The 57,671-nt window shown below is 47.6% G+C and carries 49 protein-coding genes, 1 tRNA gene and 1 pseudogene (2 of these 51 only partly in view); 19 read left to right on the top strand and 32 right to left on the bottom strand.

From position 1 onward, the window contains the following. The 8 genes from prmA to kdsA form a co-directional block, all read left to right on the top strand. Nucleotides 1-310 carry the 3' end of a 50S ribosomal protein L11 methyltransferase gene (gene prmA / locus M2133_RS00900; RefSeq protein ID WP_277464073.1) on the top strand. The gene continues 539 nt to the left of window position 1, outside the view, so the window shows 310 of its 849 coding nt (coding positions 540-849); its start codon lies off the left edge, out of view; the stop codon is at nt 308-310. 101 nt (nt 311-411) lie between these two features. Continuing rightward, nucleotides 412-651 (top strand): YtxH domain-containing protein, encoded by a 240-nt coding sequence (locus tag M2133_RS00895; RefSeq protein ID WP_277464072.1) that lies wholly within the window; start codon nt 412-414, stop codon nt 649-651. 4 nt (nt 652-655) lie between these two features. Next, nucleotides 656-1,045 (top strand): phage holin family protein, encoded by a 390-nt coding sequence (locus M2133_RS00890; protein ID WP_277464071.1) that lies wholly within the window; start codon nt 656-658, stop codon nt 1,043-1,045. Next, nucleotides 1,042-1,404, top strand: a complete 363-nt coding sequence (locus tag M2133_RS00885) for a hypothetical protein (RefSeq protein ID WP_277464070.1) — start codon at nt 1,042-1,044, stop codon at nt 1,402-1,404. Before M2133_RS00890 ends, M2133_RS00885 begins: the two co-directional genes overlap by 4 nt. A 255-nt stretch (nt 1,405-1,659) precedes the next feature. Continuing rightward, nucleotides 1,660-2,664, top strand: coding sequence for a type I glyceraldehyde-3-phosphate dehydrogenase (gene gap, locus M2133_RS00880; RefSeq protein ID WP_277464069.1), 1,005 nt, complete (start codon nt 1,660-1,662; stop codon nt 2,662-2,664). A gap of 137 nt (nt 2,665-2,801) precedes the next feature. Beyond that, nucleotides 2,802-4,892, top strand: a complete 2,091-nt coding sequence (locus M2133_RS00875) for an ATP-binding protein (protein WP_277464068.1) — start codon at nt 2,802-2,804, stop codon at nt 4,890-4,892. A gap of 56 nt (nt 4,893-4,948) precedes the next feature. Beyond that, nucleotides 4,949-5,860, top strand: a complete 912-nt coding sequence (gene miaA / locus M2133_RS00870; RefSeq protein ID WP_277464067.1) for a tRNA (adenosine(37)-N6)-dimethylallyltransferase MiaA — start codon at nt 4,949-4,951, stop codon at nt 5,858-5,860. A 1-nt stretch (nt 5,861) separates the two neighbouring features. Beyond that, nucleotides 5,862-6,683: a 3-deoxy-8-phosphooctulonate synthase gene (gene kdsA / locus M2133_RS00865; RefSeq protein ID WP_277464066.1), complete on the top strand. Its 822-nt coding sequence runs from the start codon at nt 5,862-5,864 to the stop codon at nt 6,681-6,683. On the opposite strand, the gene M2133_RS00860 is transcribed toward kdsA, so the two are convergent. Next, nucleotides 6,660-7,391 (bottom strand): class I SAM-dependent methyltransferase, encoded by a 732-nt coding sequence (locus M2133_RS00860; protein ID WP_277464065.1) that lies wholly within the window; start codon nt 7,389-7,391, stop codon nt 6,660-6,662. The two genes, kdsA and M2133_RS00860, sit on opposite strands and share 24 nt — an antisense overlap. Before the next feature lie 516 nt (nt 7,392-7,907). On the opposite strand from M2133_RS00860, the gene M2133_RS00855 reads away from it, so the two are divergent. The 5 genes from M2133_RS00855 (at nt 7,908) to M2133_RS00835 (ending at nt 15,808) form a co-directional block, all read left to right on the top strand. Beyond that, complete coding sequence (locus M2133_RS00855; protein WP_277464064.1) at nt 7,908-9,221, top strand: trypsin-like peptidase domain-containing protein; 1,314 nt, start codon at nt 7,908-7,910, stop codon at nt 9,219-9,221. Beyond that, the gene (locus tag M2133_RS00850; protein ID WP_277464063.1) at nt 9,187-13,047 is read left to right on the top strand and encodes a PKD domain-containing protein; all 3,861 of its coding nucleotides are present in this window, start codon (nt 9,187-9,189) and stop codon (nt 13,045-13,047) included. Before M2133_RS00855 ends, M2133_RS00850 begins: the two co-directional genes overlap by 35 nt. A 234-nt stretch (nt 13,048-13,281) precedes the next feature. Next, on the top strand, nt 13,282-13,680 hold the full coding sequence (locus M2133_RS00845) for a hypothetical protein (protein ID WP_277464062.1): 399 nt from the start codon (nt 13,282-13,284) through the stop codon (nt 13,678-13,680). Nucleotides 13,681-13,684: 4 nt separating this feature from the next. Then, nucleotides 13,685-14,371 carry a GH25 family lysozyme gene (locus tag M2133_RS00840; RefSeq protein WP_277464061.1) on the top strand — a complete coding sequence of 229 codons (687 nt, stop codon included), beginning with the start codon at nt 13,685-13,687 and terminating at the stop codon, nt 14,369-14,371. 57 nt (nt 14,372-14,428) lie between these two features. Beyond that, a complete protein-coding gene (locus M2133_RS00835) occupies nt 14,429-15,808 on the top strand; it encodes an ADP-ribosylglycohydrolase family protein (RefSeq protein WP_277464060.1) in 1,380 nt (459 codons plus the stop codon). Nucleotides 15,809-15,839: 31 nt separating this feature from the next. Here the strand turns inward: M2133_RS00835 and M2133_RS00830 are convergent, their stop codons facing one another. After that, the gene (locus M2133_RS00830; RefSeq protein WP_277464059.1) at nt 15,840-16,796 is read right to left on the bottom strand and encodes a hypothetical protein; all 957 of its coding nucleotides are present in this window, start codon (nt 16,794-16,796) and stop codon (nt 15,840-15,842) included. A 229-nt stretch (nt 16,797-17,025) separates the two neighbouring features. Between M2133_RS00830 and M2133_RS00825 the strand changes: the two genes are divergently transcribed. The 3 genes from M2133_RS00825 (at nt 17,026) to M2133_RS00815 (ending at nt 18,876) form a co-directional block, all read left to right on the top strand. Next, nucleotides 17,026-17,388 (top strand): LytTR family transcriptional regulator DNA-binding domain-containing protein, encoded by a 363-nt coding sequence (locus tag M2133_RS00825; RefSeq protein ID WP_277464058.1) that lies wholly within the window; start codon nt 17,026-17,028, stop codon nt 17,386-17,388. A gap of 2 nt (nt 17,389-17,390) precedes the next feature. Further along, nucleotides 17,391-18,278 (top strand): hypothetical protein, encoded by an 888-nt coding sequence (locus M2133_RS00820; RefSeq protein ID WP_277464057.1) that lies wholly within the window; start codon nt 17,391-17,393, stop codon nt 18,276-18,278. A gap of 106 nt (nt 18,279-18,384) precedes the next feature. After that, on the top strand, nt 18,385-18,876 hold the full coding sequence (locus M2133_RS00815) for a hypothetical protein (RefSeq protein ID WP_277464056.1): 492 nt from the start codon (nt 18,385-18,387) through the stop codon (nt 18,874-18,876). A gap of 466 nt (nt 18,877-19,342) precedes the next feature. Here M2133_RS00815 and M2133_RS00810 read toward each other — a convergent pair. From M2133_RS00810 to M2133_RS00785, 6 genes are all read right to left on the bottom strand, one after another. After that, nucleotides 19,343-19,417: transfer RNA gene (locus M2133_RS00810), tRNA-Pro, on the bottom strand. A 420-nt stretch (nt 19,418-19,837) separates the two neighbouring features. Next, nucleotides 19,838-20,779 carry a glycosyltransferase family 2 protein gene (locus M2133_RS00805; RefSeq protein WP_277464055.1) on the bottom strand — a complete coding sequence of 314 codons (942 nt, stop codon included), beginning with the start codon at nt 20,777-20,779 and terminating at the stop codon, nt 19,838-19,840. Then, nucleotides 20,776-21,162: a GtrA family protein gene (locus tag M2133_RS00800; protein WP_277464054.1), complete on the bottom strand. Its 387-nt coding sequence runs from the start codon at nt 21,160-21,162 to the stop codon at nt 20,776-20,778. The genes M2133_RS00805 and M2133_RS00800 overlap by 4 nt, the downstream gene beginning before the upstream one ends. Next, a complete protein-coding gene (locus tag M2133_RS00795) occupies nt 21,149-21,892 on the bottom strand; it encodes a hypothetical protein (protein WP_277464053.1) in 744 nt (247 codons plus the stop codon). Before M2133_RS00795 ends, M2133_RS00800 begins: the two co-directional genes overlap by 14 nt. Nucleotides 21,893-22,010: 118 nt before the next feature. Continuing rightward, nucleotides 22,011-24,299: an LruC domain-containing protein gene (locus M2133_RS00790; protein WP_277464052.1), complete on the bottom strand. Its 2,289-nt coding sequence runs from the start codon at nt 24,297-24,299 to the stop codon at nt 22,011-22,013. A 225-nt stretch (nt 24,300-24,524) separates the two neighbouring features. Beyond that, nucleotides 24,525-25,604 (bottom strand): membrane dipeptidase, encoded by a 1,080-nt coding sequence (locus tag M2133_RS00785; RefSeq protein ID WP_277464051.1) that lies wholly within the window; start codon nt 25,602-25,604, stop codon nt 24,525-24,527. 250 nt (nt 25,605-25,854) lie between these two features. Here M2133_RS00785 and mgtE point away from each other — a divergent pair, with 250 nt between their 5' ends. Beyond that, entirely contained in the window at nt 25,855-27,192 is a 1,338-nt protein-coding gene (gene mgtE / locus M2133_RS00780; RefSeq protein ID WP_277464050.1) for a magnesium transporter, read from the top strand. On the opposite strand, the gene M2133_RS00775 is transcribed toward mgtE, so the two are convergent. The 21 genes from M2133_RS00775 to M2133_RS00675 form a co-directional block, all read right to left on the bottom strand. Then, entirely contained in the window at nt 27,193-28,308 is a 1,116-nt protein-coding gene (locus M2133_RS00775) for a D-TA family PLP-dependent enzyme (RefSeq protein WP_277464049.1), read from the bottom strand. Continuing rightward, the gene (locus tag M2133_RS00770; protein ID WP_277464048.1) at nt 28,296-28,775 is read right to left on the bottom strand and encodes a RidA family protein; all 480 of its coding nucleotides are present in this window, start codon (nt 28,773-28,775) and stop codon (nt 28,296-28,298) included. The genes M2133_RS00775 and M2133_RS00770 overlap by 13 nt, the downstream gene beginning before the upstream one ends. Before the next feature lie 16 nt (nt 28,776-28,791). Beyond that, complete coding sequence (locus M2133_RS00765; RefSeq protein WP_277464047.1) at nt 28,792-30,117, bottom strand: gluconate:H+ symporter; 1,326 nt, start codon at nt 30,115-30,117, stop codon at nt 28,792-28,794. A gap of 342 nt (nt 30,118-30,459) precedes the next feature. Beyond that, on the bottom strand, nt 30,460-30,699 hold the full coding sequence (locus M2133_RS00760) for a hypothetical protein (RefSeq protein WP_277464046.1): 240 nt from the start codon (nt 30,697-30,699) through the stop codon (nt 30,460-30,462). A gap of 289 nt (nt 30,700-30,988) precedes the next feature. After that, a complete protein-coding gene (locus M2133_RS00755; protein WP_277464045.1) occupies nt 30,989-32,074 on the bottom strand; it encodes an ABC transporter permease in 1,086 nt (361 codons plus the stop codon). Nucleotides 32,075-32,086: 12 nt separating this feature from the next. After that, nucleotides 32,087-33,193, bottom strand: coding sequence for an ABC transporter permease (locus tag M2133_RS00750; protein WP_277464044.1), 1,107 nt, complete (start codon nt 33,191-33,193; stop codon nt 32,087-32,089). Between the two features lie 4 nt (nt 33,194-33,197). Beyond that, nucleotides 33,198-33,944, bottom strand: coding sequence for an ABC transporter ATP-binding protein (locus tag M2133_RS00745; protein ID WP_277464043.1), 747 nt, complete (start codon nt 33,942-33,944; stop codon nt 33,198-33,200). A 33-nt stretch (nt 33,945-33,977) separates the two neighbouring features. Next, the gene (locus M2133_RS00740) at nt 33,978-34,904 is read right to left on the bottom strand and encodes an ABC transporter ATP-binding protein (RefSeq protein ID WP_277464042.1); all 927 of its coding nucleotides are present in this window, start codon (nt 34,902-34,904) and stop codon (nt 33,978-33,980) included. A gap of 37 nt (nt 34,905-34,941) precedes the next feature. Further along, nucleotides 34,942-35,820 carry an HlyD family efflux transporter periplasmic adaptor subunit gene (locus tag M2133_RS00735; protein ID WP_277464310.1) on the bottom strand — a complete coding sequence of 293 codons (879 nt, stop codon included), beginning with the start codon at nt 35,818-35,820 and terminating at the stop codon, nt 34,942-34,944. A 192-nt stretch (nt 35,821-36,012) separates the two neighbouring features. Next, a complete protein-coding gene (locus M2133_RS00730) occupies nt 36,013-37,296 on the bottom strand; it encodes a TolC family protein (protein ID WP_277464041.1) in 1,284 nt (427 codons plus the stop codon). Between the two features lie 3 nt (nt 37,297-37,299). Then, nucleotides 37,300-37,929 carry a TetR/AcrR family transcriptional regulator gene (locus M2133_RS00725; RefSeq protein WP_277464040.1) on the bottom strand — a complete coding sequence of 210 codons (630 nt, stop codon included), beginning with the start codon at nt 37,927-37,929 and terminating at the stop codon, nt 37,300-37,302. Between the two features lie 131 nt (nt 37,930-38,060). Continuing rightward, nucleotides 38,061-39,047 carry a glycoside hydrolase family 43 protein gene (locus tag M2133_RS00720; protein ID WP_277464039.1) on the bottom strand — a complete coding sequence of 329 codons (987 nt, stop codon included), beginning with the start codon at nt 39,045-39,047 and terminating at the stop codon, nt 38,061-38,063. A gap of 33 nt (nt 39,048-39,080) precedes the next feature. Beyond that, the gene (locus M2133_RS00715) at nt 39,081-40,289 is read right to left on the bottom strand and encodes an L-serine ammonia-lyase (protein WP_277464037.1); all 1,209 of its coding nucleotides are present in this window, start codon (nt 40,287-40,289) and stop codon (nt 39,081-39,083) included. 81 nt (nt 40,290-40,370) lie between these two features. Beyond that, a complete protein-coding gene (locus M2133_RS00710; protein ID WP_277464036.1) occupies nt 40,371-41,477 on the bottom strand; it encodes a glycosyl hydrolase in 1,107 nt (368 codons plus the stop codon). Nucleotides 41,478-41,486: 9 nt separating this feature from the next. After that, nucleotides 41,487-42,653: an AGE family epimerase/isomerase gene (locus M2133_RS00705; protein ID WP_277464035.1), complete on the bottom strand. Its 1,167-nt coding sequence runs from the start codon at nt 42,651-42,653 to the stop codon at nt 41,487-41,489. Continuing rightward, complete coding sequence (locus M2133_RS00700) at nt 42,650-44,038, bottom strand: MFS transporter (RefSeq protein ID WP_277464034.1); 1,389 nt, start codon at nt 44,036-44,038, stop codon at nt 42,650-42,652. The genes M2133_RS00705 and M2133_RS00700 overlap by 4 nt, the downstream gene beginning before the upstream one ends. Nucleotides 44,039-44,065: 27 nt before the next feature. Then, the gene (locus M2133_RS00695; RefSeq protein WP_277464033.1) at nt 44,066-45,238 is read right to left on the bottom strand and encodes a glycosidase; all 1,173 of its coding nucleotides are present in this window, start codon (nt 45,236-45,238) and stop codon (nt 44,066-44,068) included. Nucleotides 45,239-45,348: 110 nt separating this feature from the next. Then, a complete protein-coding gene (locus tag M2133_RS00690; protein WP_277464032.1) occupies nt 45,349-49,431 on the bottom strand; it encodes a two-component regulator propeller domain-containing protein in 4,083 nt (1,360 codons plus the stop codon). A 39-nt stretch (nt 49,432-49,470) separates the two neighbouring features. After that, the gene (locus M2133_RS00685) at nt 49,471-50,490 is read right to left on the bottom strand and encodes a HipA domain-containing protein (RefSeq protein ID WP_277464031.1); all 1,020 of its coding nucleotides are present in this window, start codon (nt 50,488-50,490) and stop codon (nt 49,471-49,473) included. Then, nucleotides 50,487-50,813 (bottom strand): HipA N-terminal domain-containing protein, encoded by a 327-nt coding sequence (locus M2133_RS00680; RefSeq protein ID WP_277464030.1) that lies wholly within the window; start codon nt 50,811-50,813, stop codon nt 50,487-50,489. Before M2133_RS00680 ends, M2133_RS00685 begins: the two co-directional genes overlap by 4 nt. Continuing rightward, nucleotides 50,810-51,016, bottom strand: a complete 207-nt coding sequence (locus tag M2133_RS00675; protein ID WP_277464029.1) for a helix-turn-helix transcriptional regulator — start codon at nt 51,014-51,016, stop codon at nt 50,810-50,812. The genes M2133_RS00680 and M2133_RS00675 overlap by 4 nt, the downstream gene beginning before the upstream one ends. 319 nt (nt 51,017-51,335) lie before the next feature. Here M2133_RS00675 and M2133_RS00670 point away from each other — a divergent pair, with 319 nt between their 5' ends. Continuing rightward, a complete protein-coding gene (locus M2133_RS00670; RefSeq protein ID WP_277464028.1) occupies nt 51,336-52,823 on the top strand; it encodes a cobyric acid synthase in 1,488 nt (495 codons plus the stop codon). 77 nt (nt 52,824-52,900) lie between these two features. After that, nucleotides 52,901-54,223 (top strand): Gfo/Idh/MocA family oxidoreductase, encoded by a 1,323-nt coding sequence (locus tag M2133_RS00665; protein ID WP_277464027.1) that lies wholly within the window; start codon nt 52,901-52,903, stop codon nt 54,221-54,223. 169 nt (nt 54,224-54,392) lie between these two features. Here M2133_RS00665 and M2133_RS00660 read toward each other — a convergent pair. The 3 genes and pseudogenes from M2133_RS00660 to M2133_RS00650 form a co-directional block, all read right to left on the bottom strand. Continuing rightward, nucleotides 54,393-54,572, bottom strand: a pseudogene (locus M2133_RS00660) (DUF5032 domain-containing protein); the annotation flags it as partial. 299 nt (nt 54,573-54,871) lie between these two features. Beyond that, on the bottom strand, nt 54,872-56,377 hold the full coding sequence (locus tag M2133_RS00655; protein ID WP_277464025.1) for a DUF1565 domain-containing protein: 1,506 nt from the start codon (nt 56,375-56,377) through the stop codon (nt 54,872-54,874). Nucleotides 56,378-56,402: 25 nt separating this feature from the next. After that, on the bottom strand, nt 56,403-57,671 hold the 3' portion of the coding sequence (locus M2133_RS00650) for an Ig-like domain-containing protein (RefSeq protein ID WP_277464024.1). It continues 777 nt past the right edge of the window; 1,269 of the gene's 2,046 nt are visible here — the last part of the coding sequence; the start codon falls outside the window, past its right edge; it ends in the stop codon at nt 56,403-56,405.

Genomic DNA, 57,671 nt, shown 5'->3' with positions numbered 1-57,671 from the left:
GGCGTATGCCAATGCCATCGAGAACTGCAAACTGAATCAGACCGAACAGATCCGGGTCGTTCTGGGTGGAGCGGAAAAGATCGCCGACTATCCGCCTTTCGATCTGATCTTTGCCAATATCAACCGGAATATCCTGTTGGCCGATATGGCGGAATATGTACGGAATCTGAAACCCGGAGGTTATTTATATATGAGTGGTTTCTACGAAGAAGATATTCCGGTAATCGAAAAAGAAATGACTGCCCAGGGATTGACCTTGGCATCAGTGGCCGGGAAAAACAATTGGGTGGCGTTGAAAACCAAAAGATAAAACATCTTTTAACGTGAATTGAAAGCCCCCCTTTAAACTATCTGCAGAGATTAAGCGTTATTATAATATAAAATGGTATAAACATTAAAAGACAAAAGAGTATGAAAGGTACAGATTCAAAATTGTTATTAGGTCTTGCGATTGGCGTTGCAGTAGGTGCAGCAGTAGGTTACCTGGTGGGTTCAGACAAAGGTGAGGAACTACTTGAGGAACTGAAAGACATGGCAGGCAAAGCAAAAGAAGGATTCAACTTAGCCGTCGAAAAAGCGAAAGAAACCGGCCAGGAAGCGCTCAAAACAGCGAAGAGCTACCGGGCTGCCCATGATGTAATCGACGAATAAATCCATGGAGAAAGATTTAGGACAGGTCTTCAACGCGTTGAAAGAAGATATTTCGACGTATGTGGAGATTCGATTCAAATTCTATAAGCTTTCTTTCTATGAGAAAGCGGGGAAACTCGTTTCTTCGCTTTCTTATATTTTGGCTTTGGTCGTACTTATTTTTATGGCCACTTTCTTTCTCTTCCTGGCGCTCGGCTTCTTACTGGGCGAATGGTTGGATTCGACCGGTGCCGGAATAGCGATCGTTGCCGGAATATACCTGATCCTCATCGGTATCTTGATTATGAATAAGAAAGGATTCTCCGACAAGATCATGAACAATGTGATCGCTGCGCTCGACGACGACGACGATGACGATGATGAGGACCCGAATCAGAATGAGACTAAGATATGAAAACAGGACAAACCCCATTGGAAGCGCTTCAGGCCCGGAAAGAACAACTGCGGTTTGACGGGTACATACAAGAAGACCGGATTGGTGCCCATATCAAATATATACAACAGCATGGCACGCGATTGGTGCTCCAGAGCGTCGCTTCCGCGATTCTCCCGGGCAGTTCGAAAGCACCAAACGACCCGTCCAAAACCTCTACCCGCCCATCCGGCCTGACCGACATCGCGATGGGAGGCATTTCTTCCCTGATGAAAGGGAATAAAGGCATTTTACCCCTGATCTGGAATTTCGCCCAACCCTTTATTTTGACCTGGGGAATAAAAGGAGTGAAGAGACTCTTGTTCAGGAAAAGAAGATAGAAAAGAGAAGATAGGCATTGGAAGATTTAATTTATGTTAGAGAGCATATTTTTATCCTGTTATAGTAAACAAGTTATAAAAAACATAATTACCTTTGCAATCGAAAATTCATGAACAAGATGAAACGTTATGTGATCTTTTTCGTAACATTTTTATCAATGTTACTCTCGTTGGTTTCATGTGCCACTCCTTGTGGCTGTTAGAATCGGAATTAGAAATAGTTTTTTTAAAAACCCATAAAAAAGTTTTATTACAATGATTAAAGTAGGTATTAACGGTTTTGGCCGTATCGGACGTTTGGTTTTCCGTGCTGCTCAAACAAGAAGTGACATCGAAATTGTAGGTATTAATGACCTGATCAGTGTTGAATACATGGAATACATGTTGAAATATGATACTGTTCATGGCAAATTCAACGGTACTGTTGAAGTAAAAGACGGCAACCTGGTTGTCAATGGTAAATCTATCCGTGTAACTGCCGAAAGAAATCCGGCTGATTTGAAATGGGATGCTATCGGCGCTGAATATGTTGTGGAATCAACAGGTTTGTTCCTGTCTAAAGATACAGCAAAAGCTCACGTTGATGCAGGTGCAAAATACGTAGTGATGTCTGCTCCTTCTAAAGACGATACCCCTATGTTTGTATGCGGTGTGAACCTGGATGCTTATGTAAAAGGCACTCAGTTCGTATCTAACGCTTCTTGTACGACTAACTGTTTGGCTCCGATCGCCAAAGTATTGAACGACAAGTTCGGTATCACTGACGGTTTGATGACCACCGTTCACGCAACAACCGCTACACAGAAAACGGTTGACGGTCCTTCTGTAAAAGACTGGCGTGGTGGCCGTGCAGCAGCAGGCAACATCATTCCTTCTTCTACCGGTGCAGCCAAAGCAGTAGGTAAAGTTATTCCGCAACTGAACGGCAAACTGACAGGTATGTCTTTCCGCGTTCCGACTCTGGACGTTTCTGTGGTTGACTTGACGGTGAACCTGGCGAAATCAGCTACATACGAAGAAATCAAGGCTGCCATGAAAGACGCTTCTGAAAACGAATTGAAAGGTATCCTCGGTTACACTGAAGAAGATGTCGTATCTTCTGACTTCATCGGTGATGCTCGTACGTCGATCTTCGACGCCAAAGCCGGTATCGCTTTGACTGATAAATTCGTGAAAGTGGTTTCTTGGTATGACAATGAGTGGGGTTATTCAAACAAAGTGTTGGAACTGATCGCTCACATGGCCAAAGTAAACGGATAATATAATTATCTAAATAAAATTGAAGCCGTATCATTTCGATGATACGGCTTTTTATTTTCATGGCCTATATACTTTCTTATAAAAAAAACATGTTTATATTTGCTCCCATATTAAAGGATCCTGACAAAATATAAACCATGAAACTTATCAAAGATTTTATCTCCGGAAAAAATACGAATTATGATTCGTTAGGTAAGACTGTTCAGGAAATATTTCAAATATTTCTTCACTCTCCTAAAACGCTTGCAGCCACAGAAGGATTAGCCAAAGTATTGTCGTTTTTTGATGCAGACCGCATCTATATTGGTTATTTCAATGATGAGGAGTCGACCATCTCTTTTATACATGAGAGTACGGCCGAAGGGGTTGAAGATGCCACAAGCCTGTTGAACAGACGGTTCAAACATAAAAAGATCTATGAAGAAAAAGATTATCCGTTCTGGATCGGCAATATTAAAAACGGAATCGACACGATTATCTCCGATGTCGACAAACTGCCGATGATCTCCGATACCGAAATACCGTTAATGAAAGAGAATCATGTGCAATCATCCCTCACCACTTCGATTCATAAAGAGGGAAAAGTATGCGGTTTCCTGGGTATCGAATACGTCAATAGAAAACATAAATGGAAAGCTTCGGATATCGAAGCGGTACATTTCTTTGCCAATATATTCTCGGTGGTGATTGAAAATGAATATATGCACAAAGAAATTATAAATTCTTCGCTGGAAGCATTCAAGAATGAAAGGATTTTCCAAATCATTTTTGAGACTTTGCCGGTCGGTATCGAATTGTACGATGAAAACGGATTGCTCCGAAAGATCAATCCGTACGACCTGGATCTCTTAGACGCCAGGGAAGAAGATATATTGGGCGTCAACCTGTTTGAGAATCCGAATATCTCGAAAGAATGCTTCGAGCAGATCAAAAAAGGAATACCGACGACCTTCGAGAATGATTATCATTTCGACAAAGTCAATGCCGGTTATTATCCTTCCGGCAACAAAGGCAAGGTGATGCGCTTACTGGGCAAATGTACGCCGTTGAAAGACAAGGACAATAAGGTTTTCGGCTACCTGCAATTGGTGCACCACGATACCAGCTACTACCAAAAGAAAGAAGAATTGAGAGCCAACCTGGCCAAATTGCAAATGGCTATCGATGCGCAGGAAGCATTCTTCTGGGAGTATGATGTGAAGAACGACAAGACGATCATCGACATCAAGTCGTTGGAACGGACGCACAAAGAACATCTGCACGCTTTTCAGAAGCTTCATTCGGGCAATAAACAGCATTATTTCGAATATGTTCATCCCGAAGATGTCGACAAACTGAAAAAGGAAGTAACGAAAGTGTTATCCGGCCAGATCGATTCGTGTAAAGAGTCGTACCGGGTATCGATAGAAGAGAAGCAGTATTGGCTTTCAACCTGCTTCCAGATATTCACGTACGACGACAACAAAAAGCCGGAGATCATTGTGTGCCTGACCACCGACATCACGGAGCAGCGGGAGAAAGATCTTGAGTTGATAAAGATCCGGGAGTTCAATCATATCCGCACGACCTTCGTTTCCAATATCAGCCACGAGATCCGCACGCCCCTGAATGCGATCCTGGGCTTCTCGAAGGTCATTGCCGACTCGAATAAAGCCGAAGAAACGCAATACTTCAACGATGTAATCCAGCAAAACAACGGGATATTGTTGCACATGATCGACAGCATCCTGAGCTTTACGCAGATCGAAGCCGGCCCGATCCCGTACAAAAGAGAGATGACGGATCTGAAAGAGATTTGCCAGTCGGCACTCCACCTGAAATCATTCGCCGACCGGCCGGAGATCGAATTTGTGTTCGACCGCGACCTGCCTTCCCTGCCGGTCTATACCGATAAGGAATACACCAAACAGGTGATTTATCATCTGTTGGACAATGCCAATAAGTTCACCGCCCAAGGCCGGATCGCGCTGGCGTACCGGCTCAACGAAAATGGCGAGGCATTGGTCGAGATCTCGGATACCGGCATCGGCTTGACGCCGGAAGAAATCAATAAGGTGTTCGATCAATTCTACAAGATTGATGACCTGCAACGCGGGGTCGGACTGGGACTGAGCATTGCCCAACGTTTTATCAGCGATCTGGGTGGCCGGCTCGGGGTAGAATCGAAGAAAGGCGAAGGATCCCGCTTCTGGTTTACCCTGCCCTGCAGCGAACCGGTCGAAATATAAACGGATAACGTCAGGAATTTCCATATAAGCGGCGTTTGTATTATCTTTGCTCTGGTATGGGACCCTATCAATTAATCACAATCGTAGGGCCGACCGCATCGGGGAAAACACCCTTTGCCGCGGCCCTTGCTGCAGAGCTGGATACGGAAATCATCAGCGCCGATTCGCGCCAGATCTATCGCCAGATGGAGCTGGGCACGGGAAAAGACCTGGCCGACTATGTCGTCGACGGCAAACCGATTCCCTACCACCTGATCGATATCTGCGATCCCGGATATAAATATAATGTATTCGAATACCAGCATGATTTCTTCCGCGCGTATGAAGAGATCCGGAGTAAAGGTAAACTGCCTATACTCTGTGGCGGAACAGGTATGTACATCGAAGCCGTGCTCAAAGGGTACAGACTATTGGACGTCCCGCAAAACCCGGCTCTCCGGGAGGCTTTGAAAGACAAAACACTTCCGGAGCTGGAAAAGATATTGGCGTCTTATAAGGTATTGCACAATAAAACGGATGTCGACTCCGCCCAACGGGCGATCCGCGCCATCGAGATCGAAGAATATTACCTGACCCAAGCCCCCGAAGCCAACGAATATGCTCCGCTGAACAGCTTGATTATCGGGATCGATATCGACCGGGAGCTCCGCAGGGAAAAGATATCCCGCCGGTTACGCACCCGCCTGGAAGAAGGCATGGTAGATGAAGTAAAGAATATCCTGGCCACGGGCGTCAAACCGGAAGACCTGATCTACTATGGCCTGGAATACAAATACCTCACGCTCTATGTCACCGGCCAGCTCACGTATGAAGAAATGATTAATCAACTGGAAATCGCTATCCATCAATTCGCCAAGCGACAAATGACCTGGTTCCGCGGAATGGAACGGCGAGGCTTGACGATTCATTGGCTGGATGCGACATTGCCTACGGAAGAAAAGATAAAAAAAACAATATCACTCCTATAAAATGACAATACAAGACTTACAAAACAGTTCGAATTTCTTCCTCCTTGCCGGTCCCTGTGTGATCGAAGGTGAAGAGATGGCCCTGCGGATCGCAGAAAAGATCGTTACCCTCACGGAAAAACTCCAGATCCCCTATGTTTTCAAGGGATCCTACCGGAAAGCCAACCGCTCGCGCCTGGACTCTTTCACCGGCATCGGCGACGAGAAAGCATTGAAGATACTCCGTAAGGTCGGCGAAACCTTTCAGATCCCGACCGTAACCGATATCCATGCCAATGAAGAAGCCGCCATGGCCGCCGAATATGTGGACGTCCTGCAAATCCCGGCTTTCCTGTGCCGGCAGACCGATCTGTTGGTCGCCGCCGCCCAGACCGGTAAGATCATCAATATCAAAAAAGGACAATTCCTCTCCCCCGCCTCCATGCAGTTTGCCGCGCAGAAAGTGCTCGACGCCGGCAACCCCAACGTGACACTGACCGACCGGGGTACTTCGTTCGGCTACACTGATCTGATCGTTGATTTCCGGGGTATCCCCCAGATGCAGGCATTCGGCTTCCCCGTCATTATGGATGTCACCCACTCCCTGCAACAGCCCAACCAGACCTCGGGCGTAACCGGTGGCCTGCCCACTATGATCGAGACCATCGCCAAAGCTGCTATCGCTGTCGGCGCCGATGGGCTCTTTATCGAGACCCATCCCGAACCCAGTCGGGCCAAGTCGGACGGCGCCAATATGCTGCCCCTGGATTTACTCGAGAATCTGCTCACCAAACTGGTTCGGATCCGGGAAGCCATCGAGTCAATCCACGGTAAGCTTCGCTAAATAGTCGTAATGCTTTCCGTTTTTAATCCGTTCTGCTTTGAAGCCATTTGCGGAGGCATAAAGCTTTAAGGTTTGGAAATCAATATACAACCAGTCGAAGGGTTCGCCTTTTATCTCTTTGTATTGCATCTGAAAGTCAATCTGTCCATAATAATCCCCTGCGATATCCATAAGGAAACTTCCATCTTCTTCTTCATAAAGATATTTCAGATCGCTGGAATCCATAAGGATACATCCGCCGGGGTTAAGCAATTGTTTCATTCGTTGAAAGAATTGTGGCATATTTTCTATGCGTCCGATGATGCCCGAGCCGTTCATCAACATCAGAATCGTATCGAATGTTTCCTGGAATTTTTCGTCGAACAGATTTACCCAATATGCGTTTTTCACGCCTTGCTTTGTCATCACATCGACCGACAAGGGAGAGATATCAATGGCACAAACTTCTTTTCCGGATTCCTGAAGCGCAAGAGCATGACAGCCGCTCCCTGCACCGACATCCAGGATCTTTCCGGTGGCGAGTTGTAAGGCTGTCTGTTCCAATATCGGCATCAATTCAAACGGACGGAAGAGTTGTTTAACCGGTATTTCGTCTTCATCGAACTGGGATGAAAAGACGCGTAAACGATCCGCCTTTTTGTGATGGTAATAATCAGCTATAGCAGCCCCCATAGGGTCTTTTTCGGCTTTCAGTAGATTCTTGTTCATGGGATAATAATGAAACGATACATATAGACTGCAAAGGTATATAATAGTTCGAAATATACCGACGGCGTGAGGGCTTGAACAAAAGAATATGCACAGCAACAAATAACCCAAGACTCATAACCCACTGAAAATAAGGAACTAATATTCTCTTCACAAACTACCGGTAGTTTGCGAACAAACTACCGGTAGTTTATCAACAAAGTATTAGTAGTTTGTGCGCAATCTACCGGTAGTTTGAAAAAGGGGGTATGGAGAGGTTTAAACCGCTTTCCGGAGACTATCATTCCATTTTTACGATCCGACATTTTCATTTGCGAAACAAAATATTTTCAAATGCATATAGTTTCTTTTTCAAAAAATAATACATATATTTGGACGCAGCGTTTGTAAATCAGTCGATGTTCCTTTTTTCAAATAACAGTTTGATAGCTCTTATTACGATATTTCAGCGAACGAGACCTAAGACTACAAAGGGATAGAGAATACCTTTTTTTTCATTTTTAATATAGAGATAATATGAAGAAACGACTAACATTTCTTGCGTTCCTGTTATTCCTAATTATGACAGGACCATTCAGCGCCAATGCGCAGATCAGCGAAGGAGGACTTCCTCCCAGTTTTGAACATTCGTCCATGTCTTTACGACGGATGGCTCCGAAGCTCTTTACGGCAAAGATTGATTTCGACGTCAACGAGCTTATACTCGAAGACCTTGAAAGTGAGACGATGGGGGTACCGCTTCGTGCGGCAGTTTCAATCCCCACGAACATCAGCCTACAGCAAAGTGGCGAGTGGACCACGCTGTCGAACGGCCAGCAGATCCTCCGGTTCACCATCAGTGCACCGGGTGCTATCGCAACACTCTTGACCTACGAGGATTTCTACATTCCCGAAGGGGGCAAGCTGTTTATCTACAATGCCGAGCAGACACAGGTATTGGGCGCATATACCGACCGGACCAACCCGTCGGGAGGTACGTTCTCTACCCAGTTGCTTTCGGGTGATCAGTTTACCCTGGAATACGTGAGTCCCTACAAAGCGGACGAGAACATTTTTGTGGCGGTAGAAGACCTGCCACGCATCAACATCTCCAGTATTGGTTATGGCTATAACTATATGGAGACCTACGACACCGGTATGCAAACACGGGCGGGTGAATCCGGCAGTTGTATGGTGGATATCAATTGCGAAGAGGGCGACAACTGGCAGGTTGAAAAAACCGGTGTAGCCAAATCGCTTACCCGTATTGGCGGCGCCAGCGGCGGATGGTATCTTTGTTCGGGTACTTTAATAAACAATACAGCCCAGGACCTGACACCTTTCTTCCTGACTGCCTCTCATTGTTTCACAGACAATAGCAACAGAGACGTGACAGCGGAAGATCTTTTACTGGCACAATACTATTTCGACTACGAGTACGACACTTGTGGTAGCATAGTTGTTCGTTCGGATGTAAAAACGCTTATCGGATCGGAAATGTTGGTACGGATTCCAATCGATGGAGCTTCCGATGGCGCTTTGTTGAAACTGGAAACTCAACCCGATTGGCCGGTTTATTACAATGGTTGGGACAGAACAAACACGCCCATGACAAGCGGTGTTGGTATCCATCATCCGCAAGGGGATGTAAAAAAGATATCAACGGTAACTACTCCCGCGGTCGATGCGTCTTGGGCCGGAAGCGACGGCTCAAGAGGTGCTGAAAATGCCCATTGGAATGTCTATTTCTCACAAACTCAAAACGGCTATAGCGTAACCGAAGGCGGTTCTTCCGGTTCGCCTCTGTTCAACCAGGATGGCTTGGTTGTCGGAACGCTTAGTGGGGGGTAGCTCCAGTTGCAGCACGCCGAATGGACGTAACCTCTATGGCAAGCTGTATTACCACTGGGATCAGGTCGACGATTTAGATCAACAGATGGCTGCTTACCTCGACAAAGGAGCGACCGGAGCAACCACGTTGGAAGGCACCTATGAAGGAGGTGGCAAAGCGACCGCTTTCTTCAAAACGAACGCGACGGAAATCTATGTTTACAAATCCATCACGTACACCGACCTCTCCAGCCGGGCCACAAGCTACGAATGGAGCTTCCCCGGAGGCGACATCACCAGCTCGACAGAGATTGGTCCGCATACCGTCACCTATAATCATCCGGGCGAATACACCACAATGCTGACAGTCAATAAAGGAATGGAGAATGAGGCAGTGTATACCTTGACGATTAACGTTGTCGAAAAAGGGGAAAACCCGGTAGCGCCGAAAGCCTCATTTGCGATTGAAAACGCGGTTATGCAAGAAGGGTTCGATAATGTGGAAACTGCGAGCGATTTCCCGCCGGCAGGTTGGACTGTCACCCTGGGTGAAGACGCAGGAAGCGCCAACCAATGGGTACCGGGCAATCCGGGTTCTTCTACACCGACGTTTAATACGATCAACCCGAACAATGTCGCTTCGGCTATGGTTGTTTATGATGAAGCTGCGCCTGTCGATACCTGGTTGACAACTCCGTTAATGAACATACCGGCGAATGCCAAACTTGAATTCTATGCCGGGTATTCTTCCTTCCGCTTAGAAGGAGGTATTTTGGCTTGTTATATCCTGGAGGCCGAACAAGAACCGGTTGAGATATGGACCAACGCAACGGATATCGGCGGCTCACTCGGCTGGAATTGGTATCTGCAAAAGGTCGATCTATCGGCTTATGCCAATAAAGAGGTTCAGATAGCCTGGCAGTATTATGGACAGACGGGCAACCTGGCAGGCATTGATGGTGTCCGGTTAACAAAATTGAACCCGGGTGAAAAGGTAACGATCAACGTGGGTGAATATATCCAACTGATCGATCTCTCCACCGGTCCGCCGATCCTGTATGATTGGACCTTCGAAGGAGGTAGTCCGGAGGTTTCCACGGAAGAAACCCCAATAGTACAATACCTCAATCCCGGGACGTACGATATCACCCTGTATGTAAAGAACTACCAGGGAGAAGACAGCTACACCCTGGAAGATGCCATTACGGTAATACAGAAAGTACCGGTAGGCAGCTTTGAAGCGATTGTAGAAGGGGGATACACCCTGACCTCATACGGCCCGTTCGCTCCGAAAGAGGCCAATGTCTATTTTGCCGATAAATCAGAGAATTACCCGACCCAATGGGATTGGCATTTCGATGGCGGAACACCGAGTGCTTCCACGGCGCAAAACCCGGGCAAGGTAGTGTACAACCAAAAAGGCAACTTCAATTTCGAATTTACGGCAAGCAATAATGTAGGAAGCGAGACCGTAGAACTCGAAGACTTCGCCAAGATCGGTTATACCTCCGGAAACATCTGGAACATGAGTTACGGAGAAAAAACAATGGAAGCCCATGCATTTAGCGGCGGCTATTACACCGGAACAAATACGGGTAACTATGGTAAAATGGCCGAACGCTTCGAAGCTCCTGTCGAAATGGGCTTTATCGAATCGGTCGACCTGATGATTCTGACCGGCGACCTAACGGGCGGAAATGACCTGACCGTATCCATTGCTCGCGAAGCGGGTAGTTTGCCTGGCGCGATCATCCAAACGAAAGTTCTTCCGCTTTCCGAAATCAATCCGGATGGATATACCACCGTGGTATTCGACGAAGCGGTAGCTGTAGACGAAGCGTTCTATATTGTGGTCGACGGACTTAGACAAAACAAAGCGACAGTGGCGATTGCCGCTTCCGAAGCCAGAGAAGGCGTGAGTCCGAAGAATACGGCTTATGCGGAATACTATCTGGGTATTTTTGGCATGTATTTCCGTATCGGTTGGTATCCGTATACCAATTCAGCCGTATCAGGCATGGCTCTTTCTTTGAATATTGCTCCTAATTTCACCTATACCCGCTTTGATTTGGAAGGCGACTTATCGGTAAAAAGGAAAAATATCGATAAGACCACGGCTACCGTAAATGTGAAGACGGCTGCACCTTGGACAGCAACTACCGATTCCTGGATTACGATTCAGAACGGAGAAGGCAGAGGTGACGGAAGCTTTACGTATACTGTAGAAGAGAATACGGGCAAAGCCAGAAGAGGCTTGATCAAAGTAGCACTAAGCGGAGGAACCATTGCCAAATATATCCTTGTTGAACAAGCCGCAGTGACCCCGATCAACCTCAGTGCCGAACTGGATGTAGACGGAACAGTTGAGCTGAGTTGGGAAACAGGAATCATAGATACAAAAGCTGCTTCTGTAGCCACTATGGGACAGACAACCCATGCTGTCACAGTAATAGACCAACAGGCAACACTGCCGGAATATACTCCGGAAGAGCTGCAGCTTATCGAGGATATCAAATCCGGTAAGATCGATATCACGCAATTGGGTATTACGGATGATCCTGAAATGATCGAAGCTTTAGAAGCAATGCTTGAAGATTTGATCCATGGCGTACAGGGCTATAAACTGGAAGTTGCCCAAATCGATCAGCCTGCTGTCGAGACAAAAGCGAAAAAGAAAGACAACAACACGGCAAGAGAGATCCCGACAACCGACCTGGGTTATACCGATGGCATATCGACAGGTAATTCTATTGGCGCAGCAGCCGGAGGCGAGTTTGAAGTAGCGATCCGATTGACTCAGGAAGAACTCTTGAACTATCATGACGCGAAAATCAAGTCTGTCAATCTATTCCTTATGTCGGAACCGGTGGATGGCATTACCGTAAATATCCGTCGCGGGCAAACGATTATCCATTCCCAAAAGGTCGACAACCCGACAGTCGGTGAGTTTATGCAAGTTGAACTGAATAAAGAAGTACGTATCCACGCGGTCGAAGACATGTATATCGGATATGCATTCGAACAGAAACCGGCCACCAATGAGTCGTACAACTATGTTCCGGCAGTCGACGCAGGACCTGCCGTTCAGGGTAAGGGCGACCTGATTGCCTTCCCGGGAGTGCCATTCGAAAGTGTGGGCGCTATGGGATTGAACTACAACTGGTTGATCACTGCATCCATAGAAGATAAACCAAGTGACCCGACGATGTACGTGATCTATTTGAACGGTAAGTATCTTACTACGACGAGTGAATTGACCTATACCGGTCAGATCTCTAAGAAAGATAATTACTTCAAGGTAGCGGCTACCAACCTGTATGACTTGGAATCCTTGTTCTCCGAAGAACTGCACGTGGAATACATCGTGCACAAGATCAATATGCCAAACGTGAAAGGTATCTCTTACGATACCGATGTGCACGAGGCTCTTGATGGTAAAGACTATACATTCCGCCTAACTGTCGCTTCCGGATATGATATTTCGAACATGACCATAACGACAAATAAAGGAAATGTCGTGGTGGATAACCTCGATGGCACATACACCATCAAGAATATAACCACCAATGTAAATGTCTCTATCAAAGGTGTAAAGTCTGCTCCTAAAACAAAAGCCGGCTTATACGACACGACCGATAAGAATGCCGTCTGGACTACCGAAGGCCAGATCTTCATCTGGTACAACGGAGAACAGAAGACCGAAAAGGGTGATATCCGCGTATACACCTTCAGCGGACGCCCCATCCTGATCGCCCCGCTTAAAGAAGGCGAAACCGTATGCGAGGCACCGGCAGGCAACTACATCGTTATTGTCGACGGCGAAACCTTCAAAGTGATAGTAAAATAAAGTAAAAAGAGGAGAAGCCCCCCTTCCCCTCCCACTCTACTCAAATACGAGGCTGCCTCACAGGAGGCAGTCTCGTATTGTTTTTCTGAAAAACCGTTACCCACACTTTGCTCCCAAATCACGGGAGATTTTGGGAATACAAAAAGCTTATCCGCGAACATTTCATCTACACCTTTGTTTTACCGGAGAAGATTAATATCTTTACGTTAAGAATTATTACGGATATATATCATAATGACAACAACATCAAGAACCACAGAAAGACACATAGAGCATCTGCGCCCCAATGAAATATTTGTTTTTGGGAGTAACCTTGCCGGGATGCACGCTGGCGGTGCGGCCCATTTGGCAATGGAGCGCTGGGGTGCCGTCTGGGGACAAGGCGTAGGCCTGCAAGGCCAAACCTACGCGATCCCAACCATGCAAGGCGATGTGGAGACCATAAAGCCCTATGTTGACGACTTTATTCAATTTGCCAAGGACAACCCGGACAAATTATTCCTGGTCACTGAAATAGGCTGTGGCATTGCCCGCTTTCAACCCCAAGACATTGCTCCATTGTTTAAAGAAGCTATACCGGTCAACAATATCCACCTGCCCGAACGGTTTTGGGCGGTTCTTGGCAGCTCCTAAGAATATGAAGACTACACTATATCTACTGACAGTCTTATGTTTAGGGCTAAGTTGCATCTCCAGTACAGAATTGAAAAGAGATGCAAAGTATCATGGGATTGATGTTTCCCGGCATCAAAAGCAAATAAATTGGGAACAGGTGGCGAAAGATCAAAATATTCAATTTGTTTATATCAAAGCGACAGAGGGACAAACACACACAGATCCTAAGTACAAAAGGAACATCAGAGAGGCTCGTAGAAACGGGCTAAAAGTAGGATCATATCATTATTTCCGAACTTCCAGCTCGGCACACGCTCAATTTGAGCATTTCAAAAAGACAGCCAAGAAAGCCGATCAGGATTTAATCCCTTTGGTAGATGTGGAAGAAATAAATAATTGGACACGTTCGCAGTTTCAGGACAGCTTGAAAGTCTTCATTCGTTTGGTGAAAGAGCATTACGGGAAAGCCCCCATGATCTATTCTGTCAACTCTTTTTATAATACGAATTGCGCACCGGAGTTTAACAACTACCACCTAATGATAGGGAGATACAATAACGATCCGAGAAAGCATCCAACGGTTAAAGGCCAAGGGACATATACTATCTGGCAATACTCGGAATCCGGAACCGTAGACGGGATACCCAGACCAGTTGATCTGAATCGTTTTAATCCGAAGTACTCGGTAAAAGATCTGTTATTGAAGTGAATACCTTTTGTAGAATAAGCAAATTAATGAATGGGATATTATTTTTAATACTCGAACATGAAAGATATACTTCGGAAATTATGGCCTCTCAAACAAAAAGAGCCTATTAAACAAAGAGAAGAGATAATGTCAATAGAGCCATCTGCAAAAGAGCCTATTGATCTGATTGCTTTTTTCAGAAATGAACAGGCTGATGTAGAAGGACGTATGTTAGAGGATATTTTGCAGTTTTCGTTTTGGCAGATAGAAAACAAGCATGATTTCATTCAGTGGATTTTCCCCACAAAGGAGAAAAGCCGTTTTAATGGAAAGGCGCCAATATTGGACAAAACATTTGTGTCCCGGTTTCAAAAGGATGAATTGGCGAAGAATAATTTCTGTAGATCTTGTCAAATGTATTTGAATCATATTGGTTTAAACTGTTTGGATAAATGTGTTAGTCCGGATTCTTCAGGCAACAAATTCTATGAAATGCCTACTCACAACTTGCTAAGGATCTCCCGTATGTTGAATTCGCTCAACCAGGTGGGCAATAGACAATGTTCATGGAATATTTACAACAACATATCGAAAGAGGCGAAGTTATATCCGAATAAGATAAATGAAGAGACTCTTTTGTTTTGGAAAGGCACACAAGAAGATAGGTTCGACTATTCCAACCTTATACTGGGTGCCATTGCCGGGGATATTATAGGGTCAAGGTATGAGTCTAAAAATATAAAGAGTGTGGATTTTTCTCTTTTTAGTACGTGGAATAGGTTCACTGACGATACAGTGATGACTGTTGCTGTTGCCGATTGGTTATCATCTGAAGGTTGTTTGCAGGACATTGTTAAGGGTTACGGGCTTAAATATCCACATGCCGGATATGGGAGATTATTTCGGGATTGGTTAAATGAAGAAGACCCACAACCCTATAACAGTTGGGGCAATGGGTCTGCGATGCGGGTGAGTTATATTGGCTGGGCCTTTGACACATTGGATGAGGTATTACAAGTTGCTAAAGAGAGTGCAGAAATAACACACAATCATCCGGAAGGCATTAAAGGAGCACAAGCTGTAGCCGCTTGTGTTTATTTGGCTCGCGTTGGAAATACAAAAAAACAGATAAAGGAATATATTGAAACCACCTTTGGATATGACTTGAGCCGAACTTGTGATAAAATAAGACCTTCTTATCAATTTGACGTGAGTTGTCAAGGCTCTGTTCCGGAAGCGATTATTGCCTTTTTGGAAAGTACGGACTTTGAATATGCGATCCGTCTGGCTATCTCTTTAGGGGGAGACAGTGATACCATTGCAGCTATAACCGGCGGAATTGCGGAAGCCTATTATAAGGATATTCCACTCCCCATAAAACGAGAAGTACTAAAAAGAATACCGGATGAATTTGAACAAGTAATCCGCCAGTTTTATGCGAAGTTCGTACTTCGTTGAAGAACTATTTAGATAATTCAACAAAACACATTCACTTATCTTTGATGATTATTTCTTTTATTAGCTTTCTTTCGAACTTGAATGTGCATTCACGCTCCCAAAAGTGAACTTCCTCTTCTTCAAGATAATAAGAATAGCAATCGCCATATCTGTAAATTCTTGTTATATATGGATTGCCTGTAAATGTCTGTATTACTTCACCTGTTTCTTTATTTATTTTAGTCAAAGCGTCCAAATCATTAAAAGGTGATCCGATTGGATAGACTCTATTGTCAAATTCTTCGTCCCAATAATAGGCCAAATAGGAATTTACGCCTTTTTGTCCTAAGTGATAGTTGGTAAGTAAAAAGTCTATTCGTCCATCAAGATTAACATCTGTAAAAAAGAAAGGGGTCTTCCTTGGGAAAAACACATATTCATCTTCAGTTTTAGATTCTATTTCGTAATCTAAGTATATTGTTTTGCCGATCATCTCATAAATAGAATCCACATCAAATGGAGGAGACTGAATGAAAAAATTATTGTGTGCAACTGATATCACGGAGTAGCTTGTTGCGATATAAATAATTCCTATGCCAATAACTCGACTTGGTTCATACTCACTTCCTAAAAAAAACTCATCAGGGGAAAATAATACTTTTACTTCATATCCATTAACTGGCTGTTTGTATTGAATACAGATATGTCCACTCGAATCTTTCAGTTTTTCCCAATATACTTTTTGTACCGATTCTCCTATGGAATCTACTTTTGCTTCTATTTTAGGAGTAAAGGGTAAAGTTAAATGAGTGTCGTCAGGCAAAAGGGTTCTACCCAGCGGCATATCGGTGGCGGGTGGAATAGCCTCGTTTTCAAATTGTTTTATCACCTCACCGGACGATGTGCGATCGACAACACTACGAGCTAAAGAAGCATGCGAATTGCAAGCGGTTCCTATAAAAGATATTACAATAGTAATGAACGAGTATTTGAGTAAGAATAGGTTCATGATATTTATGTTTTTATAATCGTTTCTCTATCGCAAATATCATGGGTAAAAATAGATCAAGGACATCTTTTCGATATCCCTGTATGAAATGAACCGAGAAATGTATGAAATAAGGGATATTATGATTTGATATTTATTTCATACGGGAAGAAGCCTATTTCATACATTGGGTCACCCAACTCTCTTGTTACGAAGTTTTCTTCACTATATTTGTACTTAACAGAGTAAAATGGGAAACTACTTAATCATATCAACTTCGAATGATCTCATTCGAATCATGCCAGACAGGATTGTTTATATCTCGTCGGATGGCAACTATTCTAACCTGATACAAGCAGATGGAGAATCGAGGTTGCTTTCCTATCAACTGGGACAAATTGAAAAAATGATTAACAGCCAGCTTGAAAGTGAAGGAAGTCTTTTTGTCAGAATAGGTAAATCCCTGATTGTCAATCGTAATTTTATTCATTATATTAATATCGCCAAACAAAGAATTATTTTGTCAGATGCCACAGCAGTTAACTATACTTTATCAGCATCACGCGAAGCTTTGAAGTTGTTGAAAGAATTAATTGAAAAGGAAGGAAAATAGTCATGAAGCAAAATAAGGATATTCAAGATAATGAAATTCGCGTTCTTGGAAGTGAAAGCAAATCTAAACATCCCCCTAAACCTGTTTTGTGGAAGTGTGGGATGTTTGGACTTATCACTATAGGGATGGTCGTTGCATCGATATCATTATTGAAAGATAAAAAAACGGAAAGCGACGAACCGGGATATTTTGAAACTGTGCCTGAAATCATGGAGTCTTCACAACCTAAAATTGACCGGCTGGGAACAGACGTAGATCCTCTTGTTCGCGGATTTACCCAGGCTATCGACACAATCATCAATGATATACCATTGCGTATCTATATCCCACATAATGCGAACATGACACTCCATGTTGGAAATGTAAACAAAGAGGATACATCAATCGTATTTGCAGCTCAGGCTGCGGATATTCGGAGGGACAACAAAAAAATTGTCGGTGCTTTTGTCTTAAAAGGGAAGCCTTTAGCATGGGGATTATCTAAAATCGGCTATTGTGCTATTATCGATGATGAAATTACAATTGGAGTGGCTGACAATTCGCCATTATTTGAAAGTGCAACAGAAAAAGAGGGATATTTTTTTCGACAATATCCATTGGTTAATAATGGAAAATTAGTAGAAAATGAACCCAAAAACAAAGCGATTCGCCGTTCGATTTGCGATCGAAACGGAGAAATTATGATGATTGAAAGCCTGAGTACTGAATCCTTTCACGATTTTGCACAAGCACTGGTTGATCTGGGAGTAAAAAATGCCATTTATTTAGTAGGTAGTACATCTTTCGGCTGGGCTGTAGATGAAAATGATGACCGCATAGAGTTCGGTATTGAGAATAAGAATCTACCTCCAAATACGAGTTACATCATTTGGAGGCGTAATGAAGAATAATTTTAGTAATAAAAAATAATTTTAATAGATGAAAACGTACACATACATCTTCTTTGTCTTTTCCCTATTTCTTTTCTCTTGTGGTAAGAGTAAAGAAAAAGTTGTTGTGAAAGAAGAGAAAGCGATCACGCGCTCGGAACAAGCGAAAGACACGATTCCCCAAGTAGCCAATCAAGAGAAAACAGAAGAAATAGAGGAAGGCTCACTCAACGATATTCGTTTTGGCGATTGGGAAGAAACGGATTGGCACAACAATGACTATTTTCGGTTTTTACGAAAATGCCTCGATGCTTGTTATGATGGGATAGAAAACGAAGACACGGAGATACTCAAGCGTTATGAGTTGCCTTTAAAAAGCAAGTTTGCGATATTCCGGGCAGAACCATTTCTGCTTGGGGGAATGTTTATCACCTTTATCTTCCTTGACAAACCTGAAACACTCTACCAAACAGCAGTGTATAGCAATGTGGATGAAAAGCGGAAAATCGTCACAGGATACAGCTTGTATTCTTTGCGTAAATTGAAAGAGCCATCCCCTCTCACCAAAGAAGAAATACTTGAGATCGTAAAAGAGAATCCGATATTGCAATTATGGTAAAAAAGTTTTTACCCCGGTCTTCACCTTTCACCCGGTCGTCAGATCCCTGTATTGATCAGCGTTTCGGGTGAAGGATAAAAGAATACCTAAAAAAAAACGACAGTGATCTGGCGGTTTCCCGGAAAAGGCCGCCGGCCTTTGGAAAAACCCTGCCGGCCTTTTGGAAAACTCCGGCGGCCTTTTGGAAAACCCTGCCGGCCTTTTCGGAAAGCCTCCATCCTTCGCCAAGCCTTCACCCGAAACGCTGATCAATACAAGGATCTGGCTATTGGGTGAAAGGTGAAAAGGGGTGCGAAACTTTTATGTGTAGGCTGCCAAAAAAACATTGCACTTTGGTCGACCAAAGTGCAATATTTTTTCGACCAAAGTGCAATGTTTTTCGGCCAAAGTGCGATGTTAAAAAAAAGACTTCCCCACAAACAAAAAAGCCAGACAAGTTTCATTTAACTGTCTGACTTTCTGTCTGTCGGGGTACCAGGATTCGAACCTGGGACCCCCTGCTCCCAAAGCAGGTGCGCTAACCGGACTGCGCTACACCCCGAAGGTTTCAACATGTTGGAGTTGCATATAAGGGGTTTCCTCGAATGCGGTGCAAAGGTAGGGTTTTATTTTAAAAAGCAAAACTTATTCTGCTTTTTTTTGGCAATGGAATAGGTAAGAACATGCAGGCAATGCTGACTGAAGCGCGGGTGATTGCGCATAACTTGAATATGGACGAGTATACAAAAAAAGAGGGTTCAGCGAATCGCCATAAGTGATTGCTGAACCATCCTTTAAAAACATTATTCTTTACATATATACACTCAGGTTTGTGGTTGATTCTCAAAGAGGATTACAGATAGTTTGTACAAATGTATATGTTTCACTTAATAAACAGATATCATTTTTGAGATTAAATGTTTCACATTTGACACAGCTCCCCGAACAAGAAAAGATTAGGGGTGGAATCCTCCGGATGGAATCAATCGGACGTGAAGTTTCGCTTTTCATCAATGATATATTCCGGACGGGCTTTGATTTCGTCGAAAAGGATACCGATGTATTGTCCCAAGACGCCGACTGTGATCAGTTGCACTCCGCCAAAGAAAATGATCGTAAAGATGATAGAGGTCCAGCCCGACTCGGCGTTACTGAAGCCATAAAGCTTACCCAGGGTAAACCAGACTGCCAGGATAATTCCGACCAATACGGCCAGAAACCCCAAACCGATAACGGTCGTCAAAGGTTTCTTGGAGAAATAGAGCAGGGCGGTCGAGGCAAAATGGATCATCTTGCGAAAGGGATATTTGGTTTCCCCGGCAATACGTGCTTCTCTCTCATAATAAAAAGGCACCTGCTTGAATCCCACCCAGCTGACCAGTCCGCGGATGTATTTCCCTTTCTCTTTCAATTGATTGAATTCGTCGATCACCTTGCGGTCGATCAGACGGAAATCGCCGGTATCCAAAGGGAATTCCACTTCACTCATGGCGTTCATCGTGCGATAGAACAGTTTAGCGGAAAGCAGTTTGAATCGGCTTTCTCCCGCACGGCTCTTACGCACGCAATACACCACATTGGCTGCGGTCTCTTCCTGAAGTTTCAATATCTCCGGAATCAATTCGGGGGGATCCTGCATATCGGCATCCAAGATAATGGCCAGGTCGGCATCGCAGTGATGAATACCGGCCGTCACAGCGGATTGGTGACCGAAATTGCGGGAGAAATGAATGACTTTCACCTGGGTATCATTCGCCGCGATCTCATCCAATAGCAATGGGGTCTGATCCCGACTTCCATCATTGATATAGATGATCTCTGCCGGATTGGGCAGTGACTCAAATACAGCTTTCGTTCGTCTGTATGCCTCATGAATAACCTGTTCTTCATTGAAACAGGGGATGATTACGGCCAGCTTTTTCATTTCTCGTAAGACTTAAAGGTAAAGTATTTATTCATAACAAAATTGATCACTGTATAAAACGCCATCGCTATCAGGTGGTTGTAATAGGGATCGATCGCCAGGTGTTTATTCAGGTAGAGCAATACGCCCAATTGCATCAGATAACAAACGACGAAGACCAGTCCGAAACGCAGAGCGCTACTCACCCACCCCATGGAACTCTTGAATGTCCATTGCTTATTCCAAATAAAGCTATTCAGAAGACCGGCCACATAACCTGTCACATTAGAAATCACATCCGAAAAGCCAAAAAGCTTCATCATCACCCAAATCACCAAAGCGGTAATAGCCGTATTGCCGACTCCTACCAGTCCATATTTCAAAGCTTGCTTAATCGTTTCCATCCTGACTTATTATATCGGCGACTTCGCTTTCCGATAGTTCTTTCACATTGGTGATGGTAAACATATTCGCAAGGAAATCACCATACTGATTACATTCGCTGATCACCTTATCCAGAATACCTTTAATATCGGCGCGAACCGGAACAAGGAAGATCATTTCGACATGATTGGTCTTTATCGTCAGCCGTTCGATCTCACAATCCGCATGAGAGAGCTGATAAGGGAATTCCCGTTCAATGACACGGCATTGATATTCCTGGAATGGCAACCGGTCTTTGGCTATAAACAACACGTAGAACCGCAGCCTTCCTTCTTTCCCTCCCAGCCCGGTGGAGATATAGATTTGTTTTTCATTGGAGAATTCGGACTCAAGCGAGATACGCGATTCCATCAAAGCCATATACGCCCAGTCGACCAGCCGGTCATCCGGATGTCTTACATAGTCTTCCAGCAAGCGGTAAGCCTTTACGGATTTTGAAATAGCCAACGTCGTAAGCAAATGTTTCTTTTCTTTCACCGAGGAGTCAGGGATTTCCAACAAATCGAATAAGGAATTGACTTTTTCTTCTGTCAATGAATCCGGAGATACCTGCTTTCGTATTTCTTCCGAGCACTTAAAATATTCCATTTGTACTTTCACCGGAACACGTTGTTCCAATATATGGAAATGTCCCTCGAGCTGGCTAAAAGAGTCATGGAATTGCCTGAAAACATCTTCTTCTTTCTTCATAGGTTATTCTTTTGTATGACTTACAAAACAGATATCCCAAGCAAAGGTACGTTTTTTTTCTCTAACAAAAAAGGCGTTGCCGAAACAACGCCTCTTTCATTATACCTCAATTTTTATATTATTCTTCAAAGGTCATGACTTGGCCATCTATCGGATAGCGATACCAATCCGGCGTATCGCTCCCACTTATCCAAGTATCAAAATTTTTATAAGCTTCGTCGATTCTCACCCCTTCTTTCGGGAAAGTCGTAAAGTCGGTTTGCGGAATAGCTAAGCCCCACATCCAACCATCTACATCGATGTAAGTATCCGAGCTATTGGCATGCGTTTTCGCTCTATTGGTTCCTTTGAAACCAGGCATGTGTACTTCATTTCGCTTATCCAGATCGAAATCTTCCAAAACAATGAACAAGTTGAAGTTGCTTACGTTAACTACTCCGGCGATCGGCGTAGTATACTCCACAGTCTTTCTAATAACCTGGGGTTCACAATCCTTTCTATAGGTATTGATTTGCTTACCGGCTTCCCCACCCAATACAGCATGCGCATCGGTAAAGAGACGGTAGACGGCATAGTCCTGTCCGGCTTCCCCATCGCTAACCGATGAAGCGCGGATACCATCCAACTGGAAGCCTAAGCCTAACACTTTGGTTGCACCCACAGCATACAAGGTGGCCACAACCTCTGTACTTGTCGTCTTATCTCCGCTGGTTGAATTGAGCAATTCAATCGATACCACCAGGTCGTTCATATCGTAGTCGCCTTGTGCCGGCCAGTTGTCTTCGAACATATAGGTGTACGGCATTGTTTCTGTTTCCTGATAGGTATCCGTCACATCGCCTTCGCCTTCACCGGGGTTGTAGTTCCCGGTATTATTGTTACAGTCAGACGGCTGGATCTCAACCGTTGCTTTTCCATCCGCAAAGGCCGCACTACCGTCCAATATATACGAGCTGGCTTCCACCGTATGCGTTTCTTTTTCAATCTCCACAGCGCCTAAATATTTCACTTTCTGCCAACCTTTGACAACAATATCTTTCACGCGGAACAAGGCATAACCCGCCCCTATACCTTTCACATCGCTGGCAGCGCCGTCAAACATGATACGTTCGCCATCCCAAATCGAGCTGTCATCCATATTCAGTTTCATTCCACTTGCTTTGGTTGTATTGCCCGCATAGAGATAAGCACCGGTAGCCAGATTGACTGTCGTACCACTCACTGTCAACGTTTCAAAAGAGATCAGACAACTATTCGATACTGTACCGTTTGTTAATGCACCCGCACCTACTTCCAGGGTATGCGTATTGGTGATTGTACCTCCGTTCATTGTCAACGTGCCAGCTTCTAACAGGTTTACGTTGGCCAGCGTTCCGTTGGTCAGTTTGAGATTCGTCGTTGTGATCGTTCCTTCATTCACGATCGGATTGGTATTATCCGAAGTGACTAAGAGATCCAACTCCATTGTTCCATAGTTATATGTCTGGGCTTTGGATGTCATATCAAAAGTCTGTCCATAGAAACTCCCATAGTTAACAAACAATGCGGTATCTGTCATATCCAACACTTTTATCAGGCTCTTATCTGAAGCATCACCCACGACGCCCCCTTTCTGAATAGCCATTTTTGCAGAACCAATCATAAAGATTTCTTTTGTTGCCGAGCCTTTCAATACACCACCGGAAAGCACATAGAGTTCCGCTCCCTGTTGCAAGGTGCTCTTCTTTGCGATATTCAACAACAGCGTTCCTTCCACATATAATTTATAGGCACTACTTCCTAAAGTCAACTGTCCGGAGTATGTTTCGCCTTTCTTTACGATATAGTTCTTCCCATTTTCCAGTTTGACAGCACCCGATCCCGACAAAGCGATCACATCGTCGCCATACGTAAAATCAATATCTGGCGCATCATCCGTCCGCAAGCTGTTAGCCGTGAAAGCACCCGCGCGGGTAACCGGCACATTGTTTTCGCCAATCTGCAGAGAGATCGTACCTTCCTGTACGGCTACGCCATATACCCGTTTGCGTTGGAACGGATCGGTGATCATCACATAAAGCGTTTCAAGCCCGGCAGGCAGCGTGATTTCCCGGTTATACGCAACCGTTTTATTCGTCTTCTGGCCGGAGCCGGCAATTAGCTTCGCGTTTTCTTCGACTGCCGGATTGTTGACATAAGCTTCTACGGTATAGTAGAATTCTCCATTATACTCATCGTTCACACGGACACTCAAGGTTGTCTTTGCAAACGTTTGCCAATCAATATCAACAGAAGGTACATTGGGTTCTTCCGGTTTTTCCGGATCGATGGGATCTGGTTCATACACATCTTGCGTGGAGCAAGCGCTGATTACTACGGTTAAAAGAAATGCCAGAGGCATTACGCGTAAAAATTTCAAATACTTCATAAAATCAATATTTACTTATTCTTTTTGTTGCGACAAAGATAGCGCAATTTGTTTATATCTCCATAAAACGACAGCGAAAAAAGCCATTTCAAAATCTTGTAATTCAAGTCTTCAAACCTTCAAACCCCTCTCTGGAGCATTTCGCTGAGCTATTCTTAGTTGAAAACAAAAAAAGTATTAAAAATGTTCGACAACTCTTGAAAAAAAGATCATACACGGCTTTCCTTACAACGATCGGCGCATAAAACCGATGAAATTGCCCGACAAGATCTTCTCGATATCCTCGCCGGCATATCCCCGATTCGTTAGTATATCCGGTATCTTTTGCAGGTCGGCGATGGTTTCCAAGTCGTAAGGACATTGTTCGGTACCAAAGGCACCGTCCAGGTCGCTACCGATACCGGCATGATTGGCATTGCCTGCCAACTGACAGATGCGGTCGATGTTATTTCCCATGATCTCCATCGAGCAATTCATTCCTCGAGGGGTAGATTGGCCTCTGACCCAGCCGGGCACCATCATCCAGGCATCCAATGCGACACCGATCACGGCATCTCGCTCGATCAGTGCCCGGATCATATCATCGGAGAATTGGCGGTTGTGATCGACAAAGGCGCGGCAGTTGTTATGGCTTGCCCATACCGGTCCCTGATAGATCTCCAAAGCATGCCAGAAAGCGTCGTCGTTCAGGTGGGTCACATCCAGGATCATGCCCAGGCGATCCATCTCTTTCAAGAGCTCTACACCCATGGCATTCAACCGTCCGTTCGAATCGGTCCCGTTGGCATAACGTCCCGGACCGTAATGCGCCGGACCGACGGCACGCAGACCGTATTCATACGCCCGTTGCAGATAATCCACCCGAACGATGGAGTCGGCTCCTTCGATACTCAATACATATCCGATGGGTTTGTTTTCCGGCGCGTCCTCCGCGTTCCATTCCGCCAGGTGGGCGTCGAGCTCTTCGCGTGTCCGGATCTGGCGCATCTGCCCTTCTTCTTCCATTGCCTGGTACCAGGCCAGTTGTCCCTGTGTCTGTGCCCAAGCCTGTTCGGGAGAGAGCCAACCGGGAAGGGGACTGTCGGGAGTTACGTAACGGCCGATCTGTGTGGCGACAATCAAGCCGACGTTTCCTTTTCTGAGTTCGGGGAAAGAGACAGTGGCATTGCCCCGGTCGGGCTTGTCGGTCATACCGGTTTCACGGCGGTTGAGTTCAGCGACCGACTCCCGTAAATCACGGTTCCACTCCAAGGCATTCATGCTCAGGTCTAAGTGTACATCTACGATAAAAGGTTGTTTCTTCATACTTCTTTTAGTTCTAACGCAATTCATTTAAGTGTGTAAAAATAGAAATATCTGCGCACATCGATCTGCTTTCGGCAAAAAAAACGTACCTTTGCACCGCTAAACAAACGGGAATACCCGTATTATTCACTAAATTATTTATCATAATGGACGACGTACCTGACAGTTGTTGTAGAAAACGAAGTAATTAACTACTCTGTAAGGTCACGTATTGCCGCTCCTTACAGAGCCAAAAATGTAAGGAGATTGAATGATGAATGAATTCAAAACACTATTCCTGGGTCTTATTGAAGAGAAGAACTGGAAAGCGCTTAAAATAGAATTGAGCCAAATCGACCCGAACCAGATCGCAGAAATAATAGAAGAACTTCCTAAAACAGAACGGATTATCCTCTTTCGCCTCTTGCCCCGTGAGATGGCAAAGGAGACTTTTCAGTACCTCTCCCACGACGAGCAGGAGGATATTATTGAGCAGTTGGCGGTCAACGGAGACAAGATCACCAACCTGTTGAACGACCTCGACCCGGACGACCGTACAGCCTTCCTCGAAGAGTTGCCCGGCAAAGTAAGTCAACGCCTGATGCAGATGATGTCACCCAAAGAACAAGGCATTACCATCAAACTATTGGGTTATCCCGAAGACAGTATCGGACGACTGATGACGCCGGAGTATGTCGCGCTCAAGCCGCATTTCACCGTTGCGGAAGCCCTCGATCATATCCGCCGGTTCGGACGCAATTCGGAAACCTTGAATGTGATCTACATCGTCGATGAGCAATGGAAGCTCTTGGACGACTTACGGATCAAAGAACTGATACTCGCCCGCCCGGAACAGCGGATCACGGAACTGACCGATAACCGCTTTACCGCCCTGAGCGCTTACGACGACCAGGAAGTCGCCATCCGGCAGTTTCAGGATCAGGACCGCGTAGCCCTGCCGGTGACTGATAGCGACGGCACATTGATCGGCATTGTGACCTTCGACGACGTGATGGATGTGGTCGAAGAAGAACATACGGAGGACTTCCAGCGGTTCGGCTCGATCCAGGACGCCGTTATCAATCCGCTCAAAGCGAAGATTACCTATTTGTACAAGAAACGCATTGTCTGGCTCTTTGCCTTGGTGTTTATGAATGTGTTCTCCGGTGCGGCGATTGCCTGCTTCGAGTCGGTCATTGCTTCGGTGGTCTCGCTGGTCTTCTTCTTGCCGCTCTTGATTGGCAGTGGAGGCAATGCCGGGTCGCAATCGGCGACACTGATGATCCGTGCCCTGGCCGTCGGCGAAGTGCAGATGAAGAACTGGCTCAAACTTTTGGGCAAAGAGTTATTGGTGTCCTTGCTTTTGGGGGTAACAATGGCATTTGGGGTGGTATTGATTGCCGGCTTCCGGGCGCCCGAAGTCATCGTCGTGGTGGCGATCACCATGACACTGACGGTAATCACCGGTAGTCTGATTGGTATGTCCCTGCCTTTTATCTTTACGAAATTCAAAGCCGACCCGGCAACGGCAAGCGCACCGCTGATCACCTCAGTCTGTGATATTCTGGGGGTGGTGATTTACTTCTCCGTGGCTACCTGGTACTTTTGATCAGACAGTGATACTCCGGTTGCGGGCAATCACATCCCACGTAGTGGTGAACTTCCTATTCTCAATCACATGCGCCTTATCATATAAAGCAACCGTCGGACAGATATGTACGGGCACACCGTAGAGTACCTGTCCGACGGTAAACATTGTACTATCGGCTACCTTCAATACCAGATGCTCTTCGCTCTGTGCGATGGAACTTGCCTCCGGCGCATTGAAGAACCAGACGCGAGGCAAGGGTGACTCGGCGGCAACCGATTTATGTCCCAGGTCCGTACAGATATGTGTTTGATCGACGATAGAGATCACCCGCGTCACCACCAATGCTGCCCATCGAAAAGGCTGATCGGGAAGCATCTCCATATATCCCCAATCCCAAAAGACAAAGGTTCCCGGACTGCATTCGCCATATTGCCGACGGATATGAATAGGGAAAGTCGGTGTCCCGCCTATCACGAGCGTTAACGGATAATCGTATTCCGGTTGAAGCGCGGCATAGACCCGATCGGCTTGCGCAAAAGCCAGATCTGCCTCTGCGGTTCGCAGCGAGAGGTTGGTGGAATGGATCTGCCCGTCGTAGGCATGAAGTCCTTTCAATAATAAAGAAGGACATTGGCGGATAGAATCAGCCAGTACACTTGCCTGCTTCGGATGTATGCCGGTACGGTTCATACCGACATTCAGATCGATATAGACCGGTAAAACGACAGAAGCCTTTCCTGCCAGCTCGTTTATCAATCGCGTGTTTTGTATGTCATCCACCAGACAGGCAAAGTCCGTCGCCGGATAAGTCTTTGTCAATTGAATAAGGCGCTTGATCTTCGGCCCAGTCGGCTGGTAGGCCAGTAAGACATCCGGCGCACCGGCCATCGCCAGCATCTCAGCTTCGGCAATGGTCGCGCATTTAAACTTACGGATACCCGCCTCAAGCATCAGCAAGCATACTTCTTTGATCTTATGCGTCTTCACATGCGGACGCAACCTGTCGACATTTCCTCCGGCAACTTCTTTGACCAATTCGATATTGCCTATCACCTTTTCCTTATAAAGAAGCAATGCCGGAGAATCTACTTCTTCTATATTCTCAACAGGATACCAAGGCTTTACTTCTCCCATTCTTCATTCAATTCAAACACCGCCTCAATTTCCACCGGGATATTATCGGGCAAAGAGCCGAAACCGACGGCACTGCGCGTGCCCACCCCGTTGTCCGGTCCCCAGACAGCAGCAAAGAGCTCGCTGCATCCGTTGATGATATAGGGATGTTTCTCGAATTCGGGTGTGCAATTCACCATACCCAAGACCTTGACCACCCGCTTCACCTTATCGAGGCTTCCCAGATGGCTTTTGATGGTCGACAGCATTGTCAGTCCCACCTGACGGGCGGCCAGCTTTCCTTCTTCCATTGTCATATCGCGTCCGATACGTCCAATAATCAATGACCGATCGTCCTGTACCGGTCCGTGTCCCGAGAGGTACAGGTATTTGCCGTCCACGATCAGGCAAGGTTTGTATACACCCAGCGGTGCAGGTGCCGGTGGTAAGTTTAATCCCAATTGTTCAAATTGTTTGTCTGCGTTCATAGTCTAATTGTAAATTCTAATTTGTAATTAATAGATTCAAGAGCATCACCCCCGCCAGCCCGGCCACGGAAACGATCGTCTCCATCACTGTCCACGAGCGGAAGGTATCTTTCATACTCAGGTTGAAATATTCTTTGAAGAGCCAGAAGCCGGAGTCGTTCACATGGGAACACGCCAGGCTGCCGGCGCCTAAGGACAAGACCATCAGGTTGGGATCGACGTTGGCTTGCGTAATCAAAGGCATCAACACGCCGGCTGCTGTCAGGGCGGCAACCGTTGCCGAACCGATACAGATCCGGATCACCGCGGCGATCAGCCATCCCAGGATCAAGGGGTGCACGGGCAACTGCTGCAACGCCGCAGCCAGTTCCATACTCACCCCACTATCTTCCATCACTTGCTTAAAGATGCCCGAACCGGCAATGATCAAGAGGATGGGCGCGATATCTTTGATGGCGTCCACATAAACATCCATCACCTGCTTGATACTTCTACCCTGGCGAATGCCCAAGGTATAAGTAGCCACGATCAACGCGATCAGCATCACGATAGACGGAGCACCCAGGAAGCCTACGGCCTCCGCCGCCTGCCCTCCCATCGCAGGGAAGAGCAAAGGAATCACCGTTGCCAGGATCAAGAGAAAGACCGGCAAGGTAGCGCTCAGGAAACTATTCGTTTTGCCCGGTTGACTAAACGCCGTTTCCAGTTCTTTCTTCTCAAAAAGCTTCAACGGACCGGTCTTTACACCACGTAACGTACGACCAAACAACGGTCCCGCCAACACTATCGTCGGCACAGCAATGCAAAGCCCATAGATCAGCGTCATGCCCATATTGGCTTCGAACAAAGCCACCAAGGCAACGGGCGAAGGGTGCGGCGGAAGAAAACCATGTGTCACCGACAAGGCGGCAAGCATCGAGATGCCCATAAATACCGCCGGTAACTTGTATTGATTAACGATAGAAAAGATCAGCGGGACCAAAAGCACGAAACCAATGCCGTAGAACAACGGTATGCCCACGATAAAGCCGGTAATCATCAATCCCCAGTGAATATATTTCGTGCCAAAGGTTGCCACCATCACATCAGCAATCTTCTGTGCCGCCCCACTCTCGGCCACCAATTTACCCAGCATAGCCCCCAATACGATAATCAATGTCAGACTGCCCAAGATATTGCCAATGCCCCGGTCGATCGTCGCCGGCAGATCACCCAACGGAATGCCCAATCCGATCCCGGCCAATACCGAAACGACAATAAAAGCCAGAAAGGCATCCACCTTAAAATAGGAGATCAACACGATCAAGAGCAACAAACAAAGGATAATGATGATAAAGGACATGGTGTTCTTCTTTTATGTATAGTATGAGTAACAAATATAGATTATTTCACGGACTTCGCCAACTTCTTCGGGTTTTGTCTGCAATCCCATACCCGGACAATGTATACCGTTCCATCCTCCACATAGTAAATAATCTTATTCCGGCTATTTGAAGACACGAACGAACGGTATGTCTTTCGCGATTTACAGATCAAAGGTTCTATAGCTCCCAAATAGGGGTTAGTTGCAAATAAGTCGACAATATCAAGAATGTTATTATACATCTTGGCTGCTGCCTTTGGATCTTTTTTTTCATAATAAGCGTACATCTCATTCATGTCGCGCAAGGCTTTGGGCATCCAACTAATCTTCATAGGCTATCTTTCGCGTCAACCTCACTTCTTCATGAGGGATGGTTTTGATTTTCCCTGCCGCAAAATCTTCTTCCTGCCGACGTATACTCTCATTCAATTCTTCAACGGAACACATGAAAGAAGGCATCGAGAGTTTTTCGTATATACTCTCCAACTCAGCAAACCGCTCTTCATCCGGATCGTTAAGTATAGCAGCTATTAGTTTTTCTTTTCTTTCCAATACTGTCATTGCTTTTATTTTTCGAACTACTGTATCCACAAAGATACAAAATAAAACCTTTTTCCAGCGACATCCCGGTCTCTTTTCTTTTTCTTCAGCGTCTCTTTTGGGTAGGGCTGGGCAGAAAAAATAGTTAGAGGTACGTCAAAAGTAATTATGAGGTACGTCTAAATTTGTTTTGAGGTACCTCATAATTGTTTTTGAGGTACCTCAAAATAATTTTAGAGGTAGGTCATACCGAAAAAAGGAGGCGGACGGGCAAAAAAAGACGTAGGACTTGGCAAAAAAAGACGGCTTGTTATTCTTTCTTACGGTAACTGATTACAGCCAAGGCGTTGAAAGCGATGGCGAAGAGGCAGACAGCTCCGAAGTAACCCGAGAGGTCGGACAGGGTGCTGCCTTTGAGGTAGACCATGCGCATGACTTCGACGAAGTATCGCACGGGATTGAACAAAGTCAACGTCTGTGCCCATGGAGGCATACTGCTTACGGGGGTAAACAGGCCACTCAACAGGGCAAAGATGATCAGGAAGAAGAAAGCGGTGTACATCGCCTGCTGCTGGTTGGACGAGATGGACGAGATCGCCAGCCCCATGCCCGTAAAAGCAATCACATAGATTGCCGAGAAGAGGTAGATCACGCCAAAGCTACCCAGCGGCGTGAGCCCATAGACGATCCAGGTGATCAATATGCCGATCGTCAACAGGATAAAACCGATGATCCAGAAAGGAATCAGCTTCGACAGGAGGAATAGTGCCTTGGGAATAGGCGTAACATTGATCTGTTCGATCGTGCCGCGCTCCTTCTCACTGACGATATTCAAGGCGGTAAGGAAGCCACTGATGATCGTGATCAGAAACACCAGGATGCCGGGCACCATATAGTTTTTATAGTTCAGATGCGGGTTAAAGAGGAAGCGGGGCATCACGCGGGAGACGGTAGCGAGGCCTTGTCGTTCGGCATTGAACTGCTCGATGATCTGTGTCAGGTAAGCGCTGCCCATGCCGCCTTTGGTTCCGTTCACGGCATTGGCGGCAATGAGAACTTCGACCTCCGCTTCGCGTCCCAGGTCGCGTTCGAAGCCCGAAGGGATCTCCAACAGGATATCGGTCGTATTGTTTTCAATGCGTTGCAGGGCCTCATCGTACGAGGGCGCGACATCACTCAGGCGGAAATAACCCGAAGAAAGCACCTTGTCGGTCAGCCGCCGCGAAGTGAGCGATTGATCCTGATCGACAATGCCCAGGTTGATATTGCGCATCTCGAAGTTGGCGGCAAACGGAAGGATCAACAACTGAAGCACCGGCAACAGGAAGATAATGCGCGGCAGGATCGCATCGCGCCGGATCTGTTTGAATTCTTTTTCTAATAGATAGCGTAACATCTCACTCCTCCTCTATTCTAAACGGGTTTTGAAACGCTTGACACTCAACACAAGGATAAAGAAAGCCATAAACAACAGGATGCCCACTTCCTTCAATACCCCACTAAGCGGTACTCCTTTGATCATCACATCCTTGACGGCGATGATATACCACTTCGCCGGCACAATATGGGAAAACCACTGCAACAGCCGCGGCATATTCTCCACCGGAAAGACCATGCCACTCAACAGGATCACGGGCAGCATCAACACCAACGCACTGATCAGCATAGCCGCCTGCTGCGTTTGCGTCACCGTCGAGATAAACAAACCCAGAGAGAGCGCCACCAGGGCATACAGGATCGAGATGCCGATCAACAGCGTCAGGCTACCGACAATCGGCACCTCCAACAGAAAATAAGAAAGCATCAGGATCGTAGCTACATTCACCATACTGACCAACAGGTAAGGGATTGCTTTAGCAACAATGATAGACAACGGCTTCAGAGGCGAGACCAACAATACTTCCATCGTACCCATCTCTTTCTCACGGACGATGCCCACCGAAGTCATCAAAGCACAGATCAGGATCAGGATCAGTCCCATCACACCCGGCACGAAGTTGTACGCACCTTTCATCTGCGGGTTATACAACAGATGAGTTACCGGCGTGACGCGGCCACCGTCGGCCAGTGTAGTCATCTCAATCCTTTGCTCTTCCCATAGTTCGGCCTGGATAATCGCCGCGGCATACGAAGCCAGTTGCGTCGCTTCGTTCGGATCGGTAGCATCGGCGAGGATCTGCACCCGGCTATCCCGATCGTCGGCAAAATGCGGCGGGAAGACAATGGCAAGCTTCGCTTTTCCCTGGCGGAACAAGGCTTGTACGTCATCTTGGTTTTCACTGTAGCGATACAGTTCGAAATACTCGCTGGCCATCAGCCGGTCGGCGATACTTCGGGTCACGGCGTCGCGACTGTAATCGAGAATCGTGACGGGTGCCATCTTGATCTCCGTCGTAATGGCGTAGCCGAAGAGAATCAACAGTACGATAGGCATCGCCAGGAGGATAAACAACGTACGCCCATCCCGGAAGATATGGTAGAATTCTTTTTGTATAAACGATATGAACTGTTTCATCGCCTTATTCCTCCCGTGTAGCTTTCCGGGCCAGGGCCTGAAAGACTTCATTCATGGTTGTTACTCCGTAGTTCTGCTTCAACGCCGCCGGACTATCCAAAGCGTCGATGCGCCCGTCGACCATAATAGAGACGCGGTCGCAATATTCCGCCTCATCCATATAATGGGTGGTCACAAAGACGGTGATCTGCCGCGCGGCCGCCTCGTAGATCAGTTCCCAGAACTGGCGACGGGTCACAGGATCGACCCCTCCCGTCGGTTCATCCAGAAACACAATCTTTGGTTCATGGATAATCGCCACTGAAAAGGCAAGCTTCTGCTTCCAACCCAGCGGCAGGGCGTCGACCAATGTCTCCCGTTCCTTCTCCAGGCCGAGCGTGTGTAATAGTTCTTCAGTCTTATCCGCCAATCGCTTGGCCGGTAGGCCATAGATGCCCCCGAACAGGCGGATATTCTCCCAAACCTTCAGGTTGCCGTAAAGAGAGAACTTCTGGCTCATATAACCGATATGCCGTTTGATCTGCTCGGACTCTTTATAGATATCATAACCGGCAACGGTCGCCTGGCCGGAGCTTGGGATCGACAGCCCGCAGAGCATACGCATTGCTGTGGTCTTGCCTGCTCCGTTGGCGCCGAGGAAACCGAAGATCTCCCCTTCCGCCACGCGGAAAGAGATATGATCGACGGCGGTAAAGTTGCCAAACCGCTTCGTCAACTGATCCGTTTCTATAACAAAAGCCCTATTCTTCATTTCTATTTTATTCTCTCTTAAAATATCAAAGGACTATCTCAAGCTCATAAAGCAATCTTCAATCCCCGGCTCGATCTTTGTCAACAGGAGATCGGTATGTTTCTTTTCAACCAGATAGGCGGTCAGCTCTTCTTTCAACTGATCCTCCGTCTTGTTCTTCAATGCCTCTTCCCGAAAAGCCAGGTGATGCGTATCGCCAAAAGCAAAACAGGAGAAGGTCGCCGGAAAAGCGCGCAAATCCTTTAACAACGGGTACATCGCCGCCGAACGCACCGCCCATAACGAATGCGTGTAGGAAGAACGGATCGCCGAAGGCGTGCCGACCGACAGCAACTGCCCATCACGCATCAAGGCGATCCGGTCGCAACGGGAAGCCTCATCCATATAAGGCGTAGAGACCAGGATCGTGATGCCCTGCGTCTTCAACTGATCCAACATATCCCAGAACTCCACGCGGGAGACGGGATCGACACCCGTGGTCGGCTCATCCAGGAACAACACCTCCGGCCGATGGATCATCGCACAACAAAGCGCCAATTTCTGCTTCATACCACCCGACAGCTTTCCCGCCCTGCGCTTGCGGAAAGATTCGATCTGCACATAGATATCCCGGATCAGATCCATATTCTCTTCGACAGTCGTCTGAAACACCGTCGCAAAGAACCGCAGGTTCTCCTCCACCGACAGATCGGGATACAACGAGAAGCGCCCCGGCATATACCCGACAAGCTGACGGATCCGCATCATCTCCTGCACGACATCCCGTCCGCAAACCGTAGCCCGCCCCTGATCGGCCAACAACAAGGTCGTCAGGATCCGAAAAAGCGTCGTCTTGCCTGCCCCATCCGGACCGATCAATCCAAACAACTCACCCGGCCGAACCGTCAAAGAGAGACCGCGCAACGCCTGAACCTTGCCGTACCCCTTCGAAACCCCTTCTATGTTAATCCCATTCTCCATTGTTAATCAAAGATCGGCTTTAGCCAATTGTCAATTGTCAATTGTCAATTGTCAATTTAATTTCTCCGTACTGCCCCAACTTCAGATACCCGTCGTTCTTCACCCCGATCTTCACGGCATACACCAGGTTCGCCCGCTCATTGCGCGTTTGAATGCCTTTGGGGGTGAACTCCGATTGGGCGGAGATCCAGGTCACCGTACCGGGATACTCCCGTTGCTCATCGCCATAGTCGGCAAAGACACGCACGGCATCACCCAATTTGATCTGCGACAACTGATCGGCCGTCACATACGCACGCAGGTACAACAATTCCAGATCCGCGATCTTATAAAGCGGCTTGCCGGCAGCCGTCACCTCACCCGCTTCGGCATATTTCACCAATACGGTTCCCGTCTGCGGATTCACCACCCGGCTCTTCTGCAACTGATCGTCCAACTGCATAATCTGATAGAGCAGGCCTTCCATCTCGGCATCGGCGCTATGCGTTGTTTTGTTTAAGGTAGAGTTTTGCGCATCCAGTTGTTTCTGCAGGAAATCGATCTGATAGACAATATCATCCAATTGCTTCTGGTTGCCGGCCTTGGCACGAACCAGGTTCTCCATGCGCTGCTGCTCGGTGCGCGCGGTGGCAATCTGTTGTTCCAATACAGCGATCTGCTTGCGGATATCCGGCTTGCGGATATCGACCGAACGCAATCCGGCCGCCAATTGCATCTTCTTCAGGTAGAGCTGGGTCGTATCCACATAGCCGACAACGGCACCGGCCGGCAGCCGATCGCCCTCCAGGATATTCAGCTCCATAATCTTGCCGTTCGCCTCTGCCGAGACCAAGACCTCCGTCGCCTCGAAAGCCCCCGACGCATCGTAGTTCACCTTGCCCCGGTTGCACCCCATCAGCCCAATCAGGCATACCATCGTTATTATAACCTGTTTCATATCTTTACTATTATAATTATCATTGATCTATCTCGGTTCCTCGCCTGGTCAGGCGAGGGGGACCATCGCTTGCGATGGTGGAGTGGTTGTTTCTAGGCAAAAGACAACCTCTCCACCGCTGCAAGCAGCGGTCCCCCTCTCCTGTCCAGGAGAGGAGCTTAGATAGTATTATCATTCGCGTCCTTGCATCACCCCATACTTGTAAGCTGCCATCAGATACTGCACCTGCCGTGTCGCCGCCGCCTGCCGGGCGAGGTCTTCGGCGTTGATCTCCCGGATCAGATCGGTTACGGAGATCACGCCATTCTCCAGTTTCACTTCCGCCGCCCGTTTGATACTGCTACGCAAACGCAGGATCTCTTCATCCGTTTCGATCTGCTTTTGGATCTTTTGCACTTCGGCATCCTGCCCGATCAGTTGCAGGCGGGTATTGAAAAGGAAAGTCTCCCGTTGCAAGGCAAGGCCGCGCATATTCGTTTCGATCTTCCGCCGATCGTCCTTCATCGTGTACAGATTGCCTAAGTTCCAGGAGAAACGCAAGCCGGCAATATAATACGGATTGAAACTATCCTCCAGCATATTCAAGCCCGGACGCCCATAACCGCCCTGCACGAAAGCCCCCAGGCGAGGCATCAGGCCGGCATGGATCTGTTTGTTTTGCGCGTCTATCAGTGAGATACGCGCGTCCAACGCCTTCAGTTCCGGACGATGGATCGCCATCGAGCGATCAAAGCCCGGCCATACGGGCGTTTCCAACAATACGTTCCCTAATGGTTTGTCCACAAAAGCCGCAAGCATCTGCAGATAAGCCGAGCGGGAAGCCTGGATATCGATCCTTTTCTGTTTTGTATTCAATACTTCCACCTCAAGGCTCTCCCGGTCGGAGAGATTGGCCGTGCCGTTGGCGATCATCGCCGCGATCCGTTCGATATTCACGCCCAGTTCCTTCTGCAACAGTTCGTTCTGCCGCAAGAGCTCATCCTGCAACAAAACACCGAAGTAAAGCTGATCTACTCGTTCCGTTAAGGCATAAAGATCCGCTTCCAACTGCTCCCGGTTCGCCGCCGCTTCGGCGCGGGTGATCTCCCGGACCGAACGGCTTATGCCGCCATCCCAGATCGTCTGGTTCAATTCGGCGGTAATCTTATACTGATCTTTGCTGACCGTCGGCAGATCAAAGCCGGGAATAAGGGAAGAGAGCTTCTCCGTGTCCAACGGCAGACGCGTCACCTCACTCTGGTACGTCGCCTGCGCATGCACCGCGAACTGGGGAAGCCAGCTCTTTGCCGCATTCGACAGATTATACTGTTCCGTCTGGTCAATCAATCCATACTGATGAATCAACGGATAGTTCATTCGCGCCCACTGCCGGCATTCCTCCAACGACACCCTCTCTTGTGCCCATATCGACAGCACCACCCCTAAAAGCAAAAGTATATACCCCCCTCTTCTCATAATTCATAATTCATAATTACTTAACACCCTCCGAGCCAAATCCTTCACAAACGGCCCGCGCTCGGCTATATAACTTTTATACTTCTCCATATCCCCATCCATGAAAATCGTAGACAAAGGATTCCGCAAGAGGATAGGAAATACCAAAGAGCCTATAAGAACAGAAATGACTTCCAGTAAGGGTATCTTTCTCAGGTTCCCTTTGTTCATCTCTTCTTCAATTTCGCCCCGCAAGCGCAAAAGTGGCAATACTTTATCCGGATCTTTTAATAAGACCTGATAGAGATGTTCCGGATCCCGGTTCATCTCCGAAACCACAAAAATGGGGAAAAGGAAATTCTCTTGTAAGGCTTCGATATACTGGTCGATCGCTTGCTGTATCTTCTCGATCACCGGAATATCTTCCTCTACGATCCGTTTTATATTCGGAAGAATGCTACCCATCAATTGTCCGAAGATCGCTTCGAAAAGCATCTCCTTCGTCCGGTAATAATAATGTAAAGCTGTGCGCCCGATGCCCACCTCATTGGCGATATCCGTCATCGTCGTCTGGTTGTATCCTTTGCGCACAAAGACGACCTTCGCCGCTTCCAGGATGCGTGCTTCCATGTCTATTCCTTCCTGCTCACTCATGCTCCGTTCAATTGTTATTTATTGTTTTGTCTTCTCTGTCTGACACACGTGTCAAATGTAAACAAAAAAAAGAGAGACAAGCTTATTTGTCTCTCTTTTAACGTTATTTATATTTAGCCTTCGGGCTCTTACTATTTTATCGGATGCGCAGCAACGCCTTCAAACGTCATCTTCACCGGATTGATAAAGCCATTTTCATCGAAAGTCATTCGGTCGATACAGGTCACCCGGTGATCACGCTCTTTGATTCCTTTCGGACGACGGTGATACACAATATAATAATCTTCCGTTCCGGGCGGATTCATAATGGAATGATGTCCGGCGCTGGTGGCCACCTCTTCATCCTGTTGCAGGATCGTAGCGATACGTTCGAACGGACCGAAAGGTGAATCGGCAATCGCATACGCCACACAATAATTGGGACCGCCCCAGCCGCCTTCGCTCCACATAAAGTAATACTTACCGTTCTTCTTAAACATAAACGGTCCTTCCACGTAGTTCTCCGGTGTCACTTCTTTGTAGATCTCGCCGTCGGGGAAAGGAACCAGCTCCGTAAAGTCGTCATTCAGCTTCACGATATTGCAATGGCGCCATCCGCCATAATACATATAATGCGTACCGTCGTCATCGCGGAAGACAAACTGGTCGATCGGTTGCGCGCCGTTGATAATGTCATTGATCAGCGGTTTGCCCAACAGGTCTTTGTAGGGTCCTTCCGGCCGGTCGCTCACGGCCACGCCGATACCGCCCACCTCGCCTTCGTGCACATCATTGGCTCCGAAGAAAAGGTAATACTTATCGTCCTTACTGATCACCGCGGGCGCCCACATGGCGATCTTCGCCCACTTCACCTCCGTCGTATCCAGGATATGGGAATGTTTCGTCCAGTTCACCAGATCCTTAGACGAGAAACAGTCGAAGAACGTCTGATTCTCATACAAATCACTCCAGGTCGGATAGATCCAATAGGTATCGCCATAGATAATGCCTTCCGGGTCGGCATACCAACCTTCAAAGACGGGGTTTCCACTCATCTGCACAGCGGCAGCTTCCTGTTTCTTCTGCCCACAAGCGACTAACAGCACCAAAGCAGCCAATAAATAAAGTTGTTGTTTCATAAAACGTAGATTATTATTTGTTGTCTAAAAAAACTATTCTTGCCTTTCCATATTCTTTGCCAGGCCACCTTCCGAGGTTTCTTTGTACAGACTCGGCAGGTCGTTGCCTGTCTGGCGCATCACTTCCACCACCTGGTCGAAGCTCACCCGGTGGCGTCCATCCGAGAAGCTCGAGAACGCATTGGCATCCAGCGCGCGGGCGGCAGCAAAGGCGTTTCGTTCGATACAGGGGATCTGTACCAGTCCGCATACCGGATCGCAGGTCAAACCCAGATGATGTTCCAAGCCCATCTCCGCCGCATATTCAATCTGCGCCGGCGTTCCTCCGAAAAGTTGGTTGGCAGCCGCGGCAGCCATCGCACAGGCCACACCGACCTCGCCCTGGCATCCGACCTCCGCCCCGGAGACCGAAGCATTCGTGCGCACCACATTACCGAATAATCCGGCAGTCGCCAATGCCCGCAGGATCCGGGAGTCACGAAACTCACGCGACTCCTTCAGGTTATACAATACCGCCGGCAATACACCGCACGAGCCACAGGTAGGCGCCGTCACGATCCTGCCGCCACTGGCATTTTCTTCCGATACCGCCAAGGCGTAGGCATATACCTTACCCCGGTTCTTGATGCTTCCGCTATAGCCTTTGGCACGGATCAGATAGTCCGACGCTTTCCGGCGCACGCCTAATCCTCCGGGTAATACCCCTTCCGCTTCCAGCCCACGGGTGATCGCGCTCTGCATCACCTCCCAGACCTCGGCCATATAGTCCCAGATCTCCGGTCCTTCGCAGTATTCGACATACTCCCAATAGGAAGTACCTTTCTTCTCACACCAGGTCTGGATATCCCGGATCGTATGCATATCATAGACTTCAGCGGCTTTCTGCTCATTGAAATGTTCGTTGGCCAATGTGCCGCCACCAATACTGTAGACAGTCCACACCTCCATCAGATCCTTTTGGGCGTTGAAAGCCTCAAAACGCATGCCATTGGGATGAAAAGGCAGGAAGATCTTCGGCTCCCACTGGATCGTCGTCGGTGCGGCAGGTTCCAATACATCCAGTATGGCCCGGTCGGTCAAGTGCCCCACACCGGTCGCCGCCAGGCTCCCGTACAGGGTCACAATAAAAGACTCCGCCTGTCGGTTTCGCTCCAAAAACATCTGCGCAGCCCTTCTGGGCCCCATCGTATGGCTACTGGAAGGCCCATAGCCGATCCGGAATATTTGTCTGATTGACTCCATTTCTTTCTTTTCTTCTTATTGACGGCATGAATTGCCAGCACAAAGGTATAAATAAATCAATCAACAGGGAGAATCCGGATTTTACTTTATATCTGCATTCATGAATATATTCGGTTTCGCTACAAATTCCTTAAAATCAATAGCAGAAGGATGTCCTTCAAACGGCACATAAAAATGATTCGGTTTATCCGGTTCCCATGCATTACGCCAGAACAACACCCACCCTATCCGGTATTGATTAATGACAGTGTAAACAGCATCTGTATAGTATTGGGGATAGGGTATGGCCTCCATACCTGTTTCACCTATAACAGGCAGTTTGCCCGACTGCTGCGCATAAGAGGTTATGATCTGTAGGTTATGGTCTAATGCTTTTTTGTAATTGGCCACAGCCGTCGCGTCGCTGCCGGTAGCATAACAGTCGAAGCCGATGATATCGACATAGTCATCCCCGGGATAGCGTTCGAGAAACTCCGCTTCGTCTCTGGTTTCGGAAGGCGAATAGGCATAGAGCAGGTTATGTACATGGCGCTTCTCGCGCAGGTAGTCGACCGTCATGATCCACAATTGTTTGTATTGCGCCGGCGTACACTGTTCACTCCCCCACCAGAACCAGCCCCCCGAATGTTCATGATACATGCGGAAGATCACCGGAATGTATTTCCCATTTTCATCTTTCAGATCGAGAAAGAAATCACTCAACCGGTTGAGCCACGAGAGGTATTTCCCATGGTTAATACCCATAGGCAGGACGGCTTTGACAACGAAGTCTTGCGCGCAATCCCATGCCGTATTGCCGGTCACGATATTATCGCCATGCCAGCTCACCGTGGTGATACCTCCGCGTTTATGGGTCTCTTTGATATACTGTTTCATATCGGCGAAATAGACTGAATCGAGGTTGTATTCCGCGCCGAGTTCAAGATGTCCCAACTCCCATCCGATCACTGCCGGATAGTCGCCCGCCACGTCTTTGGCATCCGAACGTCCGGGTTCTTTATACCAATTATGGCCATACGCCAATGCGTCCTGATGTCCCACCAGAATTCCTTTATCCATATTCCTAAAGAGACGTTGGTAAAGGTTTACGGTTTCCGCTGTCGCTTCTTTGTCGATGGGAAGATGTTGGTTTTGCGCGCAGGAAATAAACAAGAGGCTTGTTATCAAAGCGATTAGATATCTTTTCATATTGTTTATTTATTTAAGATTAAAGTGTTCAATCATTTCTAAACACATACGGCCGTTGTGGTAAGGGCATTTCCAGAATCCGGCTTTGTCGTCTCGGGTATTGACCGTGCCGTCATCGCGCCGGCTCCAGATCCATTCGCCGTTGACGGGATCAGTGATCTGTTCGCGTATGTACGTCCAGACTTTCTCCGCGGCGACTTTGAAAGAGTGGTCACCGGTATTCTCCCAGGCATACATCAAACCGACAACAGCTTCCGCCTGAACCCACCAGTGTCGCTCTTTGTCTTTATGGTCGCCTTCGCGTTCATAAATCATGCTGCCGTCGGGCTCCAGCCCTTCCACCGCCGCCCGGGCAATGCAAACGGAAAGCGGTTTGATCTCTTCCAACAATGGCTCGTCGCCTAAGACCTCGGCTGCTTCGTATAAAAGCCACGAGGCTTCGATATCATGGCCATAAGACAGGGCGGTAGATTTGACCCTCCAGTGTTCATCAAAAAAGAGATGCAAGTGATGGGTCTCTTTATCCAGGATATGCTCCTTGAAGGTCCGGATCAGTCGTTTCTGCGCCTTGAGGAGACTTTCATCTTTCCATATACGGCATAGATTGGTGTAGGGTTCGAGGATATGCAGATGGGTGTTCATCGTTTTCTTTTCGTTGGCATCCTTCTCACTCAACCGCATATCTTCAATCGGTTGCCACTCCCGCGTATAGGCTTCGAAATAACCACCCGCTTCCGGATCGTAACATTTTTCTATCAGATGAAAAAAGAGTATCGCCTGTTCCAAAGCCTGCGAATTGCCCGTTGCCCGATAGAACTCAGAGAAGCCGTACAACATAAAGCCTTGCACATAGACCTGCTTTTTCGTATGCACCGGATTACCTTTGTAGTCTAGTTCCCAATAGGCGCCTCCATAAGCGGTGTCAATGAAGTGATTGAGGATATAGTCAAAAGCCCGTTCCGCCATCGCTTTGTATTCCGGCCGTTGCAGAATGCGATAGGCAGCCGAGAACGTCCAGAGGATCCGGGCATTAAGGATGGCTCCTTTGTTGGCGTACGGATCGAGGGTGTTCTGCCCATCCATCCGGCCGTAGAAGCCATCGTATGTGTTGTCCTGCATCTTATTTATCCAAAAAGGCAGGATATTGTCGGTCAGTTCTTTGGTGAAGCCGTTCATTGGTTTGTTCTTTTGAGGTTCAGATCCGCGGTGATCTCTTTGAGTTTCTGCTCGGTCAGCGGATAGAAATAGATAAATACCACAGACAATAAAGTGCCCGCCGCCGGCAGTATGCTAAGCATCATACGAATGCCTTCCTGTGCCGTTGCCGTTTGTTCCACATTGGCCTGGAATCCGAAATAGGCCAATAGCCAACCGGTAAGTGCTCCTCCGATCGACCAGCCGAACTTCTGCGACATGGAAGAAGAAGAGAAGATCAATCCGGTGGCCCGTCGTCCGGTTTTCCATTCCGAGAAGTCGGCGATGTCAGCATACATCGACCATAAGAGCGGGAATATACTTCCGGCACACGCACTGATCAATACCTGCAAAAGCAGCATCAGGCCGATATTCTCTTTATCGATAAAGAAAAAGCCGATACTCAGGAGCGTAGCCAGGACCATAGCGAAAAGGTACGCGTTTTTCTTTCCGATGCGGTTCGAGACCGGGCTAACCAATAAGATACCCAGGATATTGGCCGCCTGTCCAAGTACAAGGTAGAGTGTTGTCAGCGAAAGGGCGGAACCGAAAATACCGAGATTGAATGCCTCCGGCGCTACGGCATAGTATTTGAAATAATAGACAGCAGCACCGTCGCGGATAGAGTTGAAGATCAGGGCGGCAATCCCGGCACCCAACAGGATCCACCAGGGCTTATTGCCCAATAAGTCTTTGACATCGTCCTTGAGCGGATTCCGGCTTTCTTTGATGGGGCGTACACGTTCCTTTGTCCAGGAGAAAGTGCACCAGAAGAAAGCCACGGCGATACCTGCGAAGACAAAAGCGGCCAACGACCATCCCCGCGTGAGGTTTTGTCCGTCGTTACCGAAGATTTTCACCAAAGGCTCGATCAATACCAGGGCGAGTATGCTTCCGAGAAAAGCAAAAATCATCCGGTAGGAAGACAGGGCCGTACGTTCTTTCGGATCAGACGACATCACCCCCAACAGCGAAGCATAGGGCACGTTGATCAGGGAATACACCATCATCATCAGGGAATAGGTGATATAGGCATAAATAATCTTTCCCGTCACATTCCAGTCCGGCGTAGTGAATGTCAGTACGCCCAGAATGCCGAAGGGCAGGGCGATCCAAAGCAGATAGGGGCGGAACTTCCCCCAACGGCTTTCCGTGCGGTCACCCAATATGCCTACGACAGGATCGAACAGCGAATCCCATACGCGTGTGATCAGGAACATCGTACCGACAATGCCGGCTTCTATCCCGAATATATCGGTATAAAAGAAGAGCAGGTACATGCCGAATAGTTTCCAGAACATCGAGGAGGCGGCATCGCCCAGCCCGTATCCTATTTTTTCTTTTAATGTAACTTTATGGGTGTTCATGGTATAATGATATAAGACAGAAAGTTATTACTTTAATGCCTGATTTTTCCGAATGATTTCCGTGAGCGTCTGCACCGAAGCTGCCGAACGGAATCCATCCGGAGCAGTATGGAGGCAGTAGTCCAGTAAGCGATCTACACTCGATACGGCCACATGCATACGTGTGTCGCAAGAGGCATAATAGAGATAAACCGTACCGTCATCATCCGCTATCCAGCCATTGGTGAACAGGACATTGGACACATCGCCAACGCGTTCATCCTCCTGAGGCGCCAGGATATGTCCTGCCGGTTCGGCAATGATTCGGGTCGGGTCTTCCAGATCGGTGAGATAGACATACAAGACGTAGCGAAGTCCCGCCGCACAAGCACGCACGCCATGGGCAAGGTGCAGCCAGCCTTTCGGGGTTTTGATCGGATGAGGTCCTTCTCCGTTTTTCAGTTCTTTGATGGTGTGGTAATAACGCAGATTGATAATCTTTTCTTCCGTAATCTCTGCCTTTGTCATATCATCGACCAGTCCCCAACCGATCCCTCCGCCGCTACCGGCATCGATAAATCCATCCTGTGGGCGGGTATAGAGCGCGTATTTACCCTGGACAAATTCGGGATGTAAGGCGACGTTGCGCTGCTGGCTCTTCGATTTCAGATCAGGCAGGCGCTCCCAGTTCTTCAGGTCTTTGGTACGGGCAATGCCTGCGGCTGCCACAGCCGACGACAGATCACCTGCCGGTGCCTGCGGGTCTTTCCTTTCGGTGCAGAAGATACCGTAAATCCAGCCGTCTTCATGGGCGGTCAGGCGCATATCGTATACGTTAGTATCGGGATTGTCGATCTCGGGCATCACAATCGGATAGTCCCAAAAGCGGAAATTATCGATCCCATTCGGACTTTCGGCAATGGCAAAGAATGATTTCCGATCGTTCCCTTCCACGCGCACAGCCAGGATATATTTATCTTTCCATTTGATCGCTCCGGCGTTGAACGTAGCATTGATCCCGAAACGCTCCATAAAATAAGGGTTGGTTTCCGGATTCATATCATACCGCCAGAACACAGGGGCATGTGCTGCTGTCAATATCGGATTTTTATAACGTTCAACTATTCCGTTTCCGGGCAATACCGGGGTATTTTTCAATGAAACCAATGTTTCATATTCAGCGGTAACCGCATGAAGGCGTGAGGCAAATAATGTATTCATCGCAATGCAATCTGTTATTAATTAAACTACACTGCAAAGCTATCGACCAAGGGGGTGAATGGTGATGTATTTTTGTATTTGAAAGATGTAAAAATGTATTCCCGGCTTCTTTACTCCTTCTCCGAACGAAGATTTTGCACATATACAGTGGGGTAAACACCCCAATAGTCATTGAAGCGGCGACTGAAATAAGAAGGGGAATTAAAGCCGGTCTGGTAAGCGACCTCAGCAATGGTTTGGGTTCCGGTTTCCAACAGGTAAGCTGCCTGTTTCATCCGAAGGATCTTGATTAGTTCAATCGGGCTATTGCCGGTCAGGACTTTTATCTTGCGGTGTAAATGGGCGCGGCTTATAAACATCTCTTTGGCCATATTCTCGACAGACAGATCCGTATCGGAAAGGTTCGCACGGATATAATCCATACATTTCTGCAACAAGACTTCATCGGGATTGACCGCTTCGATCTCTTGCGGTTCGGCATTCAACAATTTATTGAATTTGGCTTGCATCTTTTTCCGCATTTCCAAAAGCTTGCGGATGCGGATGCGTAGATAATGGATATGGAAAGGTTTGATAATATAGCTGTCGGCTCCGGTCTCCAATCCTTCGAATTGCTGTTCGATATCCTGATTGGCCGTAAGCAGGATCACGGGAATATGGCAGGTGTCCATATTCTCTTTCACAATACGGCAGAAATCGATGCCGTTCATTTCAGGCATCATGATGTCCGACACAATGAGATCGGGTTCGATCGTTTGCAGTTTAGATAATGCTTCGCGGCCATTATTGGTTTCTATTACCTGATAAAAAGGGGATAATTCCTGATGGATATACGCGCGCATATCGTATTCATCTTCCACCAAGAGTACTGTCGGTTTATTCTTTCCGTCCGTTATTTTTTCCCAAGGAAACTCTTCCGGCAGGTTTTCATCCCGATCGAGATGGGGCTCAATCGGTTTCCGGTTTGTATTTTCTGGCAACCAAGGAGTTTCATTGACAACTGCCGCATCGAAATGCTTGTTTCCTTCCGGGATATGGATCGTAAATATACTGCCCACACCCTCTTCTCCTTCTGCCGTCACCTTTCCTTTATGCAGTTCGACGATTGTTTTGACAAAATGCAGGCCGATACCGGTTCCCGAACTCGCCGAGAACTCTCCCAGATAGAAACGATCGAACAGATAGGGTATTTCTTTTTTATGGATGCCACAGCCGTTATCTTCAACACGCAACAGGATCGTTCCTGTGTCCGAGCGGTCTGCCCCAATATGGATACGTCCGCCTTCGGGAGTAAATTTCAGTGCATTCGAGAACAGGTTGTACAAACATTTCTCCAGCAAATCGGGATCGTACCAGATCACCATGCCCGGCGTAATATATTGTGTCGACAATGTGATCTTCTTCCGCTCCAACGTATCGGAGAAGAATTCGATGAAATGCGTAATAAACAATTCCAGGTCGATGGGCTGCACATGCAGATCGATATGGTTGTTTTCCGCTTTGCGCAAGTCGAGGATCTGATTGATCAATTGCAACAGACGATTGGCATTGCGAAGGATCATCTTTATCGCATACGCCTTTTTGGAGTCACTCTCCTGCTCGTACATATCCTTCAACGGGGAGATGATAAGAGTCAGTGGCGTCCGGAATTCATGGCTTATATTGGTGAAGAACTGCATCTTACTCTGATTGAGTTCTTCCTGCTTTTTCGCCTTCATTTTCTCCATCTGCAAAGCATTCCGGTCTTTCATCCTTCCGTATATCACTCTGAACACCAACACAAAAAGGCCTATCGTCAACACGACATACGCCAGTTTAGCCCACCAGGTCAGCCAGAGTGGCGGCAGCACTCTAAGGGTCAACGATGTGATATTGTCCGGAAGATATCCCGGAATATTGCTGGCATAGATCTGAAAGGTATAGGTGCCGGGCGAAAGGTTCGCATAGGTTACGCTTTGCAGCGTAGAAGGAAAGGATACCCATTGCTTATCCGCTCCTTCCAACTGGCACATATAAGAGATGGAAGCCGGGTAGAGCGCGGTGGGAGACGTGAAACGGATCGTAAACGTATTCTCCGAATATTTGAGCACAAGTTCATCGGTGTATTCGAGTGATTGACCCAACAAGATCCGGCCGTTGTGAGGCTTCCCCACGGTGATGGGTTCGTTGAATATATCCAATCCGGTAATATAAACCTTGGGGGCATACTCATTCAAATCCATTTTATCCGGGAAAAAGGAGTAACAACCGTTGGCTCCCCCGAAGAAAATCTCATTTTGCGGGCTTTTATAATACGACGACCGGAGAAAAGCGATACCGCCCAGGTCGTTATTGTTGATTATCTTCTTCACCTGCCTGTGTTTCGGGAGGTAACAGACTATGCCTTCATTGGTGCTGAGCCATAATTCGTTTGGGTACGATACAATGCCATTGACCGAAAGATTCCTTTTTGATATCGCAGACAAGTCATGAATCTCAAACCGGTTATTTGCAGCGTCGAATGTGTACAACCCGGAGGATGTACCGACCCAGATATGCCCGGCAGTATCTTCGACGATGCTGAAGATAAACAGATTCTTCACCAGAGGGTCCGAGTTGTAACTTTCGAATGTTTGACTTTCGATATGCAAACGGCAAATACCGGAATAACTGCCGATCCACAAGGTATGATCTCCTTGCAGGTAAGTCATCGTGACATAGTCGGAAATAAAACCGGGGTATTGCGTGGCCGAATAGTTTGTGAATGTTTCCGTCCGAGGATTGAAATAACTGATCCCATTTCCTTCCGTACCGATCCAGAGGTTTTGTTGCTTGTCTTCGGTAATGCTCCGGACGTAATCGCCCGGCAGGCTATGGGCGTCTTTCGTGTGTCGGTAGGATTTGAATGTACCGGTAGATTCATCCAACGTACATAATCCCCCGATATAGGTCCCCGCCCAGATCTTTCCCCGGCTATCACAGAAGACACTGACCACCGCGTCATCAGGCAATGACGAAGGGTTGTTTACATCATGCTTGTAATGGGTATATTGGCCGGTCGTTCTATGGTAATAGTTTAATCCTCCGCCATCGGTAGAGAAATAGATATTCCCCTGTTTGTCTTCGACTATTCCCGTCACCTGTCCGTAACTCAAAGAGTTCGCATGATCGAAATCGCGCTTGTAACGGGTAAAGCCATCGGGTTCTTTCTGCAAATAACAAAGCCCGTCATTGAACATGCCCAGCCACAGGTTCCCATTCTTATCCTCTACGATATAATGTATTTTACTGTTCACCATATCGTGTCGTTGCCTGGGGATCGCCGGATGCGGATAGAGCGCTTTTTTATTTACATCGAGAATCAATAGTCCCTCCCCTTCCGTTCCGATTAATACCGCATCATCACTGATCTGCTCGATGGCAAAAGCGGTTATGTCGGGCGCCATCCGTTCAATCTTTCCGGAGGCATGATCCAGGGTATACAGTCCGTTCCCCAATGTAGAAATAAGCATCCTGCCATCGCGAAGCGGCATAATCCGCAATACGGAATTGGTGGGTAAATCACTATTATTCTGATTGTAATGGGCAAAGGCATTCGTCGATACATTCCATACCGACAGGCCGTTATCGAATGAAGTAAACCAGATATTTCCGGCCTTATCTTCTGCGATATGACGCACATATTTACTGCATAATTCACCTCCGTCCGCGATCGATAGATACAAAACACTTTCTCCGGTTTGTGGTGAATACTTTAATACGCCCCGGTTGTCGATGCTGAACCAGATATTTTTCCGGGAGTCTTCCATAATCCAGTTATACGAATCCTGCGATGTCGAATCTTCCGTTTCTTCGAATCTCTGTTTCACAAAACATTCCGACTGGTCATCATAATATTGCAATCCACTGAGTGTACCGATCCACAGACGGTTCCCGGAATCATAACAGAGCGTAGTAATATAATTGTTTGTCAACGATGTGGAGTCGTTGTCTTTCTGGTGGTAGACCGTAAAAGAATAACCATCGAACCGATTCAGTCCATCTTCAGTCGCCACCCAGATATAACCTTTCTTATCCTGAACGATACTGTTGATCTTCAGGTTGGATAATCCTTGCAATGAATTGAATATTTTAGCTTGCTGATACTGAATATCAGCAGACAACTGGACTATCCGGCACAAAAAACAAAGGATTAAAAGATAGCGTATTCTCATGCGTTTTGAATTCGTCATTCAAAGTTACAAATAAAATAATTAGTAATGCACACGATCAGCTACTCGTTTAAATCGCTCCATTCTCTCCTCGTAACTCCGCTTATACATTCGCTTCATCCGTTCATCCAAAAACGAATGGTCAATCAATGTGTAAACCAATGAGGGCTTCGCCAGAAACTCATGAATAATATGGGAGATTTGCCGCTCCGGAACCTCCAACAACTCCCCGAATGTCCGGAAGTCCTCCTGGCAAGGATGCCCTTTTTCTTTATACAGGGTGGATTTGTATTCGGCCGGAAACAAACCACCCTCCAATGCAAAGTCCGTATCATCCATATGCAGCGAACTATTGACCAGGTCGTAAGCCGGACTCAGGATATAATCCCCATTCGGTGTTTGCTGCAAAGAGAAATTGATCAGGTGCGCATCTCCATTGGCAAAAATATAATTGAACAGGACCAACTTAAAAAACTTGGAGATCTCTACTTTCCATGCAGCCACATAAGTGGTGAACAACTGTTTTATGTCCAGGTAATCGCCCCCGTATTTAAAGTTGTCCCCATTGATTTTCGCACTCCGTCCCAACAAAGAGGCAAAGTTCTCCTGCGCTATTTTACTGCCGTTGGCTTCGACGTCAAAACGTTTGGTGATATAGGCCGGTTCGCCATCCTGAAAGAAGATCATTGCATTCTCCGCCGTATGGATACGATAGACCTGACGGGCGATCTGCATGGTCAGATGTTCATTGGCCGGCATGAAGTGCCTGTATCGTATCCGCTTATAATCCGGGATCGGCTTAATGATATAGCGTCCCTGCGTTCCTTCCGGCGCCAGTGCAATTTGTCCGTCACGAATAACAGCCGTCAATTTCTCCTGAACACCGGAAATGGAAATCTTGGCCATATTCCCAACCATCTCTGCGCGCGCCTTGTCATCATTTGAAAAATTCAACAAATGATTTACCTTCTTATTATCAAAGACCCTACGCAAAGCGGTTTGGCTATAGGTGTGATAACCGGCAGCTAATGTCCCCGGACAATGAGAAATATTCAATGTCATAACTGAATTTCTTTAACCGTTATACTTCCAATGCTGTCGTATTCGGCAGTCTTTACCAACAAACCGAATTCATCCTTTTCATCCAACTGATAGACTTGCAGTTGCACCTGCCTGTTTACCCCTTCCGACAATAGATTGGAAAAGAAAGGGAATAAATCCGTCGAATGATAAGGCTCCATTGTTTTGGGAAGCGTCAGACTGATGGCTGATTTGTCGCTATCACTATAGTAAACAGGATCATAGCGAAAAGTGTACGTGCGGTTGTCTTCTTCAATCAACTGCCCGGCCAATACCTTATTATTATAAACGTTCGCAACTCTCATACATTTTTCGGTTTCTTAACGCGTATATCTATTTCCATTCCCAACACATCCAACAGGCGACTTAACGTCTCGACAGAGGGGTTTCCCTTTCCGGCTTCAAGCTGCCGGATCGTCCGAAGTCCTATTCCGGAGAAGTCCGCCAAATCCTGTTGCGTGATGTCCAAGAGTAGGCGGCGTTGCTTTAGGGTTTCAAATATGTCCATATAGGCAATATATTGCATTTATCGGCAAATATAAGAAAGAAATTGGAATAAAATTGCCTATTTAGGCAATATATTGCATCTTTCCGATAGAAGTGTACACATTATGCCGGGCAATCCGGGTTTTATCGAGGTAGAAAAATCTCTTTTTGGCAGGATTATTTGTTTGTTGATAACCGTCAACACATTTGTTGATAATTGTCAACAGATCTGTTGATAACTATCAACAAGTTTGTTGATAATTATCAACAAGTGAATAGTCTCGCCAATAAGGTTGTTTTTCAGGCTGCTTTGTTTTACTTTTGCGCAGAGAAATTCTTTTATGGACCAGAGATTAAAACCTATCATGTTTGTCGGCACTTGTTCCGACGCGGGCAAGAGTGTGATCAACGCGGCTTTCTGCCGGATATTTCAACAGGACGGTTACTGGCCGGCTCCGTTCAAAGCACAAAATATGTCACTCAACTCCTACTCGACTCCGGAAGGGGGCGAGATGGGGCGGGCGCAGGTCGTGCAGGCCGAGGCCTGCGGCATTACGCCGCATACGGATATGAACCCGGTCTTGCTCAAACCGACGCACGATAAGAGTTCGCAAGTGATCCTCAACGGCAGGCCGATCGGCAATATGTCGGCGCAGGAATATTTCCGCGATGAGATCGGGAAAGAAGAGTTGTTCGGGGAAGTGACTGCGGCTTTTCAACGGCTCGACGCACGTTTCAATCCGATCGTGCTGGAAGGTGCCGGCAGCATATCCGAACTGAACCTGCGCGACCGCGACATCACCAATATGCGCATGGCCATCGCCACCGGGGCTTCTACCTACCTGATTGCCGATATCGACCGGGGCGGCGTTTTCGGTTCGGTCTACGGCACGATCGCCCTGCTTCGTCCGGAGGAGAAAGCGCGCGTCAAAGGCATTATCATCAATAAATTCCGGGGCGATATCGCAATCTTTGCAGAGGGACGCGCGATGATTCAAGAACTGACCGGCATCCCCGTAGTGGGTATCATCCCCTATTTCCGGGACATCAAGATCGAAGAAGAAGATTCGGTTGCCTTGGAGATGAAAACCAATACCTATAAAGAAGGTAAGATCAATGTGGCCATCGTCTTATTGAAACGCATGTCGAACTTCACCGATTTCGATGTGTTGGAGACCGATCCGCGCTTCAATGCCTATTATACCCACGATACCGACGAAGTGGAGAAAGCGGACATCGTGATCCTGCCCGGCTCCAAGAATACCCTGGCCGATCTGCAGGGTATCCGGGCTAACGGCATGGCCGAAGCGATCGTGAAAGCCTACAAAAACGGAAAGAAAGTGATCGGTATATGCGGCGGATACCAAATGTTGGGCATGCGCCTGGAAGACCCGTTGGGCCTGGAAGGCAATATCCCGGCTGTTCCCGGACTGGGACTCTTACCCCTTATCACAACCATTGAAAACGAAAAGATAACCACGCAGAGTCACTTCACCTTCCTGCCGTCCACCCGCGAGAACCACTGCGAAGGCTATGAGATCCACATGGGACGCAGCCGCCTGATCGACGGCGCTACAGCCCATCCGCTTGTCCGTCTGACAGATGGCCGGGAAGAAGGGTTTTACCTGGATGCACACTGCTGGGGAAGCTATATGCATGGGATCCTGGACAATCCCGCCGTGCTCGATCACCTGGCAGAAGGATTCGAGCAGAAAGAAAATAATACTTCTTTTGACTATAAGGCATTCAAAAACGAACAATACGATAAATTAGCCACCTTAGTGAGGCGGAATGTGGATATGGATTATATCTATAATTCATTACTTTAACATTTTGTTCCATTTACTTTAGGGTATTTTTCGTAATATTGCACCGCTGTTTGCGCAAACACTAAATACAATATACCATGAACAGAAGAAACTTTTTAGGAAAATCAGCCCTTTCGGTGGCCGGTTTGGGCTTAGCCCCGCTGATTGGAGGCTCTTATAGTTCCATTTTGGGGAATACAGCTCCGAGTAATAAAGTCAAAGTCGCATTGATCGGCTGCCGCAGCATGGGTTGGTCCAACCTGAACACCTTTCTGCAGTATCCGGAAGTCGAATGTGTAGCTTTATGCGACATTGACGACGAATGGCTCAACAAACGGGCGGCCGATGTTGAAAAGAAATCAGGCAAGAAAGTGCCGCATCTCTATAAAGACTGGCGTAAGGTGATCGACAACAAAGATATCGACGCTGTGATTATCGGTACGCCCGACCACTGGCACTGCTTGCCGATGATCTGGGCGGCTCAGGCCGGGAAAGATGTATATGTAGAGAAACCGCTGTCGAACACCATCGAAGAATGTAACCTGATGGTCACCGCCGCCCGCAAATACGACCGCGTCGTGCAGGTAGGCCAATGGCAACGCAGCGATCCGCACTGGGACGAAGCCGCCAATTACCTGAAAGCCGGAGGTATCGGCCGTATCCGTACGGTGAAAGTCTGGGCCTATCAGGACGGCAAGCCGACGCTTCCCAAGAAGCCCGACAGCCTGCCTCCCGCCGGTGTAGACTATGATATGTGGCTGGGCCCGGCTCCCAAACGTCCGTTCAACGAATACCGCTTCCACTATAACTTCCGTTTCTTCTGGGATTATGCCGGCGGTTTGATGTCGGACTGGGGTGTGCATCTGCTCGACTATGCCTTGGAAGGCATGAATGTCGGACTGCCCAGCCGTGTATTCTCCGGAGGAGGCAAATTCGCTTACCCCGACGACGCCATGGAAACGCCCGATACGCTGATGGCCACCTATGCGTATCCCGACTTCAATATCATCTGGGATCATGCCTGCGGCATCAACCACGGTCCGTTCGATAAAAAGGAAGGGCTGGCGTTCTACGGAGAGAACGGCACGCTGGTACTGACCCGCGCCGGCTGGGAAGTGATGCCCGTGATCGCCGGAAAGGAAGCCCGCATGGAAGCCGTGCCGTTCAAGAAAGGCGAAGGCAAAGGATTATACAACCATGTCGGTAATTTCCTGAATTGCATCAAGAGCCGCGAGCTGCCGGCTGCCGACATAGCCATCGGCGCGCGCGTAGCCAATATGTCGCACCTGGCCAATATCTCCAGTCGCCTGCAACGCGAGTTGCATTGGGACGACCGCAGCCAGCAATTCATCAACGACGCCGAAGCCAACGCCCTGGCCAAAGCCTATTACCGGGCACCATGGGAACTACCTAAGCTTTAAAAAAGCACAGCATCTCTTTACAGAAAGGTCGGCATCTCTTTGTCAAAAGCACAGCATGTGTTTGCCAAAAGCTACCGACCTTTCCCAAAAGAGCCTTTTTTAGATACTACAACCTGTTTTCTACTTTTTACATTCATCCTTCAGCTATCCGAAGTTTAGAGAAAAGGGTTCAGTGCGAATAGTTATATTCCAGATGAATCACATAGGTGTTTTCTTCTTCGGCAACCGAGTTGTTTTCGTCAATGAAGATCGTTTGCACATATTCGTTGCGGAAGGTATAGTCAAAAAGATATTCCGCACTAATCTGGGCCTGAGGCACGGTGTACCAGTAGGCACGCGATACCAAGTGCGTGTTTAATGCTCCCCCATCAGATTGTTCGGACTATAAAACTCAAGAGCGGCCGGGTTAAACGCAGGCTGAACCATAAAGGGTAAATTCTCCGGACGCTTGTCGGACATATACTCGTAAACCATTTCCCGGCAGCTGGTCCACTAACAGTCAGCTCCTTATCAACATAGATAAACTCCTGACGGCCTTTTTCTGCGTCTTGCAAAATGCAACGAACCTCTCCGATTAACCAGAGAGGTTCGCATTTCCCGTTTCCGGGCTTCGTCCAAATCACCGTTTTTGAGGGAGAGGGGGATATATTAGTTGGGTTTCTGTGCTCCTTTATTGGGTATCGTACCCCAGAGTTTGCCGACTTCAGCCAGTGGATAACGGTTACCATACATCGAGACGCGGTTGGTTTCCGAGCCCTGTTTGTTCATGCCCATGGCAGCACGGAAGGTGTTCATCGCCGAGTTCTCGTTGTACTGTGAGCTTTGACTCAGTTGCATACCCAAATATCCTTTCAGGTAGGGCTCATTGATCGCCTTGCTGAGTACTTCGATCTCGGAGGCGTTCACTTCGCGGTTGTTCTCATACTTTTCCAATTGCTCCACCTCTTCGAAGTTATTGGCAAACTGGAAGTTCCACATGCCACCACCCGAAGGAAGACAGATATCACCCATGCGGTTGGCAAAGAAGAGGTTGTCGAACGCGTTGGTCTTGCGTATCTTATCACGCTTGAGGTCACTGTCGAAGCGGGTGCGGTCGAGGGCAGCGTAGACATTTCCTCCGAAGATATTATCGTGTACATCGTAGCTCATGCGTGTCATATAACGCAGGCCATAGCCCATATCTTCGAGCAGTTTGTCGCGTGTCCAGGTGAAGAGCACGGTGTTGTGGTGGAAGTCGAGTGTCGTCTCATGTTCAGGAGCCACGCCATTGCCACGCACCTCACAGGCTGCCATGCGGCAGGCGATAAAGATATTGTTATAGAACTCCCAGTTTCCGGCGATATTCTCCATCTGTATCCCGTAGTGTATAGCGTTGGCAAATACGCAGTTGCGCACGATCAGTTTGCCCTCCACAGCGCCATAGACAGCCTGCCTGGAGCCGGGTATGCCACCCATGGTAGGAACACCCGAGGGCGATTCGCCTACACAGATAATCCTTCCCGTCTCACAGCCGGCCGGAGCCGAGGCCACCGGGTTCTCGTACACCGGCTGGCAGTAGAGGTTATACTCTCCCATATCGAACACCATGCCGTCGATCATCACCGTGCCACCGCGGTTACCTTTTACGACAACATCCATCAAGGCGTGTGCCCCTGCCGTGCCCGCCTTGGCAATTGCCGCGTCCGGGCGTATCGTGGTCGGGTGTTTCACGGGGTCACGCTCACTAAAGTCCGTGTTCCATCCCCCTTCGAGTGTGAGGTACTTTTTGAGTTCGATAAACCCCTGATCCATCTTACCGAGGTAGTTGCCTTCGGCTATGCGGATCACCGAGCCCTCGTTTGCCGCATCGATGGCTGCCTGCAAGTCTTTGTAGGGTTTTTCCTTGCTGCCGTCGGCGGTACGGCTGCCCGCACCGGTGGATACGCTTACATAGACCGAAGGACCATTGTTGCCTGTGGCGTTAGCCCCTGCCACGGCAGAAGTATTGATTACCTCCGAGCTGGCCTCTCCCGCTTTATTTTGTACCTCTTCGACCTTTTCGGTCGCTTTCTTCAGGGTTTTACCCAACTTACCCAGGCCCTGCGCCTGCGCGGTGAAGCCTGTCAGCAGCAGGGCTGCCGTGGCTATCAAGATGATGTTTCTTCTCTTTTTCATGCTGTTTGTTTTATTGATTGATTAATTATCTCTTTACGCAGCGGACAGTATATGCAACGGCTTCGCGAATTAATCCCGGTCTTATTTCATTGCGATCGAAGTAGAGCGTCCGTGTACTCCATATCTTCCGCGCAGTATCTTCTTCATACGTAGAGGTCATATAACGCCCTCCTTCGGGGCTTGACAGCTTACCATCCCTATCGCGATTGCCCCCTGCCGGTATAAAAAGAGTGTTGCCGGATTTCTTGTCGGTGAATTTGTATCCCTTCACCCCGTTTTGTGTTACCCATTCACGATCAACACTGGTCTTATCTAATAATGCATTTATATCATCTAAGGTCGGTAGGCGATAACCTGCAGGGCAGGGGTTGTTCCTTGTCACCCAACTGTCGTTGGTATCAACGACACTATTCCATTCCTCTCCGTCGTGCGAAGGGGTTAGCGGATCGGTCGGGCTCCAGCCTGTGTAACGATTCCTCTGGTAGTACCATCCAGTATCTTCGGGATTGGAAACGAATAATGCGGGCCTTTCGACGTTGCGCGCTGCCCATGTTACGTTGTTAATTTTCATCTCCCACGCCTTGCCCACTTTCAATACACCCACATTGGACGAGGTTACGCCTTCGATGATGATCCTGAAGTAATAGCTTCCCTCGGGAGTGGCTTGGGCGACGGATGCCCCAAGGGAGACTATATTGTTGTCCTCACCTGGAAATTTGAGGATGGAAAAACGGACACCGATGGGTTCGGTAGCGGTGATCTTTCCCTCCGCATCGCTAAACCACGCTATATCGGCCGTTTTGCCCGTAAAGGTCATGCCGTTCGCACCGGTCAGCGAGTACTTCACCCATTCCATTGTTCCCGAGTCAAGTATGCCGTCTCCGCCATCACCCGTTTGCGCTCCGATAATGAACGTCGGAACCGCGGCCGGCGCTGTTACCGTCACGATACAGGTCGCTGTCTTGCCCCCGTCATCGGTGGTGGCGGTGATGGTGGCCGTGCCTGCTTTCAGGGCGGTCACATTACCGTTGTTGTCCACGATTGCAACTGCTGTATTGCTCGACTGCCAGGCGACATTCTTATTCGTCGCATCCGCCGGAGCCACGGTAGCACTAAGGCTTTCGCTCCCGCCTTCCACCAGTGAAAGAGAGGTTTGGTTAAGGGTTACACCTGTTACAGCTACCGTTACCACTTTCGCTGTGACCGTTACGGCACAGGTTGCCGTCTTGCCTCCGTCTTCGGTGGTGGCAGTGATGGCGATGATACCCGGCTTCAAGGCGACAATACGACCGTC

It is taken from the genome of Parabacteroides sp. PF5-6 (assembly GCF_029504695.1).
Lineage (GTDB): Bacteria > Bacteroidota > Bacteroidia > Bacteroidales > Tannerellaceae > QVMG01.
This window is presented reverse-complemented; position numbering and strand designations above follow the sequence as displayed.

What these genes read in the sequence shown, in the direction of transcription:
- M2133_RS00755 (WP_277464045.1), bottom strand. Translation starts at nt 32,074, where the DNA reads ATGTTACGCTATCTATTAGAAAAAGAATTCAAACAGATCCGGCGCGAT.
- M2133_RS00740 (WP_277464042.1), bottom strand. Translation starts at nt 34,904, where the DNA reads ATGGAGAATGGGATTAACATAGAAGGGGTTTCGAAGGGGTACGGCAAG.
- M2133_RS00875 (WP_277464068.1), top strand. Translation starts at nt 2,802, where the DNA reads ATGAAACTTATCAAAGATTTTATCTCCGGAAAAAATACGAATTATGAT.
- M2133_RS00765 (WP_277464047.1), bottom strand. Translation starts at nt 30,117, where the DNA reads ATGTCCTTTATCATCATTATCCTTTGTTTGTTGCTCTTGATCGTGTTG.
- M2133_RS00750 (WP_277464044.1), bottom strand. Translation starts at nt 33,193, where the DNA reads ATGAAACAGTTCATATCGTTTATACAAAAAGAATTCTACCATATCTTC.
- M2133_RS00805 (WP_277464055.1), bottom strand. Translation starts at nt 20,779, where the DNA reads ATGAAAAAGCTGGCCGTAATCATCCCCTGTTTCAATGAAGAACAGGTT.
- M2133_RS00720 (WP_277464039.1), bottom strand. Translation starts at nt 39,047, where the DNA reads ATGAAACAACAACTTTATTTATTGGCTGCTTTGGTGCTGTTAGTCGCT.
- M2133_RS00840 (WP_277464061.1), top strand. Translation starts at nt 13,685, where the DNA reads ATGAAGACTACACTATATCTACTGACAGTCTTATGTTTAGGGCTAAGT.
- mgtE (WP_277464050.1), top strand. Translation starts at nt 25,855, where the DNA reads ATGATGAATGAATTCAAAACACTATTCCTGGGTCTTATTGAAGAGAAG.
- M2133_RS00795 (WP_277464053.1), bottom strand. Translation starts at nt 21,892, where the DNA reads ATGAAGAAAGAAGAAGATGTTTTCAGGCAATTCCATGACTCTTTTAGC.
- M2133_RS00680 (WP_277464030.1), bottom strand. Translation starts at nt 50,813, where the DNA reads ATGAGAGTTGCGAACGTTTATAATAATAAGGTATTGGCCGGGCAGTTG.
- M2133_RS00835 (WP_277464060.1), top strand. Translation starts at nt 14,429, where the DNA reads ATGAAAGATATACTTCGGAAATTATGGCCTCTCAAACAAAAAGAGCCT.
- M2133_RS00670 (WP_277464028.1), top strand. Translation starts at nt 51,336, where the DNA reads ATGGACCAGAGATTAAAACCTATCATGTTTGTCGGCACTTGTTCCGAC.
- miaA (WP_277464067.1), top strand. Translation starts at nt 4,949, where the DNA reads ATGGGACCCTATCAATTAATCACAATCGTAGGGCCGACCGCATCGGGG.
- M2133_RS00850 (WP_277464063.1), top strand. Translation starts at nt 9,187, where the DNA reads ATGGCTTGGTTGTCGGAACGCTTAGTGGGGGGTAGCTCCAGTTGCAGC.
- M2133_RS00695 (WP_277464033.1), bottom strand. Translation starts at nt 45,238, where the DNA reads ATGAATACATTATTTGCCTCACGCCTTCATGCGGTTACCGCTGAATAT.
- gap (WP_277464069.1), top strand. Translation starts at nt 1,660, where the DNA reads ATGATTAAAGTAGGTATTAACGGTTTTGGCCGTATCGGACGTTTGGTT.
- M2133_RS00845 (WP_277464062.1), top strand. Translation starts at nt 13,282, where the DNA reads ATGACAACAACATCAAGAACCACAGAAAGACACATAGAGCATCTGCGC.
- M2133_RS00825 (WP_277464058.1), top strand. Translation starts at nt 17,026, where the DNA reads ATGGGAAACTACTTAATCATATCAACTTCGAATGATCTCATTCGAATC.
- M2133_RS00715 (WP_277464037.1), bottom strand. Translation starts at nt 40,289, where the DNA reads ATGGAGTCAATCAGACAAATATTCCGGATCGGCTATGGGCCTTCCAGT.
- M2133_RS00830 (WP_277464059.1), bottom strand. Translation starts at nt 16,796, where the DNA reads ATGAACCTATTCTTACTCAAATACTCGTTCATTACTATTGTAATATCT.
- M2133_RS00730 (WP_277464041.1), bottom strand. Translation starts at nt 37,296, where the DNA reads ATGAGAAGAGGGGGGTATATACTTTTGCTTTTAGGGGTGGTGCTGTCG.
- M2133_RS00820 (WP_277464057.1), top strand. Translation starts at nt 17,391, where the DNA reads ATGAAGCAAAATAAGGATATTCAAGATAATGAAATTCGCGTTCTTGGA.
- M2133_RS00700 (WP_277464034.1), bottom strand. Translation starts at nt 44,038, where the DNA reads ATGAACACCCATAAAGTTACATTAAAAGAAAAAATAGGATACGGGCTG.
- M2133_RS00745 (WP_277464043.1), bottom strand. Translation starts at nt 33,944, where the DNA reads ATGAAGAATAGGGCTTTTGTTATAGAAACGGATCAGTTGACGAAGCGG.
- M2133_RS00760 (WP_277464046.1), bottom strand. Translation starts at nt 30,699, where the DNA reads ATGACAGTATTGGAAAGAAAAGAAAAACTAATAGCTGCTATACTTAAC.
- M2133_RS00895 (WP_277464072.1), top strand. Translation starts at nt 412, where the DNA reads ATGAAAGGTACAGATTCAAAATTGTTATTAGGTCTTGCGATTGGCGTT.
- M2133_RS00705 (WP_277464035.1), bottom strand. Translation starts at nt 42,653, where the DNA reads ATGAACGGCTTCACCAAAGAACTGACCGACAATATCCTGCCTTTTTGG.
- M2133_RS00770 (WP_277464048.1), bottom strand. Translation starts at nt 28,775, where the DNA reads ATGAACGCAGACAAACAATTTGAACAATTGGGATTAAACTTACCACCG.
- M2133_RS00860 (WP_277464065.1), bottom strand. Translation starts at nt 7,391, where the DNA reads ATGAACAAGAATCTACTGAAAGCCGAAAAAGACCCTATGGGGGCTGCT.
- kdsA (WP_277464066.1), top strand. Translation starts at nt 5,862, where the DNA reads ATGACAATACAAGACTTACAAAACAGTTCGAATTTCTTCCTCCTTGCC.
- M2133_RS00885 (WP_277464070.1), top strand. Translation starts at nt 1,042, where the DNA reads ATGAAAACAGGACAAACCCCATTGGAAGCGCTTCAGGCCCGGAAAGAA.
- M2133_RS00890 (WP_277464071.1), top strand. Translation starts at nt 656, where the DNA reads ATGGAGAAAGATTTAGGACAGGTCTTCAACGCGTTGAAAGAAGATATT.
- M2133_RS00655 (WP_277464025.1), bottom strand. Translation starts at nt 56,377, where the DNA reads ATGAAAAAGAGAAGAAACATCATCTTGATAGCCACGGCAGCCCTGCTG.
- M2133_RS00725 (WP_277464040.1), bottom strand. Translation starts at nt 37,929, where the DNA reads ATGAGTGAGCAGGAAGGAATAGACATGGAAGCACGCATCCTGGAAGCG.
- M2133_RS00800 (WP_277464054.1), bottom strand. Translation starts at nt 21,162, where the DNA reads ATGGAAACGATTAAGCAAGCTTTGAAATATGGACTGGTAGGAGTCGGC.
- M2133_RS00855 (WP_277464064.1), top strand. Translation starts at nt 7,908, where the DNA reads ATGAAGAAACGACTAACATTTCTTGCGTTCCTGTTATTCCTAATTATG.
- M2133_RS00690 (WP_277464032.1), bottom strand. Translation starts at nt 49,431, where the DNA reads ATGAGAATACGCTATCTTTTAATCCTTTGTTTTTTGTGCCGGATAGTC.
- M2133_RS00790 (WP_277464052.1), bottom strand. Translation starts at nt 24,299, where the DNA reads ATGAAGTATTTGAAATTTTTACGCGTAATGCCTCTGGCATTTCTTTTA.
- M2133_RS00775 (WP_277464049.1), bottom strand. Translation starts at nt 28,308, where the DNA reads ATGGGAGAAGTAAAGCCTTGGTATCCTGTTGAGAATATAGAAGAAGTA.
- M2133_RS00675 (WP_277464029.1), bottom strand. Translation starts at nt 51,016, where the DNA reads ATGGACATATTTGAAACCCTAAAGCAACGCCGCCTACTCTTGGACATC.
- M2133_RS00685 (WP_277464031.1), bottom strand. Translation starts at nt 50,490, where the DNA reads ATGACATTGAATATTTCTCATTGTCCGGGGACATTAGCTGCCGGTTAT.
- M2133_RS00710 (WP_277464036.1), bottom strand. Translation starts at nt 41,477, where the DNA reads ATGAAAAGATATCTAATCGCTTTGATAACAAGCCTCTTGTTTATTTCC.
- M2133_RS00785 (WP_277464051.1), bottom strand. Translation starts at nt 25,604, where the DNA reads ATGAAGAAACAACCTTTTATCGTAGATGTACACTTAGACCTGAGCATG.
- M2133_RS00665 (WP_277464027.1), top strand. Translation starts at nt 52,901, where the DNA reads ATGAACAGAAGAAACTTTTTAGGAAAATCAGCCCTTTCGGTGGCCGGT.
- M2133_RS00735 (WP_277464310.1), bottom strand. Translation starts at nt 35,820, where the DNA reads ATGGTATGCCTGATTGGGCTGATGGGGTGCAACCGGGGCAAGGTGAAC.